Origin of the sequence: Streptomyces sp. PA03-5A, from assembly GCF_033792725.1 — a bacterium.
In the GTDB taxonomy this organism is placed as follows: domain Bacteria; phylum Actinomycetota; class Actinomycetes; order Streptomycetales; family Streptomycetaceae; genus Actinacidiphila.
Genome location: NZ_JARAVL010000031.1, coordinates 56,114 through 113,784 on the forward strand (window position 1 = coordinate 56,114; position 57,671 = coordinate 113,784).

Annotated in this window: 39 protein-coding genes, 1 tRNA gene, 4 pseudogenes and 1 riboswitch (1 of these 45 cut by a window edge); of the genes and pseudogenes, 21 read left to right on the top strand and 23 right to left on the bottom strand. The window is 70.8% G+C overall.

All coding sequences use genetic code 11. The features are described from left to right. Positions 1–1,200: 1,200 nt before the first annotated feature. The 8 genes and pseudogenes from PV410_RS32130 to PV410_RS32165 form a co-directional block, all read left to right on the top strand. A pseudogene (locus PV410_RS32130) lies at positions 1,201–1,272 on the top strand (LuxR C-terminal-related transcriptional regulator); the annotation flags it as partial. A gap of 121 nt (positions 1,273–1,393) precedes the next feature. After that, positions 1,394–2,503 carry a hypothetical protein gene (locus PV410_RS32135; protein ID WP_500329316.1) on the top strand — a complete coding sequence of 370 codons (1,110 nt, stop codon included), beginning with the start codon at positions 1,394–1,396 and terminating at the stop codon, positions 2,501–2,503. Between the two features lie 9 nt (positions 2,504–2,512). Continuing rightward, positions 2,513–3,673 (top strand): transglycosylase SLT domain-containing protein, encoded by a 1,161-nt coding sequence (locus tag PV410_RS32140; RefSeq protein ID WP_500329272.1) that lies wholly within the window; start codon positions 2,513–2,515, stop codon positions 3,671–3,673. Continuing rightward, complete coding sequence (locus PV410_RS32145) at positions 3,670–3,978, top strand: hypothetical protein (RefSeq protein WP_500329273.1); 309 nt, start codon at positions 3,670–3,672, stop codon at positions 3,976–3,978. The genes PV410_RS32140 and PV410_RS32145 overlap by 4 nt, the downstream gene beginning before the upstream one ends. Continuing rightward, a complete protein-coding gene (locus tag PV410_RS32150; RefSeq protein ID WP_500329274.1) occupies positions 3,975–5,540 on the top strand; it encodes a hypothetical protein in 1,566 nt (521 codons plus the stop codon). Before PV410_RS32145 ends, PV410_RS32150 begins: the two co-directional genes overlap by 4 nt. Next, positions 5,537–6,253, top strand: a complete 717-nt coding sequence (locus PV410_RS32155; protein WP_500329275.1) for a hypothetical protein — start codon at positions 5,537–5,539, stop codon at positions 6,251–6,253. The genes PV410_RS32150 and PV410_RS32155 overlap by 4 nt, the downstream gene beginning before the upstream one ends. A gap of 130 nt (positions 6,254–6,383) precedes the next feature. Next, complete coding sequence (locus PV410_RS32160) at positions 6,384–6,920, top strand: hypothetical protein (protein ID WP_500329276.1); 537 nt, start codon at positions 6,384–6,386, stop codon at positions 6,918–6,920. Then, on the top strand, positions 6,917–9,487 hold the full coding sequence (locus tag PV410_RS32165; protein ID WP_500329277.1) for a M48 family metalloprotease: 2,571 nt from the start codon (positions 6,917–6,919) through the stop codon (positions 9,485–9,487). Before PV410_RS32160 ends, PV410_RS32165 begins: the two co-directional genes overlap by 4 nt. 445 nt (positions 9,488–9,932) lie before the next feature. Here the strand turns inward: PV410_RS32165 and PV410_RS32170 are convergent, their stop codons facing one another. The 3 genes from PV410_RS32170 to PV410_RS32180 form a co-directional block, all read right to left on the bottom strand. Then, complete coding sequence (locus tag PV410_RS32170; protein WP_500329278.1) at positions 9,933–14,120, bottom strand: carboxypeptidase regulatory-like domain-containing protein; 4,188 nt, start codon at positions 14,118–14,120, stop codon at positions 9,933–9,935. A gap of 468 nt (positions 14,121–14,588) precedes the next feature. Continuing rightward, positions 14,589–15,035, bottom strand: a complete 447-nt coding sequence (locus tag PV410_RS32175) for a phage tail tube protein (RefSeq protein ID WP_500329279.1) — start codon at positions 15,033–15,035, stop codon at positions 14,589–14,591. A gap of 401 nt (positions 15,036–15,436) precedes the next feature. Further along, positions 15,437–15,889, bottom strand: coding sequence for an STAS domain-containing protein (locus PV410_RS32180; RefSeq protein WP_500329280.1), 453 nt, complete (start codon positions 15,887–15,889; stop codon positions 15,437–15,439). A gap of 97 nt (positions 15,890–15,986) precedes the next feature. Here PV410_RS32180 and PV410_RS32185 point away from each other — a divergent pair, with 97 nt between their 5' ends. Then, positions 15,987–16,298, top strand: a complete 312-nt coding sequence (locus tag PV410_RS32185) for a helix-turn-helix transcriptional regulator (protein WP_499516336.1) — start codon at positions 15,987–15,989, stop codon at positions 16,296–16,298. A 646-nt stretch (positions 16,299–16,944) separates the two neighbouring features. On the opposite strand, the gene PV410_RS32190 is transcribed toward PV410_RS32185, so the two are convergent. The 3 genes from PV410_RS32190 to PV410_RS32200 all read right to left on the bottom strand — a co-directional run bounded on the left by PV410_RS32190 (position 16,945) and on the right by PV410_RS32200 (position 18,382). Beyond that, positions 16,945–17,340: a DUF2267 domain-containing protein gene (locus PV410_RS32190; RefSeq protein WP_500329281.1), complete on the bottom strand. Its 396-nt coding sequence runs from the start codon at positions 17,338–17,340 to the stop codon at positions 16,945–16,947. A gap of 109 nt (positions 17,341–17,449) precedes the next feature. Continuing rightward, complete coding sequence (locus tag PV410_RS32195) at positions 17,450–17,839, bottom strand: DUF2267 domain-containing protein (RefSeq protein WP_500329282.1); 390 nt, start codon at positions 17,837–17,839, stop codon at positions 17,450–17,452. Between the two features lie 108 nt (positions 17,840–17,947). Next, a complete protein-coding gene (locus PV410_RS32200) occupies positions 17,948–18,382 on the bottom strand; it encodes an Hsp20/alpha crystallin family protein (RefSeq protein ID WP_499516341.1) in 435 nt (144 codons plus the stop codon). Between the two features lie 130 nt (positions 18,383–18,512). Between PV410_RS32200 and PV410_RS32205 the strand changes: the two genes are divergently transcribed. Beyond that, a complete protein-coding gene (locus PV410_RS32205; protein ID WP_500329283.1) occupies positions 18,513–19,190 on the top strand; it encodes an HSP18 transcriptional regulator in 678 nt (225 codons plus the stop codon). Between the two features lie 396 nt (positions 19,191–19,586). Next, positions 19,587–20,165, top strand: coding sequence for a cysteine hydrolase family protein (locus tag PV410_RS32210; RefSeq protein ID WP_500329284.1), 579 nt, complete (start codon positions 19,587–19,589; stop codon positions 20,163–20,165). 64 nt (positions 20,166–20,229) lie between these two features. Here PV410_RS32210 and PV410_RS32215 read toward each other — a convergent pair whose 3' ends face one another. After that, positions 20,230–20,421: a hypothetical protein gene (locus tag PV410_RS32215; protein WP_500329317.1), complete on the bottom strand. Its 192-nt coding sequence runs from the start codon at positions 20,419–20,421 to the stop codon at positions 20,230–20,232. Between PV410_RS32215 and PV410_RS32220 the strand changes: the two are divergent. Both PV410_RS32220 and PV410_RS32225 read left to right on the top strand, forming a co-directional pair. After that, a pseudogene (locus tag PV410_RS32220) lies at positions 20,419–20,688 on the top strand (SDR family oxidoreductase); the annotation flags it as partial. The gene PV410_RS32215 and the pseudogene PV410_RS32220 sit on opposite strands and share 3 nt — an antisense overlap. A 108-nt stretch (positions 20,689–20,796) precedes the next feature. Beyond that, positions 20,797–21,544: pseudogene (locus PV410_RS32225) on the top strand (glutamate--cysteine ligase); the annotation flags it as partial. A gap of 161 nt (positions 21,545–21,705) precedes the next feature. Here PV410_RS32225 and PV410_RS32230 read toward each other — a convergent pair. After that, complete coding sequence (locus tag PV410_RS32230) at positions 21,706–22,056, bottom strand: DUF6233 domain-containing protein (protein ID WP_500329285.1); 351 nt, start codon at positions 22,054–22,056, stop codon at positions 21,706–21,708. Positions 22,057–22,692: 636 nt separating this feature from the next. Here PV410_RS32230 and PV410_RS32235 point away from each other — a divergent pair. Next, positions 22,693–22,896, top strand: a complete 204-nt coding sequence (locus PV410_RS32235) for a hypothetical protein (RefSeq protein ID WP_499516345.1) — start codon at positions 22,693–22,695, stop codon at positions 22,894–22,896. A gap of 723 nt (positions 22,897–23,619) precedes the next feature. After that, positions 23,620–23,814, top strand: a complete 195-nt coding sequence (locus tag PV410_RS32240) for a hypothetical protein (protein ID WP_500329286.1) — start codon at positions 23,620–23,622, stop codon at positions 23,812–23,814. 383 nt (positions 23,815–24,197) lie between these two features. Here PV410_RS32240 and PV410_RS32245 read toward each other — a convergent pair whose 3' ends face one another. The 4 genes and pseudogenes from PV410_RS32245 to PV410_RS32260 all read right to left on the bottom strand — a co-directional run bounded on the left by PV410_RS32245 (position 24,198) and on the right by PV410_RS32260 (position 28,052). Beyond that, positions 24,198–25,430 (bottom strand): CaiB/BaiF CoA transferase family protein, encoded by a 1,233-nt coding sequence (locus PV410_RS32245; RefSeq protein ID WP_500329287.1) that lies wholly within the window; start codon positions 25,428–25,430, stop codon positions 24,198–24,200. Between the two features lie 5 nt (positions 25,431–25,435). After that, positions 25,436–26,662: an acyl-CoA dehydrogenase family protein gene (locus PV410_RS32250; protein WP_500329288.1), complete on the bottom strand. Its 1,227-nt coding sequence runs from the start codon at positions 26,660–26,662 to the stop codon at positions 25,436–25,438. Positions 26,663–27,048: 386 nt separating this feature from the next. Further along, positions 27,049–27,708, bottom strand: a pseudogene (locus tag PV410_RS32255) (nucleotidyl transferase AbiEii/AbiGii toxin family protein). Further along, a complete protein-coding gene (locus PV410_RS32260; protein WP_500329289.1) occupies positions 27,705–28,052 on the bottom strand; it encodes a transcriptional regulator in 348 nt (115 codons plus the stop codon). The pseudogene PV410_RS32255 and the gene PV410_RS32260 overlap by 4 nt, the downstream one beginning before the upstream one ends. A 177-nt stretch (positions 28,053–28,229) precedes the next feature. Beyond that, a riboswitch (TPP riboswitch) is annotated at positions 28,230–28,323 on the top strand. On the opposite strand from PV410_RS32260, the gene PV410_RS32265 reads away from it, so the two are divergent. The 3 genes from PV410_RS32265 (at position 28,314) to thiE (ending at position 31,287) form a co-directional block, all read left to right on the top strand. Further along, entirely contained in the window at positions 28,314–29,720 is a 1,407-nt protein-coding gene (locus tag PV410_RS32265; protein WP_500329290.1) for a purine-cytosine permease family protein, read from the top strand. Its footprint overlaps the riboswitch before it by 10 nt. A gap of 71 nt (positions 29,721–29,791) precedes the next feature. Then, positions 29,792–30,601, top strand: a complete 810-nt coding sequence (thiM, locus tag PV410_RS32270) for a hydroxyethylthiazole kinase (RefSeq protein WP_500329291.1) — start codon at positions 29,792–29,794, stop codon at positions 30,599–30,601. Beyond that, positions 30,598–31,287, top strand: a complete 690-nt coding sequence (gene thiE / locus PV410_RS32275) for a thiamine phosphate synthase (RefSeq protein ID WP_500329292.1) — start codon at positions 30,598–30,600, stop codon at positions 31,285–31,287. The genes thiM and thiE overlap by 4 nt, the downstream gene beginning before the upstream one ends. Before the next feature lie 35 nt (positions 31,288–31,322). On the opposite strand, the gene PV410_RS32280 is transcribed toward thiE, so the two are convergent. The 3 genes from PV410_RS32280 to PV410_RS32290 form a co-directional block, all read right to left on the bottom strand. After that, complete coding sequence (locus PV410_RS32280; protein ID WP_500329293.1) at positions 31,323–31,721, bottom strand: VOC family protein; 399 nt, start codon at positions 31,719–31,721, stop codon at positions 31,323–31,325. Positions 31,722–32,386: 665 nt separating this feature from the next. Further along, positions 32,387–32,950, bottom strand: a complete 564-nt coding sequence (locus PV410_RS32285) for a TetR/AcrR family transcriptional regulator (RefSeq protein WP_500329294.1) — start codon at positions 32,948–32,950, stop codon at positions 32,387–32,389. Then, positions 32,947–34,425, bottom strand: coding sequence for an MFS transporter (locus tag PV410_RS32290; RefSeq protein WP_500329295.1), 1,479 nt, complete (start codon positions 34,423–34,425; stop codon positions 32,947–32,949). The genes PV410_RS32285 and PV410_RS32290 overlap by 4 nt, the downstream gene beginning before the upstream one ends. A gap of 828 nt (positions 34,426–35,253) precedes the next feature. Between PV410_RS32290 and PV410_RS32295 the strand changes: the two genes are divergently transcribed. Further along, the gene (locus PV410_RS32295; RefSeq protein ID WP_500329315.1) at positions 35,254–39,321 is read left to right on the top strand and encodes a Kelch repeat-containing protein; all 4,068 of its coding nucleotides are present in this window, start codon (positions 35,254–35,256) and stop codon (positions 39,319–39,321) included. Positions 39,322–39,559: 238 nt separating this feature from the next. Here PV410_RS32295 and PV410_RS32300 read toward each other — a convergent pair whose 3' ends face one another. From PV410_RS32300 to PV410_RS32310, 3 genes are all read right to left on the bottom strand, one after another. Continuing rightward, positions 39,560–40,204 (bottom strand): aggregation-promoting factor C-terminal-like domain-containing protein, encoded by a 645-nt coding sequence (locus PV410_RS32300; RefSeq protein ID WP_500329296.1) that lies wholly within the window; start codon positions 40,202–40,204, stop codon positions 39,560–39,562. A gap of 318 nt (positions 40,205–40,522) precedes the next feature. Then, positions 40,523–40,597, bottom strand: a tRNA-Met gene (locus PV410_RS32305). Between the two features lie 403 nt (positions 40,598–41,000). After that, positions 41,001–45,206: a carboxypeptidase regulatory-like domain-containing protein gene (locus PV410_RS32310; protein ID WP_500329297.1), complete on the bottom strand. Its 4,206-nt coding sequence runs from the start codon at positions 45,204–45,206 to the stop codon at positions 41,001–41,003. Positions 45,207–45,635: 429 nt separating this feature from the next. Here PV410_RS32310 and PV410_RS32315 point away from each other — a divergent pair, with 429 nt between their 5' ends. Continuing rightward, complete coding sequence (locus PV410_RS32315) at positions 45,636–46,526, top strand: D-alanyl-D-alanine carboxypeptidase family protein (RefSeq protein ID WP_500329298.1); 891 nt, start codon at positions 45,636–45,638, stop codon at positions 46,524–46,526. 634 nt (positions 46,527–47,160) lie between these two features. Continuing rightward, positions 47,161–51,276, top strand: a complete 4,116-nt coding sequence (locus tag PV410_RS32320; protein WP_500329299.1) for a carboxypeptidase regulatory-like domain-containing protein — start codon at positions 47,161–47,163, stop codon at positions 51,274–51,276. A gap of 103 nt (positions 51,277–51,379) precedes the next feature. Here PV410_RS32320 and PV410_RS32325 read toward each other — a convergent pair whose 3' ends face one another. The 5 genes from PV410_RS32325 to PV410_RS32345 form a co-directional block, all read right to left on the bottom strand. After that, on the bottom strand, positions 51,380–51,751 hold the full coding sequence (locus tag PV410_RS32325; protein ID WP_500329300.1) for a toxin Doc: 372 nt from the start codon (positions 51,749–51,751) through the stop codon (positions 51,380–51,382). 1 nt (position 51,752) lies between these two features. Beyond that, positions 51,753–51,986, bottom strand: coding sequence for a type II toxin-antitoxin system HicB family antitoxin (locus tag PV410_RS32330; RefSeq protein WP_500329301.1), 234 nt, complete (start codon positions 51,984–51,986; stop codon positions 51,753–51,755). Positions 51,987–52,112: 126 nt separating this feature from the next. Then, the gene (locus PV410_RS32335) at positions 52,113–52,865 is read right to left on the bottom strand and encodes a hypothetical protein (RefSeq protein WP_500329302.1); all 753 of its coding nucleotides are present in this window, start codon (positions 52,863–52,865) and stop codon (positions 52,113–52,115) included. Between the two features lie 319 nt (positions 52,866–53,184). Beyond that, entirely contained in the window at positions 53,185–56,949 is a 3,765-nt protein-coding gene (locus PV410_RS32340) for a S8 family serine peptidase (protein ID WP_500329303.1), read from the bottom strand. Between the two features lie 450 nt (positions 56,950–57,399). Beyond that, positions 57,400–57,671, bottom strand: partial view of a class I SAM-dependent methyltransferase gene (locus PV410_RS32345; protein WP_500329304.1) — the 3' end only. 520 nt of this gene lie beyond the right edge of the window; only the last 272 of its 792 coding nucleotides appear in the window; its start codon lies off the right edge, out of view; it ends in the stop codon at positions 57,400–57,402.

Genomic DNA, 57,671 nt, shown 5'->3' on the forward strand with positions numbered 1-57,671 from the left:
GCACCCCTGCGCGCTCCGCAGGCGGCGGTGGACGGAAGTCCCTTACCGGGTGTCGGCGCGCCCGGCCGGGAGGCCGGCCGCCCCAAGGCCCGCACCAGCTGACTGACCGGCGACGCCCCCCGCATCCGGCGCCCCTAGCCTCGGTGTTTCACGACGAGACCTGGGAATCCCCCGTGTCTCCAGGGCCTCCTTCAGCGCCGCCGGAGCGCGCGATCCAGGGATCCAGCAGTCGGCGCTGACGTCGATCAGGGCCCACAGCTTTTGCATGTCGGAGAGCAGTGTCACCGCCAGTTCGGCCTCGACTGCATCGAGGTGCCCGGCAGGTGCCTGTATACGCGATTGTGTTTGACGGCACCGTGCAAGCCGAGGGCCCGAAAGACGGCGAGTGTGTCTTCTCGGTCGGCTGTGCGCGAACGCCACAGAGGCCGTGCGCTGGGCGCAGGAGCTGCGCTACCCGGCGATGGCTTGCTGCGCGCACGTACTGCTCGCCGCAATTGGCGCGCGTGCGGGTGACCTGGCCGGCTGCGAAGAGCACCTGGCCGACTACCGAAGCCATGGGGGAGGCCCGGGCACCAAAGGCATGGACGTTCTGGCGGACGGTGCGCCGGGCGCGGCCCTGCAGGCCGCCCGGGGCCCGGCGGACGCACTGCGCGTGTTGGAAAGGGCGTTCGAACTGGTCCGACAGACAGGCATCGGAAATCCGAACATGCCGACTTTCGTGGCGGACCTGGCGGAGGCCCGGCTGCGTGACGGAGACCGGCAGGGCGCACAAGAGGTGGCAGAGTGGCTGGGCGGGAAGGCCGTCGCGACGGGCCTGGCCTGGCCCGCGGCTGCCGAGGCACCCTGCCGTGCCATGCCGGCGACCGGCCCCGAGGAGGCCGCTCGGTGGCTGGGGCACGCCGAGATGGCGTATGCCCGCAGGGAGATGCCGTATGAGCGGGCCCGGGGATTGCTCACCTACGGCGAGGTGATGCGCCGACTTCACCGCCCGGGTGCCACGCGCGAGCCGCTGCTCGCCGCGCACTGGGCGTTCGCCGCGTTGGGCGCGGGCCTGTGGGCAGAGTGGGCCAGGCGCGAGCTGTCGGCGGCCGGGCCATCGCCTGGGGGACGACAAGGCCGGCCCACCCCGGTTGGACGTATTCACCCCCCGCAGGAGCTGCAGGTGGCGCGTGCTGTGGCAGACGGGCGAACAACGCGGAGGTGGCGGTCGCGCTCTTCATGTCACCCAAGACCGTAGAGGCCCATCTGACCCGGGTGTACCGCAAGCTGGGCATCCGATCGCGTCCGATCGGGCCCGGGAGCTCGCACGGGCGGGAGCGGTGTAGGGGTTTCCCCGATGCGGCGGACGAGCGGTGGACGGCACGCTCGGTGGCCTACAGGGGAGGAGCCGACCATGACCGCCGAGGACAAGCAGCCGGGCAAGGCCGACAGGAGCACGTCGGGAGCGGGCGAGCGCAAGGGACAGGAGGGAAGGCGGGTCCCCGCGACCGCGCAGGAGCCGGCGGACCCGGCTCCGGCAGATGCCGCGCAGCGGGTCGCCGAGTGGACTGCCGACACAGGGCGCGAAGTGGTGCAGCGCGGTGACGCGAAGGTCGACGCGATGCCGCGCACCGTCGGGGAGACCGCCGCCGCTTCCGAAGTCGACGATGAGCTGGAGAAGGGGGGCGTGGCCTTCGGCGCGTTCGTCAAGAGCATCGGAGTCGCCGTCGCCGAGGCGCAGCAGCAGCTCGACGAGACCCTCATGAAGACCGCCGAGATGCTGTCCAAGACCCAGATCGAGGTGATCGCCGTCTTCGAGCAGCAGATCAAGGACGATGACGGCACCATGACGGAGGGCAAGATCCAGATGCAGAAGCTGCCGCTGGCCAATTTCATCACGCCCACCGCGTACCACTGGAGCAGGATCCACCTGCGGGCCGAGATGGACGTCCAGGAGTTCAACTCCCGCAACGGCCTCAACATCCAGCAGAAGTCGTTCGCCGCCGGCGCCCGGGTAGGCGGAGGCATCGGCGCGTCCGGCATCTCCTTCGGAGGCTCGGCCTACGCCGCGTACAGCAACAGCAACACCGCGGTGGACGCCTCGTCCAGCCGTGACCTGGCAGCCGGGAAGCTCGAGATGGAGGCGACCCTGGAGCCGCGCGCCGACATCGAACTGCCCAAGCCGTTCGTCCTGCAGAAGGGGCCGCGGCTGGAGCTCGTCGTCGGCGCGCGCACCGCGGTGTACGAGGGAGAGGGCGACAAGAAGACACTCGTCGCCCAGCAGGCCGAGCTCACCGCCGTGCTGCGGCGGAGCGACGGTGCCGCGAACCCGGAGAAGCACCTCTCCGTGCAGATCAGCGATCCGACCCTGGCGTACACCAGCCCGGGCAAGACCGACCAGCAGGGCGAGATGACGGTGACGCTGAAACGCAGGGTCACCGCGCCTGACCAGGACCGGCCCGTGCAGGCGCTGATCCGGGTCGGGTTCGGCCTCGTCAGCGAGTCAGTCGGCGTGGTGCTGTGACGAGCCGTCATGGCGCTGTCCGAATACCACGGCTTTGCCGATAGTGTGCGCTGGCGCCTGGTCCCAGAGGGCGTGCAGATCGAGGGCACGGGTGTCGAGCGCAGCAAGGGTCGCCCTGCGAGCGTCACCCGTGTCTGGAAGGACTACGAACCCGCGATCGACGAGGCGTCCCGGAACCACCGGGTGCCTGTCGAACTGATCATCGCCACCATCTGCACCGAGTCCGGCGGCCACCCGGACGCCGTACGGCTGGAGCCGGGGTACGCCTCGGACGAGAGGACCCCGAACAAGGTCAGTGTCGGTCTCACCCAGACGCTGATCTCCACTGCGCGGGACACGATGCGGCTGAGCCTCGGCCGGGACTGGCTCCTGGTGCCCGGCAACGCCATCACCGCCGGCACCGCGTACATGGCACTTCAGGCCCGGCAGACGGCACTGGACCCGCCTTTGGTGGCCGCCGCCTACAACGCCGGGCGCCTCGCTCATCAGACCGGGGCCCGCAACCGCTGGAAGCTCCGCCAGTACCCGATGGGGACCGGTGAGCACGTCGACCGCTTCGTGCGCTTCGTCAACGACGCGGTCGCCATGCTCGCGGAACACGGCGCACGCCCGTCACTCACACTGGCGTCGTTGCTGGGCGACTCGCCTCCCCGCCCCTCCGTTCCGGCTCCCGCGGCCGAGCCTGATGTCCGATGGGGTGCCCAGGCCCGCCGCGAAGCCGTCCCCGCGTACGCGCTCACCGTCCTGCGCGAGATCGCCGGCACCGCCCGCCTGTCCTCGCTCCTGGTCACCAGTACCCAGCGCACGCCCGAGGACCAGGCGCGGATCATGTACGACAACTGCGAGCACGCCGGGGTGCCCGCCCAGAAGAAGCTCTACGGGCGGTACGGCGACCAGGTCGTTGACGTGTACGCCGCCGGGAAGGCGGCCGGGCACAGTCCCGACCGGATCAGGGGTGCCATGCGCGACAAGATCGTGGAAGTCGGTGCGTCGAACGTCTCCCGGCACACCGCGGACCCCGGCCGCCTCGCCGTCCTGGACATCGCCCCCGGCTCGATCCACGACCGTGCCGCCTTCGAGCGTGCCGTACGGGCCGACAGTCGTGTGTCGCACTTCCTGCAGCCGCCCGACGACCCCGCCTACCACCTGGAAATCCCCTTGCAGAGGTGACCATGTCCCCGGGACTGCCCGACCTCCTCGCCGGCCTGGCTGGTGGACTGTCCGCCGCCCAGGCCGAACTCGACGCACGCGCTGCGCAGAGCCTGGACGCCTACGACGAAACCGGGATACCGCCCACCGCGCTGGCCTGGCGGCAGGTCCGCGTACGTGTCCCGTGCACGGTCCGCTGGATCCCGAAGACGGGGCCGGGCGCACCTTCCGGCACCCGGCTGAGCGCCTTGGGGAACGCCTTGCTCACCGTGGGGGTGCGCTACCAGGCCGCACCCTCAGGCCGTGTCGAGGAGGAGGGATCATGAAGGGAGAGGTCCTGGACGTCGCCACCGGCACGCCGGTGGTCGCCGTGGTCAGCGCATGGCGGCCGGCGGACCGGCCCGGCAGCGCAGATGCGCTGGACGCCACCGTCTGCGGCCCGGACGGCTTCAGCCTGGCGCTGCCCCTGACGATCGACAGCGATGTGGTGATCCGCGTCCACCGGGGGGACTCCGCGAAGGACTTCGACCCGCGCGCTCTCGCCGCCGTTGTGCAACTGCCCATGGGCCGAAGGCAGCCCGGATCCACAATCATCCGCATCGATGCCTCCGGCAACACCCGCCGGTTCTTCGGGCGAGCCAGCGGCGCGGGAGGGCGGCGGCTGTCGGCCGGCTCGGTCACCGCCATCGACCCGGGCCACGTACACCCCGCACAGAGCGCCGAACTCGCCTATGCCGGCCGCTTCACACTGTCCTACCCGGCCGACCGGGTGCCGCAGGGCCGACTCGTGCTCACCACCGCCACGAGCGACGGCACCCTCACCGCGGACTGGCCGCTGACCGACGGCACCGCTGAAGCCGACATCACCTTCACCGAGGTTCCGGGCACTCCTGTCACCGGCTACCGCATCGCCGGCCGACTGCTCGACCCGCTCAGCCGCGCCGCCGTGCCGAGGCTGCGCGTCGAGGCCTGGGACAAGGCACCCCGGCAGGGCGGCATGGTAGGCACCGCCACCGAAGCAGCCGACGACGGCACCTTCGACCTGCTGGTCCCTCCCGGCCCCGGTGGCGGGCCGCCCGACCTGTTCTTCCGGCTCCACAGCCACGACGTGCTGCTCGCTGCCACCGACACCACCGTCGTCTGGGACCAGACCGGACACGGAACTGTGGTCATCGAAGTCGCGGGAGACGAGCGGCCGGACGGTGACGTCGTCCTGCACGAACTCGGCGAGACCATCGCCGGCGCCGTCGACCGGATGCAGAGCGAGCTCGCCCGCTACCCGCGGGCCACCGGCTCGTACATCATCGACGAACTCGACCTCAGCATGCCGGTCGCCGTACAGATCGATCGCCTCGGTCAGGTCCGCACCACCGTGGTCGGCCGCGCACCTGCCGAGGAACAGCTCGGACGCATACGGATGCGGGTCCGCCCCGCGCCGGGCGGTGTCGCAGTACCCACGCCCGACAGGCTCGACCAGCCGCTGACCGTCCTGCCGGAACTCAGCGCCGAGACCATCACCCGGCTCACGGCGCTGCGGATCTACTCGGTGGAGGACCTCGCACGGCTCACCGCCCAGCCCGCAGGCCGGGAGTCACTCGCCGCCGTCGGGCTGGGCCCCGCCGACGGCCTCGCACCGTTGCTGGACAAGGTCGCCCTGCTCGCGTTGCCACCACTGCCCCGACCCGTGCGCGAGGCCCTGCTGCGACTTGGCATCACCAGCCCGAAGACGTTCGCCGGGCACCCCGACCCGGCCGCACTCGCCGACGCGATCGGGGCGCAGCTGGGACAGCCCATTCCCCAGACAGCCGTCGTCGAGTGGCAGCGCCAAGTGAACGAACTCCTGCACATCGCGCTCCCCGCCACCGAGACCCCGAAGGACCCGTCATGACCGGCGAACAACCCCTGGGCCGGCGCACCCCCGGTGACTTCCGCCACGTGCAGCGGTACCCCTACGCGGCCGTCGCCCCCGCCGCCGTACCGACGGTGGAGCGACAACTCCCGCTGCCCCGCTACCGAGACCTGTACGACCAGGGCCGTGAAGGCGCCTGCGTCGGATTCTCGTCGTCCTGGATGATGTCCATTCTCAACCGCCGTCGCTACGAGGCCCACTGGCTGTGGGACCGGGCCAAGGAGACCGACGAATGGCCCGACACCAAACCCGGCGACAACAACGGCACCTCCGTGCGCGCCGCGATGGACGTGCTGCGCACCCAGGGCCATCGCCGCCTGGTACGAGGTGCCGGCGGACCGGTCTCCCTGGCGGAGGGCATCCTGGAGAACCGCTGGGCCACCGGCACCGACGAGATCCGCACGTGCGTCGCCAACGGCACCCCCGCCGTCCTGGGGTGCAATTGGTACGCGAATTTCGACACGCCCGAATCCCGCGGCCGCCAGGGGCATTGGATCGGCAGCGGTCCCCTCGGACGCGTCCGAGGCGGCCACGCCATATGCGTGTACGGCGCCTCGGACCGGCTCCAGGCGGTACGGCTGGTCAACAGCTGGGGCGACCGCTACCCCCTGGTGTGGCTGCCGTACGGCGTCTTGCAGCGCCTCATCGACGAAGACGGCGAGGCCGCCCTCGTCACGGACCGTCTGACATGACCGCCCGACTGCCGGACGAGTGGTGCGGCGCGGCCGGGTACGGAGCCATCGCGCCGGCGGGCCAATGCCACCAGCGCGATCCGCGTGGAGGACGGCGCGTGCCGCCAACGAGGGGAACGGAGGGACGGTGATGGGGAGATCACGTATTCCGGAGATTCAGCGTGAACACATACTCGCCATTTCGGAACGCGCCATTGGAGTGCTGGCTCCGCAGGAGCTCCCACAGCTGAACGCTTACGGACAGGCGTTCTTCACGGACCGATCGCGAACGTTGCGGCTGAGTCGTCCGGACACTGCCACGGAGGCCGTCGGCTTCGGTTTGGCGGAACTGGTCGAGGTCGTGACACCACTGGTCCTCGCTGCGGTGGCCGATGCGGTCCTGCCTCCGGCGCAGAATTTCCTGTGTGCCTGGGGGCGGCGCATATGGAACCGGCTGCGGGGTACGACCCAAGGCCCCGAACGGCTTGAGACCGAATCCACCGCGGACCGGAACGGGCGGGACCCGCTGGCCTCACTGACGGCCGACCAGCTCATCCGGGTCCGGCAGACCGCACTCGCAGTGTCCGGGCGCATGGGCTGGGACGACAACGTCTCCACACTCTTCGCGGATTCACTCCTCGGGGCACTGACCATCACCGCGGCACCCGAAAACAGGTCATGCGAATGACGAGAGCCGACGGCCATCCAGACATCCCTTCCCCTACGACCGCACGACTGGCGCTGCTGCTCGCCGCAGTGCTGGCCTGCACGACAGTCATGCACAATCTCACCTTCTACAGCGTGATGTCGCGAGACAACGCATACCTGAGAAGGTGGCAGACCTGCGCCCTCAGGGCGTCCGAAAATGCGGCACCGGGCAGGTTCAGCACGCAGGAGACAGTGTGCATGGCGCCGTACGAGCGAGCCGTGGCCTGGTGGATCGTCACCGCGTTACTCGCGCTGCTCCTCCTGGCGGCAGCCCTGTATGCGCTGTTTCCACGATGGCGGCAGTGGCGTGATGTCGCCGGCCCGCTACCGGATCACGGCCCGCAGCCGGATCCATTGCGGACGGAACTGTCGTGTCTGGTCGAGCTCGCCGGACTCCGGAAGGCTCCGGAGTTCCTCAGTTCCCCACGACCCAGCACTGGCGCGGTCACGTTCGGGAGGATGGGACGCTACCGGATACGGTTGAACATCGGCCTCCAGGCGCTCCTGCACCGCGACCCACAACGGTTCCGCGCCGTGGTCCTCCACGAACTCGCCCATGTACGGCATCGCGACGCGCACACTCACTATCTGGCGAAATCGGTCTGGTGGGCGTTCATCGTAACGGCGGTCATTCCCGTTCCCCTCTCTTTGCTCACCACGGATCGCATCACCGGCCCGGCATGGCTGTGGCGGCTGCTGGCGCTGACTGCGATGGTCCATCTCCTGCGCACCGCTCTGCTGCACATACGCGAGTACCAGGCTGATCTCGCCGCCAGGGGCGGACTCAAGGATCCCTCAGCCATGGAAAGGGCACTCACCGCCCCCTTGACACAGGATCCTGCGAAAAGGCACGTCGCCTGGAGAAGGTTTGCCGCACCTCATCCCTCGCCCCGGGCCCGACTCGACAACCTCGCGGACCCCGATCGCAGAACCCGGATCGGCTTCTGGGAGAGCCTTGCGGCCGGTGTCACCGCGAGCCTGGCCGTGGAGGGGATCCACCAGTGGCTCATCCTGGCCTTCCCCGGCGGCTCACCGCTGGGACTCCGGTGGATCGCAGCGCTGCTGCCCGCCCTGCTGGTGGGCGGTGTGATCGCAGCAGGGGCCTGGCGGGCAGCGGGCGAGCCGGGACACGATGCCCCCGGCGCCGGCATTGCGGGCCGTACGGTCGGCAGCGGGCTGGGACTGGCAGCGGGTCTGCTGGCTGGATACCGGATGGCCCCGGCCACCATCTTTGCGGACGTCATCGGTCCGAGTGGAACGGCTTCTCTCGCGGTGTGGGCCGTGCTGGGGGTGAGCCTGGCAGTGCTGACCACCTTGGCCATCGGATGGATCGAGCAGTGCGCACGCCTTTGGCGGTCGAGCGCGGCCACGTGGCGATCCTGGCGAGCAGGGGCGGTTGCCCTGGCGCTCCTGCTGTCCACCGTGCTCGCCTACTGGCCGCTGTTCGCAGATTTCGGAACCGCTGTCTGGCAGGAGGCGGACCGTCTGGCGGTGGAGGAATTCCGGCAGGCCGCAGGCGCTGCCTCAGCCGGCCCCTACTGGGCCTACGCGATGTTCGAGCATCCTGTGGTGACGCAGTTCTCGCAGTGGAGGCCGGCGCTCGCCGCATCCGTCGTGGTGTGGGTACTCCCGCTCAGTGCCCCGGGAGTCGGCGCGTCCGTGCTCGCCGATCGGACGGTACGGCTCGGCCCTCCCACAGCGTTCCTCGTATACGCGGCGGGTTCGACCGCGGCCCGCTTGCTCATCCGTGCTCGTGTGTCCGACGACACCCGCTTCTCGGAGGGGTTCACGCTCGCCTTCGGGCACTGGTCCGTGGTCGGCGCGGTGGCTCTCGCAGTGCTCGTGGCGCATGTCGTACTGATCAACTCCCGCCTCGGGGCTTCCCCACCGAATCGAGCCGTTCCTGCCGCGGTGTTCGCCGGATACGCGGCAGCCCTGTTCAGCGCCGCCGCGCTGTTCACGGTGAACAGCGGTTTCCGATGCGCTGACGGGCTTGCGGCCGGTGAGGGCTGCACGGCCGGAGTCGATGGCACATGGGTCCTCGACACCACCGCAAGGATTCTTGTCCTGACCGTTCTTGCCACCGCGCTCACAGTCCCCGCGGCGTTGCTTCTGACGCGAGGAAAACCCATGTCCACCCCAAGCCCGACCGGGAACCCGAGGACGCGCAACCCGGCGGTGCCGGCGCTGCTCGGCGCCGGTCTGTGCCTGGTGGTGTACGGAACCGTCGGCGAGATCCCTGCCGAGTCCGCGCGGGAATCCCCCGCAGGTATCGCCTCGCCCATCGGCTCAGGGGAGGAATCCGCCCGGAAGGCGTGCACGCTGTACGCGGAAGTGCTTGCCTCTGCCGCGGATGGCCAGGCCGCAGAGGTCAACGCGAACCTCCTGCTTGCCTTGCGGCTGGCGAGCGACAGCGGCGACCCGGATCTCGCGCAGGGGCTGCGGTCTCTGATGGACGCGGGGATGCGCGGCGACGCGGCTGAATTCGCCAAGGCATCCAGCGACACCGCTTCTGCTTGCCTCACCCACGGCGTCCCTATCCGGTGAACGGGTCTGATCCGCTCCGCCGGCTCATCATCCCCCTCGACGGAGGCAGTCACGTCGCTCATCGGGTGTTCCTACTTGATCGCGAGACCGTGCAGTCCCGTACCCCGCTTGGGAGGTCCTACTGACCTTTCGTCGGGTTGTCGGGTCGAGTGAGAGCCCGGTTCCCGCGAGGCATCCGTGGATGAGGCGGAGTCTTCGCTGGATGCTGTGCAGGCCGCAGCGGACGGATCTCACGAAGTGGCCCCGAGCGCCACCGCGGTGGCTTTGCCCGGGGCCGGGGCCCTTCACCGAGCCGGCCACCGCTGCATCGTCACGGTGGCGAGCATTCGCACTCGCTCCTGAGCCGCTTGACCCTACGGTGTGAGACCCCACCCTGCGCATATCCCATGGCCACGGATATGCGCAGGGGCCGCCCGACGTCATCCACGACAACCCAACGGAAAGGTCAGTAACGCCTGGTCAGAACCACGTCGGTGGTGACGGCGTCACGACCGCGCGGTCGCACCGTGCGTTCGGCCGTCCGGTAGCCATCGGCACTCACGGTGAGGGAAACGGTCGGTCCGGCGTCCGGGAGCCACAGCTGGTACGAGCCGTCGACCGCGGTGCTGAGCGTGTGCGCGCCCGCCCCGGTCCCGACGCGGACCGTGGCTCCGGCCAGCGGGGTGCTGCCGCCATGTCGCTCGGCGCCGCTGACGGTGCCGGTCAGGTGCGTCCACCCCGGCGGCGCCACCACGGTCATGGTGACCGGCACGGTGACGGAGGCGTACGGCCCGTCGCTGTCGATGACCAGCCGCGCCTGGTGCACGCCCGCGTCGGCCGGACCCATGTCCCGGGCGTCGACGGTGACGGTGAGCTCCGCCGTCCTGCCCGCGCCGACGGATGAGGAGCCCGCCTTCGCCGCCAGCCACGTCACGTCCCCGTGGGGTGCCTCGTAACCGGGCAGTTCGAGGGCGGAGGTCTGCATCACCCTGTCGGCGCTCTGGCCGCCGAGGACCGACCAGCCGGGCGCTCCGGCCGCCGCGTACAGCGGCTGCGGCAGGTTCGGCAGCGCGCTCCACGTGTCCGCGGCCGGATCGTAGGCGTAGGCCTCGTTGGTCACCGCGGCGGCCCCGACCAGCACACCGCCGGCGGCCATGAGCCGGCCCGCGCCGCTCGCCGTCGCGGCACCCCAGAAGTCCACCGGGGGGTCGGCGATCGGCGTCCAGCGGCCCGCGGCCGGGTCCAGGGCGTAGCCCACGGCCGTGGCGTGGGCAGGCTGCCCGTCGCCCTGGTGGACACCGCCCGCGCAGTACAGCGTCCCGTCGACGGTTCCGCAGCTCTGCCAGGAGGTCGGCACAGGGTAGGCCGGTCCCGTGGACCACGTGTCGCCGGCCGGGTCGTAGACCTGGACGTCGCGTGTGCCGCAGGAGATGCCGGTGCAGCCGCCGATCACGTAGAGCCGGTCGCCGACCGCCGCCGCGGCCGAATTGCCGTACGCCTTGGGCGCGTCGGCGATCCGCGACCATGTGTCGCTCGCCGGGTCGTAGACCTCGCCCCCGGCGATCGGCGTGCCCGCGCGGTTCTTGCCGCCGACGACGTACAGCTTGCCCCGGACGAACCCGTAGGCCGCGCCGCTGCGCTTGGTGACGGCCGGGGCGAGGTCCTTCCAGGTCGCCGTGGCCGGGTCGTAGGAGCGCAGGGCGGTAGTCCACTGACCGTCGGGGGTCTGGCCGAGACCGGTGTAGAGGACGCCGTCGTACGCGGCCGCGATCCCCCCGGTCATGGGCTGCGGGAGGTCCGCGAGCGGCTGCCACGCCTGCCCGGCGGTCGCCCCGGCGGTCCGGCCCGCCGCCGTGGTGTCCGTCGTGGCGGTGGCCGCGACGTCGAGCGGATCGGGTCTGGCGGCCCTCCGCTCCCTGGGGGCGCCGGACACGCGCGCCGGGGTTCCCGCGACGGCCTGCTCGCCGACGGCGAGAGAGGCCGGGGCGCCGCCGGTGTTGCGCACCTTCACCGTGACGGTCTTCTTCCCGCCCCAGGGAACGGTGACGCCCACCGCACCGGGGGTGGCCTTCAGCCGGGACGGGCGCAGCGCGAGGTCCGCGGCGGTGACCGTGTCGGCCTTGACCGTCGCCGCCGACGTCCCGGCCGGATAGCCGAAGGCGGGCAGGGCGGCGGTGAACTCCTGGCGGCCGGTACGGGAGGAGAAGGCCCAGTACAGCCCGTCGCCCACGGCCGGGTCGTCCGGCGTGGCGATGCTGTGGCCGCTGGCCTCGGGGGCCTTCGCGGCGGAGACGGTCGCGCCGACCACTCCGGCACCGGTGTTGGCGTCCGTCACCCGGCCCGTCAGCAGCCCACCGGGCACGGTGACCAGCGAGCGGGTGCCGACGGCGACGTTGTCCAGCTGCCAGATGCCGGTCAGGGAGCCGGCGAAGTGGAAGCGCAGCCGCACCGAGGACTTGCCGGCGTAGGCGGTGAGCGGAACGACCTGGTGGGAGGGGCCCTCCACGACGTCCGTGTGGTGCCAGAGGTTGTCCCAGTGGTCCCCGCCGTCGGTGCTCACGTCGATGTCGGCCGTGGGGTCGTTGAAGCGCCACAGACTGGGCAGCGCGGTGTCGAACTCCAGCGCCGGCCGGGTCTGCGCCGAGAGGTCGTAGTCAGGGCTGATCAGTTCGGTGTCGACCTCGCCCCAGCCGAGGGCGTAGTCGTCGACCTGGGCGAAGCCGCCGTCACCACCGGTCTGGTTGCCGCGGGTCAGCGGGTCGTCGAAGCCCCAGCCGCCGGCGGCGGTGTGGTTGACGATGCTCCACCCGGCAGGCTTCGCGGCGGTGTCGAAGGACTGGAAACCGCCGCCGTGGTAGTCGACGGCGTAGCCGGGCGGGAGGGTGCCGGAGCCGACCAGCGGGAGCGTCAGGTCGGCCGTCTTCGGGGACGATCCGAGCACGACCTTCGTCTCGGCCGGGCGGTAGCCGGGGTAGAGGCCGGTGGCGCGCAGCGTGTACGTCTTGCCGCGCTCGAGGCGGACGGAGTAGCGGCCCGTCCTGGGGTCGGTGTGGACGGTGCCGGGCACGCCGTCGACGGTCAGCCGGGCGTAGAGGCCCCAGCCGTGTCCGCCGCCGTCCCGGACCGTCCCGGAGACCGTGGTGGTCGGCACGGCCGCGAGCGCGGCGTTCCTGGTCAGCTCCGTGCCGTCGGCGAGGGTGACCTTGCCCAGGTCCTTCACGGAGTAGCCGAAGGCGTTGACCGTCAGCGTGTACGAGCCGGTGGGCGCCGCCAGCGACCACCTTCCGTCCGCGCCGGTGACCGCCGCATGCGCGCCCAGCCGCACCGTCGCGCCGGACAGCGCCTTGCCGGTGGCCTTGTCGGTGACCTTGCCGGTCACGGTGCCGTGCGGGCCGGGGCGGAAGGCGCCGACGCCGTTCGGCGTGCCCAGTCCCGTGGGTCCGTCGTAGCCGGGGCCGGCGGTGCAGCTGTTCGCAGGCTCGCATGGGGACGTGGTGTCCGGGTCGCAGGGTGCGTCGTCGGAGCAGTGGCCGTTGCTGCCGGTGGTCACGTCGTTGAGCGCACCGAGCGCGCGGTACGGGTACCCGGCCGGGTAGGTACCCTCGACGGGCGTCCCGGCCAGCGCGTACAGACCGGCGATGATCGGGGCGGAGGCGCTGGTGCCGCCGTAGACGCCCCATCCGCCGCCGGAGTAGGTGTTGTAGACCGCCACGCCGGTGTCGGGGTCGGCGACCGCGCTGACGTCCGTCACCGACCGCTTGTCGCAGCCGGTGCCGGTCTGGAACGCCGGCTTGGGCTGGTAGCCGGAGCACCCCGAGCCGGTGCCGCTCCACACCGTCTCCGTCCAGCCGCGCGCACCGGTGTCGCTCCTGCTGAGCGAGGTGCCGCCGACGGACGTCACGTAGGGGGAGGAGGCCGGGTAGCTCAGCCCGTGGCCGTAGTCGCCGGAGGCGAACACCACGGCGGTGCCGGGGTGGTCGAAGTACGCCGCGTCCAGGGCGGCGAGGTCGGGGCCGTCGTAGTAGGCGCCGTAGGAGTTGGAGACGTAGCGGGCGCCCAGCGCCACCGCGGTGTTGACGGCGGTGCCCAGGTCGTCCGTGGCGGAGCTGTCGGCCTCGACGAGGAGGATGTGCGCCTTCGGCGCGACGGCCGAGACCATGTCCAGGTCCAGGGATATCTCGCCGGCCCAGCCGTCGTTGGGCTGCGGGTAGTCGGTGCCGCCGCGCTGGTCGACCTTGCGGAAGCAGCCGTTGTCCGCCGTGCACGGCGGCAGCCCGTACTGGGTCCGGTAGGCGGCGAGGTCCTGCTCGGCCATCGGGTTGTCGTAGGCCGCCACGACCGCGATGGTCGCCCCGGCGCCGCCGTCCGCGGGCAGGTCGTACGCCGAGCGCAGGTCGGCCGGGCTGAATCCCTCGGGAGTGGCGGACCGTGCGGTGCGACCGCTGTCGGTGTCCGCTCGGCGCACCGCGAAGCAACCGAAGTGCCCGGGCTGCGGGGCGCCGCACAGCGACTCCGCCGCCGGCCCGGCGTCATCGGCGACGGCCGGGCTCTGCTGGGGCAGTTGGACCGCCAGGGCGGCCAGCAGCAGGGCCGCGGCCCCGCCGACGGCACGTTGCCACGGGGATCCCGTTGGCCGGGCGGGGGCACCCCTCAAGTACCGGGAGAGGGGGCGCGAAGGACGGGGAACGAGCACGGGGCGACTCCGGCAGTGGTCCGATAACGTTGTCGGGCACATGACGCGCTGCCCGAAGAAAGATCGCGCGCCCTCGACAACCAGGTCAATGGATGGAGTTGGCGACTTGGCGCCGCGTGTCGTATTCACGACTTCTCGGCCACCGCTCCACCGCGGCGGGTGCACCTCACCATCGGGCGGCCGGTCCGGTCGCCCGGCCGCCGCGTGCGAGGGGCCGAGCGGTCATCCCGTCGACCCTGTTCACAACCTGGCAACGCCTGAGCCCTGTTGTGCAGGGCGTCCGCGCCGTTGCCGTCTGCGCTTGGCAAGGGCCTCATCGCGACCTGTGGCCCTCGAACCGGCCGCGGGAGTGGGATGTGGTCCCGCCGGGCTCGTCCGGTCTCATGTTGAGCTGGGCGCGGCCGTCTCCGGCGTCGGCGGTCCACAGGTTCAGGGACGGCACGCGGTGGAACTCGCCGTTGGCGAGATGCTGCTGCAGCACCCCGGGGGAGACCACTTCCGCCAGGCCGGAGTATCAGACGGCGCCCGGCGGGTACGTGATGACTCCGTCGCCGTTGTCATTCCCGAAGGGGGCCGCCGGGACCATCTCTTACGCGCTCTCGACGCCATGACGTCACCCTTGCGCAGGATGACGACGAAGCCCTCCTCGCCCTTCTTGAGCAGGGTCTCGATGGTGTCGTCGGCCTTGTCCTCGCCGGGGATCGACGTGGTCAGCGTGGAGCCCAGGTCGGGGGTGTCGATCGGGGAGTTGCCGAGCGACCAGTCGGCGATGTCGGTGATCGCGCCGGACAGGTCGACCGGTGGTGATCTCCTGGCGGGTCGGGATGTTGGTCGCCGCGGTGATGTCCGCCAGGAAGTAGATCTTGGTGACGCCACGGCGCATGAACCGCTGCTGGGTGGTACCCAAGGGGGGTGCTCACTCTCCGGGGACCCCAGCCCCCGGCGTACGGAGGCCCGTCCCCAACAGGTCGCAAGACTGCGACCGGAGGGTCAGTCCGTACCGTTTGGCCGGACGTCCATGCAGGGGCCTCCGCGGTGAGGTGCGATCAGACGTCAGCTGTTCGGTGTCGACACCGTCAGGACGAATCGCTGCACGTAAGTGCAGGTGGAGCTCACGACACGTCCTTTCCTCACGGTCAACGTCGTCGGACACGATCAGTGATCGGCAGGTGACATGGGGTCTCCAACCGACGGGCTGGTTACCTTCGAGCTTGGCAACCGGCGCCCCTGGACACCAGCTTCCGCCGGCGTCCGCTACGCACCCGTGCGCACCGGTGTCAGCGGCCGCGGGTGAGCAGTGCCCGGGTCTCGGTCAAGTCGAGGACGCGGGCGACGGGCGGGCTCATGACCTTGATCGTCAGGATGCCGCCGCCGCGGCCGTCGAAGGTCCTGGCCTCCAGCAGCGCGTTGAGGCCCGAGCAGTCGAAGAAGGTGACCCCGGACAAGTCCAGCTCGAGGCCTTCGGGGTGGGCGCGCATGGCCGCGATGAGGCAGCGTTCCAGGTCCGCTGCGCAACCGGCGTCCACTTCCCCGGTGATCACCGCCACCGCACCGTCCGTTCCGCGCGCTGCGAGGCTCAGTGTGGCCCGGTCGGCGAAGCTCCGCGTGCCTCCGGGAGGCAGATAGGTGGGCAGCGCCCAGGGGTCGGGGGCGGTGCCGTCGTCTTCGTGGGTGTGGTCCGGCCGCGACATCGTGGGCTCCCGCTGCTCCACCAGGGGACTTCCTGCCACCTGTGATGATGCTCGGACCGGCAACGTACGTCAAACAAATCATGAAATATTTTTCGTGGGTTGATAATCAGGAAACGGGGAGCGCATGATGGGGCGCATGGACGGACGCGCACAGGACCAGGACCAGCCGAGGTGGACCTTCCTCACCAGTCACGCGCGGGTCCTGATCATGATCGCCCGCGACCCCGGCATCAGGCTCCGTGACGTGGCTTCCGCCTGCGGCCTTACGGAGCGGACGGTGCAGGGCGTGGTCTCCGACCTCGAAGAGGGCGGATACCTGGTCCGGTCGCGCGAGGGCCGGCGCAACCGCTACGAGATTGTCCCTGGCGCCATGTTCCGCCATCCGGCCGAGTCCGATCACGAGATCGCCGGCCTCTTGGCGCTGATCACCGAACCCCCGGCGCCGTGACGGCCGGCCGTGTTGTCGGTGCCGGGTGGGGCACTGGCGTACGGAAGCCCGTCATCGCAAGGCTACGAACCACAGGGTCAGCCCGTACCGTGTAGCCGGACGTCCGAGCAGGGCCCCCGCGGTGAGGTGCGATCACGCGTCCGCTGTTCGATGGCAGCTACCCGTCACCTTTGAGGTGGATGCATGCATCTGCACCGCAGTCGAGTGGTCAGCACCGCCTGGTTGGGAGCTTTCCTGGGCGCGCTTCGCGGGCCAACCGTTCTCGCGGGTGTTCCTCGGGATGATCGCCGGGCAAGGGAGGGCTCGCGGCGGCGCGTCCTCCCCTGGTGGTTACTGTGGACGGGGCGCGAGCCGGCTGCCGCGCTGGGCGGTAGCGGCCCGCCGCTCCCTGACATGTCCACCTGTGCTGGAAGCAGTACCGACGTACTGAGACGCTGGCCGAGTTCTTGCTCGGCTCGCTCCCGCAAGCTGTTTCGTAGGCCTTCAGCGCGGAATGCTCGACTCGGCGTAGGTACTGTGTCCGTTGCTTTGCGATGCCCCTTGTCCGTAAGCGGCTCCTGGCGCTCTTTCACCCGTGCGCAACGAGCTCAGTCCGAGTGGGTTCCGAAGGGGTGAATTGCTGGGCGAGAGCCGACCGCGGCCACCGCTATGCGGTCGGCGCCAGTTCGGCCCGGCCGAAAAGCAAGGCGTACCCGGTTGGCAGTTGTGCGAGAACGCGGTTGATGAGGTCGTTCCCGGTCAGGCGACTGAGAATCGCGAAAACGGTCCCGGCGTCCCAGCGTGCGGTGGCGGGCGTGCCGCCGGTGCGGGTGGCCAGGTCGCTGACGAAGTCGAAGCCGGTGAGCGGTTCGGTGCGGGGGAGCTGGGCGGTGAGCTCGAGCGCGGCCTCGACCGGAAGCCGGGCGGCCAGGGCGACGCGTTCTTCGCCGATCAGCTGCCGACCGAGTCCGGCCAGCACATCACGGACGGCCTGCTCGGCCCGTTCGCGGGTTGGGTAGGCACCCTCGTAGCGTACGTGCTCGACCATCGCGTCGAACGTCATCGCCGGTGTACGGAGGTCCGCTGGGGGCTGCGGGGACATCGGTGTGCCTTTCATCTTCTTGTTGTGGTGTGGGGCGGGGGCAGCGTGTCCCGCCCCACGGTCGTGAGGGTCAGGCCGGCTCGAGGTGACCGAACAGCAGGTCGTAGCCCGGGGGCAGCTGAAGCAAGAGCCGGCGCAGGAGGTCCTGTCCGGCCTCCTCGGCGGCCACGCTGAGGACGGCGCCGACGTCCCAGCGTGCGGTCTGTTCGGTGGCGCCTTCGATCCAGGCGGCGGTGGCCCGCACGAACCGCTCGGCGTCCAGCGGCTCGGCGGCCTGCAGCGGATTGAGCAGGATGAGTGCGTAGGTCTCCGGCAGTCGGGCGGCGAGTTCCGCACGCTCCTCGCCGACCACGTGTGCGCCCAGGAGGGCCAGCACGACGCGTGCGGCCTGGTCCGCCTCCTGTGGTGTGGAGTATTCGCCGCGTTCCTGCACGCGTGCGAGGAACGCATCCGGTCGCATGGCCACGGTAATCCCCTTGAGTTACGCGGAGGACGGAACCGAGGAGGGAGGGAAACGGTTAGCCGTCCTCCGCCGCCTGCGTGTGCCGGGTGGTGCCCGGCTCAGGGCTCAGCCGCTGATCTGCTTGCGGTCGCCGGTGGACGTGATGGCGATCTTGCGGGGCTTGGCCCGCTCCGCGATCGGGATGCGCAGGGTCAGAACGCCGGCGTCGTATTCGGCCTCGATGTGGTCGGCGTCCAGGGTGTCGGCGAGCATGAGCTGCCGGGAGAAGACGCCGAGGGGCCGTTCGGACAGTTCCATCTGCACGTCGTCGGCCTTGGCGACGGGACGGCGTTCGGCTTTGACCGTGAGCATGTTGCGTTCGACGTCGATGTCGATCGCTTCCGGCGATACGCCGGGAAGGTCGAGGGCGATCACGTAGTGGTCGCCTTCGCGGTAGGCGTCCATCGGCATCGTCGAGGGCCTCGTCCATGTGCCGGACGTCCCCAGGAGCTGCTGGGTCAGACGGTCCAGCTCACGGAACGGATCGGTGCGCATCAACATCGTGAAACACCTCCAAGCGTTCGGGCAGTGGCTGCCAATGCGCTTCACCTGCTTTCACTTGTACCATGTCGTCCAAGCGATGACAAACGTCAAGTCGTCGAGGCGATGACACGAAGGGAGACACTGCCTCATGGATGCCACCGAGCCCGCTGCGTCGACGGCTGCCGGCGAGGATGGAGCCGTGCCACTCCTGGCCGCCGCAATTGCTCTGGCAGCCATCGACGACGCTCTGCGTACGGCCCGCGCCGCGGATACGACGCCGGCAGCCATCTCAGGTGACGACACAGAACAGGCGCTGGCCTCGCTCACGCTGCTGCGAGAGGTGCGCGAGCAGCTCGCCGGCTGGGAGAGGGGCCTGATTGAGACCGCCCGCGCCGCCGGCACCAGCTGGGCCGAGCTGGCAGGCCCTCTCGGGGTCGCCAGTCGCCAGGCTGCCGAACGCCGCTACCTGCGGCTGCAGCCGGGAGCGGCAGGCAGTACCGGGGAGGAGCGGGTGAAGGCCACCCGCGACCGCCGTGCCGCCGACCGCACCGTCACAGCCTGGGCACGAGACAACGCCGCAGACCTGCGCCGCCTGGCCGCTCTCATCACCGGGCTCTCCGACCTTCCCCCCGCGGCCCGCTCCGCCATCGCCGCCATCGACAGGGCCCTCGCCCACAACGATGCGGCCCGATTGATGACCCCCCTTGCGGCCGCCCGCATCCATCTGCAGCCGGGGCATCCGGAGGTAGCTGCGCGCGTGGACGCTCTCATTCGGCACGCCGACCAGCTGCGCCAGGACAGCAACGACCAGCGACGCGACGCTTGACCCAGCGGAAGCGACCGCAGCGGGTTGGCGTCCACCGGGCAGGCCCGAACGGTGGAACGGCGGTCGATGCGAACCGGGCGGCGCGGCGCGCCGCCTGTCACCAAAGATCAGGTCCGCCGCCCCGCAGCCCGCCGCAGCAAGACGAGAATGTCCCTGGGCCCATGGGCCAGGGTGAGGATGCGCTCATCCAGCCGGACCCGGCGCCCGCCGCATTCCGAAGGCGGGATACACGATCACTCGGCATTCCACCCCTCCTCCGGGCTGCGACGCAGTCTTGATGGCCGCATCCTGGAAGAACGACCCTGTCCGGAGTTTTCTGCACCTCCCCCGCGTACGAGCCCAGCACGCCGCCGGGGAGTGATCGCCTGACACGGCAACCATCGAGGTCCGCAACGAATGCACGACAAGGAAACGACCGCGCTCGTCGTGATCGACATGATCAATACGTATGAGCACGAGGACGCCGAACTGTTGCTGCCATCTGTGCGAGAGGCGCTTCCGGGCGTACGGAGGCTGATCTCACGCGCTCGCGCCATCGGTGTGGACGTCATCTACGTCAACGACAATTACGGACGCTGGCGCTCCCATCACGACGAAATCCTCGACATGGCACTCGCTGGCCCTCACGCCGACCTGGTCGAACCGGTCAAGCCCGACGCCGACTCGCTGTTCGTCGTCAAAGCCCGGCATTCGATCTTCTTCCAGACCCCGCTGGAGTACCTCCTGGACCGGCGGAACGTCGGCCATCTCGTGCTGTGCGGGCAGGTCACCGAGCAGTGCGTGCTGTATTCGGCACTCGACGCGCACGTCCGGCACCTGCCGACGACCGTCGCGAGTGACGCCGTCGCCCACATCCATCGCGACCTGGCCGACGCGGCACTGCGCATGATGGAGCGCAACATGGGCACCCACCTCTGCCCGGCGGACGAAGTCCCGCTGGGCGTCGAGGCCGGGACACCGCTCCCGCCACCATGACCGGTCCGGTCCGCCAACAAGGCCATGTGCTTCACGAACGCGAGGCCCTCTGGCGATCGGACGCTCAGCAGGAAAGTGCCTCATCGCAAATGCCGCCATGGCTGGTAAGCCGCTCATTGTGGTGGAGCAGAACAGCAGTGGCGGGTGCTAGCGCCAGGGAACCCACCACTTGGACGAACACCTCGCCGATCTGCTTCAGGCACTCGCTCGTCGCGTGAATCTGTGCGTCGTTCCCAGCCGCGATCTTCCACGCCAAGGGCGAATCGTCAACTTCACCCAGGGACTGGCCCAGATGGTCGCCTCCCAGGGGATCCGCGTCAACGCGGTGGCCCCAGGGCCGGTGTGGACCCCCCTGATCCCGGCGACCCTCCCGGACACCACCGAGTTCGGGAAGCAGTCCCCGCTGGGCCGCCCCGCCCAGCCCGCCGAGATGGCCCCGGCGTACGTCTTCCTCGCCTCCCAGCGCGCGAGTTACATCACCGCGGAGGTCGTCAACGCCACGGGCGGCACGCCGCTGCCCTGAGGAGCGGCATGTGCCGCCACCGACCGGGAAGACGCGGGATCAACAACGCCTCTTTCGCTTGAGGAGACGACATGCTGATGGCTTTGCCTGAGGCAGGGACGGCATGGGGGGTTGACCGCTGACGAGCAGCTGACCTGCGGTTGCCATGTCCACGTATCGGTGGGCTCCGACGAGGAGGGCGTGGCCGTTCTGGACCGGATCCGCCCCTGGCTGCCGCCGGCACTGAGCGCCAATTCGCCCTTTTGGCAGGGGCAGGACAGTGGCTACGCCAGTTACCGAAGCCGTGTATGGGGCAGACGGCCGTCGGCCGCTCCCGTGGAGCCCTTCGGGTCCGCCGCTCGCTACCACGCCCTGGTGCGCACCATGGTGGCCACTGGGGCGCTCCGGGACGAAGGCATGATCTACTCCGACGCCAGGCTGTCCCGTACCTACCCGACGGTGGAGATCAGAATCGCCGACGTCTGCCTGGACGCCTCCACTACGGGGCTTCTCGCGCACTGATCCGTTCGCTCGTCGACACCGCCGCCCGCGACTGGCGGAACGGCACCCCCGTCGCCGGCCACCCCGTCGGCTTCCTGCGGCTGGCTGGCAGGCCGCACGCTCCGGCCTGACCGGAAAGCTCGTGCACCCTCTCACCATGGAGCCGGTGCCGGCCGAAGAGGCGTTGCGGGCGCTGCTCGACCACGTCCACGACTCACTGGACGACAACGGAGACCTGCCCACAGCCCGCGACGCGCTCACCGCGTTACTCAGGGCAGGAAACGGCGCGATGGCCCAGCGCGAACTGCTGGAGCGCAACGGCAGCCTCAAAGACGTCGTCGCCGCGTGCGTCCAGCGCACCCACGCATGGCGGTAGGACCAGATGTGCGGTCCGCAAGTGGAAGGCCGTCAGGGTGTGCGAGCGCCCTGAAGGCCACTGCCGGCCGTCGCGCCCTCACGGGCGTGGCAGGCGCCGCTCTCTCCAGCACTGGGCCGCCCCGGCTGTCCTTCGGAACGGCGGGGGGCGCTTTCGTGTCTTCAGGCGCTGGCTGCGGTGCGCGCGGGGTGGCAGCGGGGGCAGGCCTCGACGTCGGGCATGCCGAGGGCGATCTCCACCTCGCGGGGGCTGAGCCAGCCGCCGACCGCGTCCGGGCAGTCGCCGCGGTGGATCACACCGTGGAGGGACCCGCCCTTGGGTATGTGCTGGAGGCGCCAGCCGATCCCGCCCTTGGCGTGCGACTTCTCCTGCTTCGGTGGCGTAGCAGCGGCAGCGGGTCGAGGCTCCCTCTCCTCGACCTCGCGGATCTTCGCGTCGACCGCGTCGATCTGCAACTGCAGGTACAACCGGATTACCCGCAGCCGCTCAGCATCAGGCGGCAAGTCGCTCACACGTTCGACTGTACGGCTGGCCAGCGTGTCGAGCCAGCGGGATCAGCTCTCGGTGGCCGTCTCGTCGACGAACGAACCATGCCCGGGGCGGTCATGATGAGGTCTTCCCGCAGGGCCGCGGTCAGGTTCTCCGCACAGTGCCGCGGCTCACGCCGGACTCGGACCCCCAGCCGCACCTGACCACGTACCCCCCCCAGGCAGTCCGTACATGCCGCCCAGTACCGATACCCGCAGCCGAGGGGCGGAGGCCGGAACGGCCCCGTCCGGCACCTGCGCCCGCTCCCAGTGGTACACCGGCCCTGCCCATGCGGAACGGAGTCAGCCCTCGGGGCGGGGTCGCTTTTCGCCTGCCTGGCCATGCAAGTGGTCCACGCGGCTGGCCGGATGGGCTCGAAGACGCGGTCCCCGTCGCTTCCTTCCGGGGCTTTCGGAGGGGCCGCTCCGTCACCTGGTCGATGGGTCCAGCGTGCTGCCCGCCGCCGCAGCCAACACGCTCGGTGCCCGCTTGTCGCACGCCTCGGCGCGGCACACGACCAAGATGCCGCCGGGTCCGGAGTCGGTTTCTACGCGGCGGGAGACGCCGTCGGTCAACACGTCCAGCATGCACCCGCGTTCCGCGCGAGACACGCTGGACACATGCCTGCCAAGGAGCCGTCCGTCATCGTCCTTCCGCCCGTGGACGGCCGCCGAGTAACGATCAACGGGGTCTACTTCGGAACTGCCCGCGACATGACAGAACTGGAGCAGTTCCTTTGGCTTGCCGGCTTCGATCCCGCCTGGTTCGACATCGCCGACCCCGACGTCATCGAGTGGCGCGGCGGCGGCCCCGACGTGTGGTGACGGGCCCGCCCGGCCTTAATCGGCCCCGTAGGGCCTGATCCGGCCGGACGGACAAGTTCAGACTACGACGGCAGTCGGCGCCTGCCACAAGCGCCGGCACTCTGCTCTCCGCACCGTTCGCGCACAACCGCAGGCGCATGTGGCGCCCGCGGGCACCGGTCCGTGCCGTGTGCCCGCGAGTGCTGCAGTGTCTGCAGCATCAGGTGCAGGCCTGGACGCACTCGCTGTGGGCTGGTGGGAGCGCCAGTGGCGGCGCTGATGGCGGGGGAGCGGCACAGCCCAGCCGGCGCCACTCCTTCGAGTGGCCACCGCCCCGGCCCCGCCGCCCAGTACGAACCGTTGACACGCTTTGAGCACTGTCGAAAACGACCTCTTTCCACCGCCCGATTACGACGCCGTCGACATCGTCCTCACCGGCCCCGTCGACCAGGTCGCCCCCGTTCGCGCCCGGATTCAGGCCCGCGCGACCGACGGAAGCAGCATGCTGCTCGACCTGCCCGAGGACGGCCTCGTCCGCTGCCGCATGCGGATCACAGCCTCCCGGAGCTGTAGATGTTCCCGCCTAGGAGGTTTCGGCGACGTGTGCGAGGTAAGGCGATCTGCCGGCGCCGCCCGCTTCGCCCCCCGACCGGGCGGCGCCCCGAAGGGCTCCCCCTCTCGGTGGTCAGCGCCTTGCAGACCGGGGCCTGCTCCATTCAGGCCCCGGTCGGCGAGGAGGACGTGATGGACGAGAAAACCCGCGTGAATCTCCCCGGAAAGAGGGTCCCGGTCAGCGGCATCTACGAATGCACCTGCGGCCAGGGCCATCGCTTCACCAGCACAGACGTGGAGGGCCACACCTTCCCTCCTGTCCCGAAGGACTGCTCCGGCATCGGCTGGAATCTACTGATCCCTGCCCATGCGGAGCGCAGCCCCTAGGCCCCCAGCAGCTCGCCCAGTTACGTGGTGAGTACCGGGCGGGCGCCGTACGCGGCCCCGCCGACGTACCTCCCCTGTCCGCGGCGGGGCCGCTCTACTACGCGGGAGCTTGGGTCGGGGCAGGCGCCAGGCGCCTGCGCCCCGCCAGCTTCACGCCCTCACGCCAGAGCTCCGTCTGCTTCCGGAGCAGGAGTCAGACAAAGGATTGCCGCCTGGAGCGTACCCACCACGGCTTGTAGCAGCGACGGCTGCGCTCTTGGCGAGCGTCGCCCTCTCCGTCCATGCCTGCACCAGGTACCGGGCGCCGTTGCGGTAGATCACGTGGACCAGTTGGTGCTCGGTGCCGAGCCCGAGGGATCGGGGCCCGTACGCTGATGCCCCGCTCACCGCGGCGCCTTCGTTTCCGTCCCGCCGGGGATCGCTCCCTGGGCGCGCAGTTCGGCGATCTCGGCGGGGCCGAATCCCAGCTCGGTGAGGATCTCGTCGGTGTGCTCGCCCAGGTCCGGCGCACGTTTCGCCGGCACCTTCGGCACTCCTCGCAGGTTGACCGGGCTGCTGATGGTTTCCGTGAGCCCGGTGACTCCTTCCAGCGGCACCACGATGTCGTTCGCGCGCAGTTGCGGGTCCTGCGCGGCCTCCTCAGGGGTCTGGATGAGGCTGTGGGTGACGCGTTCTCGTCCCAGGGCGTCCTTCCAGTGGGCGAAGGGCCGCGCGCGGAACTCGGCGTCGAGCAGTTCGCTGAGCGCGGCGGCGTTCTCGAGGACACCCTCGACGTCGGCGAAACGCGGGTCCTCGAGCAGCTCGGGGCGCCCGATGGCCCGCGTCAGTCCCGGCCAGTGCGGGGGAGACGCCACCAGCATGAACCACTCGCCGTCCGCGGTCCGGTAGGGGTTGACCAGCGGATTCGCCGGCGCCTTCCGGTCGTGCAGCTCGAAGGACGTGCCGCCGGCGAGTGCGCCGGCCACCAGGGTTCCCGTGGCCCAGACGCCCGTGGCGAGCAGCGACGTCCCGACACTGGCCCCTTGTCCCGTTCGCTCACGGCGGTACAGGGCGGTCACGATCGCCGCGTAGACGGCGATCGCCGACATGTAGTCGCCGCTGCCCCAGACCGGCACCGTCGGCGGTGCTCCCGCGTCCCGGGTGGAGGCCAGCAGCCCGCTGCGCGACCAGGCGGCGGTCAGGTCGAAGCCCGGCTGCCCGGCGTCGGGGCCGGTGTCACCGAAGCCTGTGATGTCGGCGTAGACGACCCGCGGGTTCCAGCCCGCGACCTCGTCGTAGCCGAGGTGCAGTCTCTCGCGGGTGCCGTGCGGGAAGTTGGTGATCACCACATCGGCCCACTCGACGAGGCGCTTGAGGATCCCGGTGGCCGCCGGGGACTTCAGGTCGATCACCATGCCACGCTTGTTGCGGTTGGCGAGGTGCCAGCTGTAGTTGGCCCGTGCCTGGGGACTGGGCGGTACGGAGCCCAGCCGCCGCTGGGGATCGCCGTTCCCCGGCGGCTCGATCTTGATGACGTCGGCTCCGAAGTCGGAGAGCATGGTGGCCGCGGCCGGTGCCGCGATGAAGCTCGATGCGTCGAGGACCTTCAGCCCGGTGAACACGGATTCGGTGGTCAACTTGGTCACCTCACGAAAGCGCTCAGGCCGTCGGTCACGGCACGCCCGACGATGAGGGTCTGGATCTCGCGCGTGCCCTCGTACGAGTAGATGGCCTCGGCGTCGGCGACGAACCGGCCGATCTTGTAGTCGAGGATGATGCCGTTGCCGGCCAGCAGTTCGCGCGCCCATCCCACGGTCTCCCGCATCCGCACGGTGCAGTAGGCCTTCGCCAGCGAGGACTGCTCGTCCCGGTACACCCCGGCGTCCTGCAGCTGGGCCAGCCGCGTCACCATCCCGCACGACGCCGTGGCATTGCCGAGCATCTTCACCAGCAGGTCCTGCATCAGCTGGAAGCCTCCGATGGGCCGGCCGAACTGCTCCCGCTGCTTGGCGTACTCCAGGGCGATCTCGTAAGCGCCGAACATGATGCCCACCGCCTGCCACGCCACCCCACTGCGGGTCCGGCGCAGGATCTCCGCTGTGTCCTTGAACGAGTTCGCGTTCTGCAGCCGGTTGGTCTCCGGAACCCGGCAGCCGTCGAGCACGATGTCGGCGTTCTGCACGATCCGCAGCGCCATCTTGTTCTCGATCTTCGTCGCGGTGAACCCGGGCGTGTCCTTCTCCACGACGAAGCCCAGCACGTGACGGGTCTCGACGTCGCGGGCCCAGATGACGACCAGGTCGGCGAACGTCGCGTTGCCGATCCACCGCTTCGCGCCGTCGAGGATCCATCCGTCGCCGTCGCGGCGGGCGGTCGTCTGCAGCCCGCCGGCGACGTCGGAGCCGCCGTGCGGCTCGGTCAACCCGAAGGCGCCGATCTTCTCGAAGCGGCTCATCGCCGGCAGCCACCTCCGCTGCTGTTCCTCGGAGCCGCAGGCGAGGATGGTGCCCATGGCCAGACCCGTGTGCACGCCGAAGAACGTCGCCACCGACGCGTCGGCATGGGCGAGCTCCAAGGCCATGAGACCCGCGAAGAGGTTGCTCGGCCTGGATCCCGTCGATTCCGGGTCGGCCCAGTCCACCAGCCCGAGCCTCCCGAAGCCTTCGACCAACTGGAAGGGGAATTCGGCCCGGGCCCAGTAGTCGTCGACGATCGGGGCGACCTGCGTGCGGAGGAACTCGCGGACGGACTCGACCTTCTCCCGTTCCCGGTCCGACAGCAGTTCCTCGTAGGCGTAGAAGTCTGCGGGCAGCAACCCTTTGCCCAGGTAGGGACCGGACGGTGCCGGCAAGGTCGTGGTGCCGCTCATGGCAATCTCCCTCAAGCGCTGTGAGGCCTGGCCCGGAGATCCGCGCCCGCCGGCGCTCCCAGCCCCCGGCTTTTCGGATCCGAGCGCGATTAAACGCGGATCCGGAGCGGCGCCCCCGGACCCGCGCCGCCCAGCGTGGTGGTGTCGCCGCGGACCACCCGAGTGGCCCGTCGCCGACGGTGCGAGAGAGGCGGGCGGGGCAGGATGCGGGAACTGCCGGAACGTCATGCCGGCGGCGGTGCGCCGGCGCCGCTGCGTGACGCTTCGGCGCAGCGCCAGCAGGGCCAAGCCCTGCGGACCGCACGTGCGGCTGGTCCACGGCTGCCGGTGCCTCCACGGGCGAAGCGTCCGGTTTCCGCGACCGAGCCTGCCGTCGCTGAGGGCGGTCAGGCGTTGAGCGGCTGGTCGTGGAGACGGGCGGTGAGATCGTCTGCCCATCCCTGGGTTGCGCAATTCGCCGATCGCGGGCTCGGTGAGACCGTAGGCGGCGAATTCGGTGTCGTCGATCCAGTCCGCGCCGTCCAGGCGGGCCAGCAGGTCCTCCAGGTCGAAGGCGTCGCGGGCGTGGCGGCGGCCGAGCGCTTCGAGCTCGATCGAGGACCACAGGTGGGCCGCGGCTCGGACGTCGATGAGGTCCCGGACGATCCCGCGGTCGGCCAGTGCGCGGACCTTGGTACCCACCACGTCTTCGAGGGACAGGACCGGTCCGTGGTCGGTGATCACGGCGGGGCGGGTGAGGACTTCCTTGAGGATGTCGAGCTCGCATTCCTCACCGCTGTCCGGGTCGGTCACGGTGGGACGTGCGGCCAGCGGTCCGCTTCCACGACGTGCACCTGCCAGCCGCGGTCGCGAAGCCCGGCGGTGACGGTCGCGGCGATCTGGTCCATCGGGTCGTTGTTGTCCGTGGCGACGTCGAGGTCCTGGCTGAGCCGTTGGACCAGGCCGTGCGCCTGCACCGCGTAGCCACCCGTGAGGACCAGGGGATACGGACTGCCGATGCTGAGGACGTCCGCCAGCAGCCGGCGGTGCAGTGGATCGAGGTTCACGCTGCTCGAGGCGCCCGAGTGGGGAGTTCGCTGAAGGCGGCTTCCCAGACGTCGCGGATGTCGCGGCTGATCAGCGTGCGAAGCACGGGCCAGAGCTTGATGAGAAGGTCCCGGTCGAGGTAGCGGACCAAGTCGTCGTGGAGGCCCTCGGCCAGGACGGTCCGGTAACAACTCATACGCAGCCGCGGCTGGTCCAGATCGAACTCCGTCAGGCCCGACCAGGCCAGGTGCAGCGGCAGGGCGACCGTCCCGTGCGCGGGTCCCCGCAGAGCGGACAGTTCCGCGGGCAGCCGCCTGCAGAACCGCTCGCGGCGCAGCTCTGTGGTGCTGGACGTCGATGCCATGCCCCGATTATTTCCCAGCCCGCGGTACCGGGGCCACAAACCCGCCGATCCGTGGCGGGCGCCGTCGCCGTGACCGTCACGCCCCTCCAGGCGCCGGGTGAACGCTCGCGAACGGGTCCCTGCGGGAGGGCGCCCCGCAGGCGCACCGGGCGTCGCCGTCGGGTTAGTCTGTCCCCCGTACCGGACACGGGGTGCCCCGCCGAGGGCTGAGATCACACCCGTCGAACCTGAACCAGTTCGTACTGGCGGAGGGATGTCTCCATGCCATTGGCGCATGTTTCCGGCGGTCTGCCCGCCGACAGCCGACAGACCGTCTTCGACGGCCGCATGCCGGCGGCCGCCGGCGACCTGCGGATCGAAGCACACGGCATACGACCGGTCCCCGAGGGCAACCGCTACGGCGGACCGGGGCGGCTGTTCACCGTGTGGTTCGCCCCCAACCTCACCATGACCGGCGTGTTCACCGGCACCATCGGCATCGTCCTCGGCCTGGACTTCGCCACCGCGCTCACCGCCGTGGTGCTCGGCACCGTGATCGGCGCGATACCCACCGCCTACCTGGGCACCTGGGGGAGCCGGACCGGTGCGGGGCAGCTGCCGCTGGCCCGGCTGGCCTTCGGCCGGGCCGTCGCGCTACCCGGCATCCTGCAGTGGCTGTCCTCGGTCGCCTGGGACGCGCTGATCGGGCTCTTCGGCGGGGACGCGCTGGCGCGGCTGTGCGGCCTGCCCTTCTGGCTCGGGGTCCTCATCATGATGCTCGGGCAGGGCGCTCTCGGCGTCCTGGGCTACGAGGCCATCCACCGGCTCCAGATCGTCATGACCTTCGTGCTCGCCGTCGCCTTCGCCCTGATCGCCTGGAAGCTGCTCGACGGCGTCCACCCCGCGGTCACCGGCTCCGCCCACGGCGCCGACCGGGGCGGGGCGTTCGTCCTGACCAGCACCATCGCGCTGAGCCTGTCCCTGTCCTGGGCCCCGTACGCCAGCGACTTCAGCCGCTACCTGCCACGGAGCACCTCGCGCTCGCGCATGTTCTGGTTCACCCTGGCGGGCCTGGTGGTGTCCTTCGTGGCCGTCCAGGTCCTGGGGTTGTGGGGCGCGTCCGTCCTGACCGACCAGACCGCCGCAGGTGTGGCCGATCTGCTGGGCGGTGGGCCGCTGGGGGCGTTCGGGCTGCTCGCCGTGGCCCTGGCCGCCCTGTGCAGCAACGCCATGAACGACTACAGCGGATCCCTGGCCCTGCAGACCGTCGGCGTCCGCGTTCCCCGCCCGGCGGCGGCCGCTTTCGCCGCCGTGCTCGGCTTCCCCCTGGTGCTGTGGATGCACGCCGCCGACACCACCGCCCGCTTCCAGAACGTGCTGCTGTTCGTCGGCTACTGGATCCCCGGATTCGTGGCGATCGTCATCGTCGACTGGCTGGTCCGGGCACGGGAACGGGCGGGCGCGGAGATCGACCTCGCCGCCGAGACCGACCGGCCGCAGCCCGGCCTGCCCGCCGTGGTCGCGTTCGTGGCCGCCTTCGCCGCGGCCGTGCCGTTCATGGACACCACGCTGTACGTCGGCCCGGTGGCGGACGCCCTGCACGGCGCGGACCTGTCGTACTACGTGGCCTTCCTCGTGGCCCTCGCGGTGTACACCCCGCTGCGTCTGCGTCAGCGCTCGCGGCCCTGAACCGCCACGTCCCGAACCGCCGACCATCGCAGGCGCCCGCACACGTCCGTCCCCCCAAGGAGCGACACCGCATGCCCCCGACGTCCGCCGACCACACCGCCTTCGCCGCGGAGGCGCTCACGCGCCTACGGGCCCACTCCCCGCTGGTCCAGTGCCTGACCAACTCGGTGGTGACGGGGTTCACCGCCAACGTCCTGCTGGCGCTGGGCGCCTCGCCCGCCATGGTCGACATCCCGGGGGAGGCCGGACCGTTCGCCCAGGTCGCCTCCGGGGTCCTGGTCAACCTCGGCACCCCGCACGCCGAGCAGCGCTCCGCCATGGTCGAGGCCGCGCATGCGGCCGCCCCGGCCGGCACCCCGTGGGTGCTCGACCCGGTGGCGGTCGGCGCGCTGCCCGTGCGCACCGCGCTGGCGCACCAGCTCCTCGAGCTGCGGCCGACGGTGATACGGGGCAACGCCTCGGAGATCATCGCGCTGGCGGGAGCGGGCGATGGCGGCCGCGGAGTGGATTCCTCCGACGGCGTCGAGGCGGCGGAGGAGACGGCACAGCGCCTGGCCGGCGCGACCGGCGGCGTGGTCGCCGTGTCCGGCCCCGTTGACTTCATCACCGACGGGGTGCGTACGGCCCGCATCGCCAACGGTGACGCGCTGCTCACCCGGGTGACGGGCGGGGGATGCGCGCTGGGTGCCGTGATGGCCGCCTACGCGGCGGTGGACGAGGACCCGTTCGCCTCGACGGTGGCGGCCGTCACCGCCTACACGATCGCCGCCGAACTGGCCGCGAAGAAGGCTTCCGGTCCCGGCAGTTTCGCCGTCGAGTTCCTGGACGCGCTCGCCGCGCTGCGGGAGTCCGACATCGCCGAGCGGGCGGCCGTGTCGTGACGGGGACGCCGGTCGACCTGTCGGTCTACCTGGTCACGGACGCGGCCCAGTGCACGGCCCGGGGCCGCAGCGTGGCCGAGACCGTCGCCCAGGCGGTGGCGGGCGGCGTCACCGCGGTGCAGATCCGCGAGAAGCACGCCGACGGCGGTGCCTTCCTGCGCACGGTCACGGAGGTGGCCGCGGTCCTCCCGGGGCGCGTGGCGTTGATCGTCAACGACCGGGTGGATGTGTTCCTGGCCGCCCGAGCCGGGGGCATACGCGTGTCGGGCGTCCACATCGGGCAGTCGGACCTGCCTCCGGGTGCCGTCCGCGAACTGATCGGACCGCACGCAATCCTGGGCCTCAGCGCCGCCACCCCCGAGGAACTGCGCGCCGCTGCCCAGGATCCGGCAGGCGTCCACCACGTCGGCATCGGCGCGCTGCACGCGACCCGGACCAAGGCGGACGCCCCGCCTTCGCTCGGCCTTGACGGCTTCGCCCGTCTCGCCCGGCTCAGCGCACTGCCCGCCGTGGCCATCGGCGGTGTGAACCCTGCCGACCTCCCGCGACTGCGGGAGGCCGGGGCAGCGGGCGCGGCCGTCGTGTCCGGCATCTGCGCCGCCGAGGACCCCGGTGCCGCGGCTCGCGCGTACGCCCTCGCCTGGGGTCGTGTGCCGACCCGGAGCCGGGAGATGAACCCCGCCTGACGGTGCGTGTTGCGCGGGGCCGTCGATCGCTCGGCTCAGTAGTCCTGCGGTGCCAAGGTGCGCAGGACGTCGAACTCGTTGCCCTCGGGGTCTGCCATGACCACCCAGTTCCGGTCCGGGCCCTGGCCCACGTCCACCGTGACGGCGCCGAGACCGAGCAATCTGGTCACCTCGTCCTTGGTGCTGCCGTCGATCGGGCTGACGTCGAGGTGAAGCCGGTTCTTGACGGTCTTGCCCTCGGGCACGCGGATGAACACCAGGGTGGGCGGCATCTGGCGGGCCCGGACATCCTCGACGGTCGGCACCCATGAGCCGATCTCGACCTTGCCCTCGCTCCGGTCGATCACCTTGAAGTCCAGGACCTCGCACCAGAAGGCCGCGAGCCTGTCCGGATCGTGGCAGTCAACGGTCAACTCGGTGAACCTGCTTGTCATGCTTCTCCCAGATAGTGCGGACGGGGCTCAGCGTAGGTCGCCCGCCCGACGGATCCGAGAACTTTTTGCCCAGGGGCAACAGACGGGCTTGATCCGGAGGGAACTCCTTAGCGTCGGCCGGCGGTCCGCCTTCGGCGTTCCCGCAGACTCACCGCCCAGGCGGCCAGGATCAGGACGAGGCCTGAACCCGCGACGATCCGGACGGCTGGGGTGCCGAACCTCTGCCACGACGCGGAGACGGCACCCGCCGCTCCGGCGACCAGAAGCAGCATCGGCAGCCGGCGCCGCCAGGTTGGCAACGTGTCCGTACGCCAGACGGAACAGAGCTCATCCAGGCAGCGGCGAGCACGACGCACCAAGCGAAGCCGCTCATCAGAACTCCATGAACCGCAGGCACCCGATCTCAGTCAGTTCGATCGGCGAGACGATCTTGCTCCCCGCAGGAGGGCGAAGGCAAGGACTCACCGCCGGGAGATCGCGGAGCGGTTCGTACCGGCGGCGGGGTCGGCGAAGTGGAGCGGCCGAAGTTGCGCCGGCCGGGCTCGAGGCTCTCGTACGGCATCTGGTGGTGTACGACGTGGCGCCGGCGGATGAGGGCGAGGTCACGGGACGGGACGGCCTGCCGGACTCCTGGCAGGGCTCGCCCGGCGTCCCACGGACCGCCGTCAGACGTCCAGGCCCCCCAGGGCCGCACGGACCAGGGGTACCAGATCGTCCAGGTCGGCGGCCGCGAGCTCGTCGAGCGTTCCCGCGCCGCGGGCCAGCAGCACCCCGATGAAGGCGGCGGCCGCCACCTCGGCCCGCAGTTGGGGCCGGTCCAGCCCGTCGCGGATGAACCGCTCGCGCAGCGGGTCGACCACACGTAGGTACAACTGGGCGCGGGCGGCGTCCTGCACGGCGTCGTCGTCGTGGGCGTGCACGGCCGCGCGGAACACGGGGCCGGTGCCGCGCTGGTCCCCGCGGTCGAACAGTGCGCGCAGACGCTCGGGTGCGAGCAGGTCCGGTGGGGTCGCGTCGCCCAGTTCGGCGCGCAGCACCGCGGTGTACAGGCCGCTCTTGTTGTTGAAGTACCGGGCGATCAGCGCCGGGTCGACGCCCGCCCGCTCCCCGATGTCGCGGATGGTGGTGCGGTCGAAGCCCCGCTCGCTGAAGAGCTCGCTCGCCGCCTGGAACAGCCTTTCGCGGCTGCGAGTGGAGTCGCGCTTGCGCGAGGGTGTGTCCTCGTTCACCGTGTCGCCTCCTGCCGCGCCGATTCCCCACCGTGCGTCACGGCGTCCGTGCCCGGTGCGGGAGCCGTGATCGCGGCGCGCCGGTGCCGCGGCGGCAGGACGGCGGTGAACAGGATCATGGCGACCCACACCCCGCAGGCCAGGAGCGCGGCCGTCCGGTAGCCGTCACCCGTGGGCAGCGCGTTGCCGGCGGCGGTGTGGGCCTGCAGGATCGTGGCGCTCAGCACGCTTCCGGTGGAGTAGCCGACGTAGCGCAGCACCTGGTTGAAGCTCATCGCACTGCCCGTCTCGTGTGCGGGTACGGAACCCACGATCATGCCGGGCATGACGGCGAACATCCAGCCGACCCCGAAGCCGGCCACCGTCATGATGACGAACAGCTCCCACAGCTGACCGCGGGCCAGGGCGAAGGCCAGCACGGCGGCCAGGGAGACCGCGCCCCCGAGCGACAGCACCAGTGCGGTGGGAGCCCGCCGGGCCAGCAGCGGCACCACCCGGCCGGCGGCCATGCTGGCGAGGGAGAAGGGCAGCAGCACCAGCCCGGTGACGGCCACCGAGGCGCCGAACCCGTAACCGGCCTCGCGCGGCGTCTGCACGAACCGGGTGACCAGCGACAGCAGCAGGTACATCCCGAGGCCGGCCACCAGCGCGGTCACGTTCGCGGTGAGTACCGTGCGGTCCTTGGTCAGCCGCAGGTCGACCAGCGGCCGGGCCGTCCGCAGCTCGTGCACGACCCACAGTGCGAGCAGCAGGAAGCTGCCCACGATCAGGGCGAGCAGCCGCGCGGAGTCCCACCCCCAGAGCTCGGCCTCGCTCAGGGCGAGCAGCAGTCCCGCGAGTCCGGTGCCGAGCAGCACCGCGCCCGGCACGTCCAGCCGCGGGGCGGCGCGGCGCGGGGACGGCGGCAGGACCACGGCGGCCGCCACCAGGGCGGCGGCGCTGACCGCCGCCCCGAACCAGAATCCGGCGTACAGCCCGTAGGACTGCGCGATCAACCCGGTGACCGGGTACCCCAGACCGACGCCGGCGACGGTGGTGATCGACAGCAGGGCCACCGCGGGGCGGGACCGCTCCGGCGGCAGGGCGTCGCGGGCGGTGGCGATCGCCAGCGGGGTGAGGCCCAGCCCGAGGCCCTGCAGCGCGCGCCCGGTCACCAGACAGCCGATGCCCAGCGGCAGCGCCGCCAGGACACAGCCGGTGAGCACCGCGACCAGGGCCCCGAGGATCACCGGGCGTCGGCGTGGACCGTCCCCCAGCCGTCCCATCACCGGAGTGACGACAGCGCCCACGAGCAGCGTGACGGTCAGCGACCACTGGGCGTCGTTCAGGGAGACGTGCTCCTCGGCGGCGATGGTCGGCACCAGTGGGGCGCCGAGGCTGCTGACCACGGCGACCAGCATGCCGAGCGAGACCAGTACGGGAACCAGCGCTCGCTGCCGCGCGGACCGGGGCTCCGCCATAGCGGGATTCTCCACGGCTCTCCTTGATGTCATCAGGCGATGTCTTCAGCTGAAGTCATCGCCTGATGACATTATTCCCGACACCTCCCCGGCGGGGTTGGGGCGGGCCGCGTCTCTTGCGGTGCAAGACGCCGATGCGTGCTGCAGCCGATCTGCGACAAAGTCGTCCATCAGGAATGCGGTGCGGCCTGAGATTCCCCCGGATCGTCCCATGCAACCTGATGACGGGTCAGTAAAGGGGATTGGTGGAAGCCGCCGTCCGAGATGTGGTGCGCAATTGCGTCGGACGCCGGGAAGGTGGCATTGGGGCGTGCCGCAAGCGGGCTCCGCGGATACGGCGGGTCACGTCAGGACATATCCGGCGGACGAACCTATCGCGCGCCGAGTTGTCAGCGAATGGGCTGCCGACCAGCGCAAATGCCGTCCGGGAACCTTGATCCATTCTCCGGGGTGCTGGCGTCTTTCCGTCGCGTGTCGTATTCACGCCCTCGATACGTGCAGTGACCACTCACGAGTAACAGAAGCCCAGCGTTCACTCAGCGAACACACTACAACACCAATTCCCCTCCAAAACGCCCAACAATCACCGTCGTCGTGCACGTGCAGCATTCGTGCGATGACGTTCGGTCACCGCCGCTGCCGATTCTTCCTTGTTGACATGAACAGAGCGGAACTCGCTAATGGGCTCCGGTGAACGCTCGGACGTTCGCCGTCGCCCGGGAGCCGTACACGGCTCTATCCCTGCACGCACGCATGGGAGTCACGTTGCGCAGACCAGCGAGAACCACCAACCCCCTCCGCCGGACGGTGACCAGAGGACTGGCCGTCCTCGGCGCCGCCGCCATGGCGGTGCTGGGAGTACAAGCACCGGCATTAGCCACCGGGGCCGCAGGCGCGAAGTCCGCCGCCTCGGCCACCGACGGCCGCCCCTCCTTCGAACCCACCTGTGACGACGCCAAGCCCGGCCACTTCAGCTGCTTCGCCCTGCGCCGCACCGACGTGAAGCCGGTCAAGGGCCTGCTGCGGGCGGCCGACACCCCGGCCGGCTACGGTGCCGCCGATCTGCAGAGCGCCTACGACCTGCCCGCCGACGGGGGCGCCGGACAGACCGTCGCCATCGTGGACGCCTTCGACGACCCGACCGCCGAAGCGGACCTGGCCGTCTACCGGGCGCAGTTCGGGCTGCCGGCCTGCACCACGGACAACGGATGCTTCCGCAAGGTCGACCAGCGCGGCGGCACCGACTACCCCGTACCGGACCCCGGCTGGGCCGGTGAGATCTCGCTCGACGTCGACATGGTCTCCGCGATCGCGCCCAACGCGCACATCCTGCTGGTCGAGGCCGACGACAACAGCTTCGAGAGCCTGTCCGCCGCCGTCGACCAGGCGGTCGCGCTCGGTGCGAAGTACGTCTCGAACTCCTACGGCACCGACTACCGCGGCGGGAACGGCGAGGACCCGTCCGAGACCACGGACCTGGACGCCCACTACAACCACCCCGGCGTCGCGATCACCGCGTCCACCGGCGACTACGGCTACGGCGTGAGCTACCCGGCCGCCTCGCAGTACGTGACCGCGGTCGGCGGCACCACGCTGACCCGCGCGCCGTCCACCCCCCGCGGATGGACCGAGGACGCCTGGAGCCTGGCCGGTTCCGGCTGCTCGCTGTACGAGCCCAAGCCCGCCTTCCAGCACGACACCGGCTGCGACAACCGCGCACTCGCCGACGTCTCGGCCGTCGCGGAGGACGTGGCGGTCTACCAGACCTACGGCCACAACGGCTGGGCGGTCTACGGCGGCACCAGCGTCTCGTCGCCCATCATCGCCTCGGTGTACGCCGCCGCCGGCACCCCCGTCGCCGGCTCGTACCCGAACGCGTATCCGTACGAGGCCGGTACCGGACTCAACGACATCACCACCGGCAGCAACGGCAGTTGCTCCCCGTCGTACCTGTGCAACGGAGCCACCGGCTTCGACGGCCCGACGGGCCTTGGCACGCCCGCCGGTCTGAACGCGTTCCGCACCGGCGCGCACGGCGTGATCGCCGGAACCGTGACCGACAGCGCCACGGGCAAGGCGGTCAGCGGTGCCACCGTCACGGCGGGCACCGGCATCGCCCACACCGACGCCTCCGGCGCCTACTCCCTGACCGTGCCCACCGGCACCTACGACGTCTCCGTCGAGGCGTTCGGCTACGCCGACGGCTCGGCCGACGGGATCGTGGTCGACGAGGACGCCACGGTCACCAAGAACTTCAGCCTCTCCCCGGTGCCCAGCCAGACAGTCGCCGGCAAGGTCACCGACGGCTCAGGCCACGGCTGGCCGCTCTACGCCAAGATCACCGCGGACGGCGTCCCCGGCATGGTGTGGACCGATCCCGCGACCGGTGCGTACAGCCTGGACCTGCCCCAGGGGCACTCCTACACCCTGCACGTCGCGTCGGCGACGCCCGGCTACGAGACCGTCAGCAAGACGATCACCGTCGGCGACTCGGCGCAGACGGTGGGCATCGCGGTCCCGGTCGACTCCTGGACGGCGAACCCGCCCGGATACCGGGTCGACGTGACCGGCACCACCGAACCGTTCGACGCCACCGACGCCCCGCCCGCCGACTGGACGGTGGACAACGCCAAGGACACCACGGGCGGCTGGCAGTTCGACGACCCGGGCGACCGCGGCAACCACACCGGCGGTGACGGCGCGTTCGCCGTCATCGACAGCGACCACTTCGGCGGCGGCGTCACCCAGGACACCTCGCTGGTCAGCCCGGTCTACGACTTCACCGGCAAGAACGAACCCGAGGTCGCCTTCGACACCGAGTACAAGCAGTACGGCGGCCAGTCCGCGGCCGTCGAGGCGACCGCGGACGGCGGCAAGACCTGGACCAAGATCTGGTCGCCCGGCTCGGACGTCACCGGGGACCACATCGAGGCCTCGCTGTCCGACTTCGCCGGCAAGTCCGAGGTGCAGCTGCGCTTCCACTTCACCGGGAGCTTCGGCTGGTGGTGGGCCGTCGACAACGTTTTCATCGGCAACCGGCAGCTCACCCCCGTCCCCGCCGGCCTGGTCGTGGGCACCGTGACCGACGCCAACACCGGTAGCGGCATCGTCGGTGCCACCGTCACCAGCCAGGACAAGCCCACCGAGAAGACCACCACCGGGGCCACCCCCGACGACCCGAACCTGCCCGACGGCTACTACTCGTTCGTCTCGACCGCCTTCGGCAGCCACCCCTACACCGCGGCCAAGGCGAAGTACACCTCGCTTTCCAAGACCGCCAAGGCGGGGGCCGACAGCGCCGTCCAGGCGAACTTCAAGCTCAAGGCCGGTCAGGTCGCGATCACCCCGGCCTCCGTCTCCGCCTCCGTCGCCTGGGGCGGGGCCAAGACGCAGAAGCTGACCGTCAGGAACACCGGCGGCGCCGCCGCCACGGTCAAGCTCGGCGAACAGGCCGGCGGCTTCACCCAGCAGGCCAAGGGCGCCGCGCTGCAGACCGTCAAGGGCAACTTCAACCCGCTGTCCAGCAACGCCCGGGCGCCGGCCGGCACGGCCAAGCCCGCCGCGGCGGTCCCTGCCGACGACACCTGGCAGACGGCCCCGGACCTTCCGGCCGCCCTCATGGACAACGCCGTCGACACCCTGGACGGCAAGATCTACTCGGCCTTCGGGTACAACGGATCGACCGACGTGAAGGACCTGTACGTCCTCGACCCGGTGGCCGGCGCCTGGACCAAGCTGGCGAGCGCGTCCGACACCCGTGAGGACCCCGCGCACGGGTTCATCGACGGCAAGCTCTACGCCGTCGGCGGCTGGGGCCCGTCGGGCACCCCGGACGCCAAGCTGGAGATCTACGACCCGGCGTCCGACAGCTGGACCACCGGGGCTTCCGCGCCCAAGCCGTACGCCGGATCCGGCACCGCCGTTCTGGACGGCAAGCTCTACATGATCGGCGGCTGCGGCGCCGACTTCTGCGGCACGACCGACGCCAGCGTCTACGACGCGGGCACCGACAGCTGGTCCCAGATCGCGGCCTACCCCGAGCCCATCTCGTGGGAGGCGTGCGGCGCCATCGACGGCCAGATCTACTGCGCCGGTGGTCTGGGCGCCAGTGAGAACGACGTCATCCACACCTACGCCTACGACCCGGGCGCCGACAGCTGGTCGCAGCTCGCGGACGTCCCGGCCCCGCAGTGGGGCACCCACTACTCCGCGGCCAACGGGCGCCTGCTGCTGGTCGGCGGAATCGGCAACAACGCCCTCACCAACCGGAGCCAGGCCTTCGACCCGAGGTCCGGCACCTGGGCCGCCCTGCCCAACGCCAACGTCGCCACCTACCGCGGCGGCGGCGCACCCGGCTTCTTCAAGGTGGGCGGCGGCAACGCCCCCGGCAGGCCGATCAGCAAGGTCGAGCTGCTGCCCGGCTACGACCAGGGCGGGGCGAGCGACGTCGACTGGCTGAGCACCAGCGTCCAGGAGCTCACCCTGCAGCCCGGGGCCAGCACGACCGTCACCGTCTCGCTGGACGCCACGGCTCCGTCCGTGACCCAGCCCGGTGACCTCACGGCGGGCCTGAGCGTGGGCACCGACACGCCGTACGCGGTGCCGCGCATCCCGGTCAGCCTGCACGTCGACCCGCCCAAGACCTGGGGGAAGATCACCGGTCTCGTCCTGGGCAACAAGGCCACCGGCGGCACCGCACCCCTGGCGGGCGCGACCGTGCAGATCGACAGCTGGGCCTCGTCCTACACGCTCACCACGTCGGCCGACGGCACGTACGGACTGTGGCTCGACGTCCGCAACAACCCGCTCACGGTCATCGTCGCCAAGGACGGCTACCAGCCGACCGTCACGACGGTGAAGCTGAAGAAGGGAGCGACGGTCACCGCCAACTTCACCCTCAAGCGCAAGTAACCGGGCAAGCGCCGGGAACGGCGCCGACGGCCCGCGCGACGGGCCGTCGGCGCACCCCGGACGTGAACTCCGGGCCCGCTGCGGGAGATGAAGGTTCCGCGGCCACGGCGCACCCCCGTCCGGGGGTGCGCCGTGGCCGTGCGGTGGGTCTGCCGATGGTGTCGGTCAGGGCGGCAGAGGGGACCGTGGCGTTCCTGAGCAGCGTGCCGGCTCGCCGCGATGGGGGAGCAACCGCTGGTCAGTACCAGTGGTTGGTCTGCCAGAACGACCATGCGCCGCAGGGGCTGCCGTAGGCGGCGTTCATGTAGTTCAGGCCCCACCTGATCTGGGTGCGCGGGTTGGTACGCCAGTCGGCGCCCGCGGTGGACATCTTGGTGCCCGGCAGGGCCTGGACGAGCCCGTACGCGCCGGAAGAGGCGTTGGTCGCGGTGTAGTTCCAGCCGCTCTCACGGGTGACGATCTGCGAGAAGCACTGGAACTGGGAGGAGTCGCCGATGATCTCGCGCGCCATCGCCTGGATCTCGGCGGTGGAGTAGGAAGCCGTGACCACCTGGGCGGCGGCCTTCTTCTTCTCCTCGGCCTTCCTCTTGGCCTCCTTGCGGGCGGTGGCGTCCTGGGCGGCCTGCCGGCGGGCCGATTCCTCAGCGGTCCTGCGCGTGGTGACGTCAGCGGCGTCCGTCTGCGCCTGCACCTGATGCGTGAGCGAGGCCTGCTGAACGTGCTGGCCGGCGGTTATGTCCGCGAGGACGGTCGTCGTGTCGGCGGCGGCGACGGGCTGCAGGCCCGTCTGCTCGCCTTCGGAGGCGACACCGACGACGGCGCCCACGGTGGTGACCGCAGTGGCCGAAGCCACCGCGAGTCCCCGGACCGAGATCCGGCTCACACGGTTTCCTTCCGCATCGCCCGCTTCGTCACCTCACGGACGTGAACATGCCCCCTCGCACCGGCTCCATCGTCGTGCACCAGTGAGCGCGGGCGGCCCACGGCACACCTTTCAATTCCGAGGTTCCGTACACCTGGTGGTGGCGGGTGAGCCATGGGCAGGGCCTGACAAGATCGACAGCCTGCCCCATCCGGACACGGAAGCGCAACGGTCGGAAGTTTTCCGAGTCACATGGGTTGGTCGCTCCACCGACCGCCGGGCACCGCGGTGCACACGGGTCCGGCCCCTGCCACATGATGTGGCAGGGGCCGGATGTCGTAGCGGGGGCGGGATTTGAACCACGCGACCTCTGGGTTATGAGCCCAGCGAGCTACCGAGCTGCTCCACCCCGCGTCGGTGAGTCCACCATACGTCATCCGGGCGGGTCGGGCTGACATTTGGCGTCGCGAGCCCAGGAGGCGTCCGTACGGCTCGCATGGGCGGCGGCCGCGCCGACGACCGGGGGTGGGATGGTCGCGGCGCGGCCGTACTCCGTCGGCTGCCCTGTACGGCCGCAGCCATGCACCCGCCGCCCGACGCACCGGTGGCCGGGCGCCGTGCTCGGGGATACGGCGCCCGGCCTGTCGACGGGAGGAACCCGTCGCGGCTACGGCGAGCGTCCCGCCACGGCCCTCGGGTCGATGGCGCGGCGCGCCCAAGGGACCGGACGGATCGTCCGGGTGGACCATGGCGGCGGCCGTGCGCAGCCCACTTCGGACCGCGCACGGCCGCCGCCGTCCCGGGGAGGCCGTGGCCGCTATACCCGTTTCAACGTGACGTCGTGGGTGACGGTGGCTCCCCTCTTGAGCCGCACGGTGGCCACGGCCGGCCGGTAGCCGTCCTTGGCGACGATGACGGTCAGCGGGTTGTCACGGCTGTCGAGCCACAGCCCGAAGGTGCCGTCCGCGCGCGTCGTCAGCGTGTAGGAGCCGGCCCAGCCGTCGATCTGCACGGTCGCGCCCGCCAGGGGAGCCGTGCCTCCTGCCGGGGTCGCCCCGAGGATCGTTCCGCTGATGGCGCCCCATGTCCTGGGCGGGTCGACGTGCAGGGACACGGGGATGTCGGGCAGTGCGTAGGGGGTGTCGGTGAACAGGGCCAGCCGGGCGCCGTAGGCGCCGGGCTGAGCGACCTCCAGTTTCGCGGTGTCGAAGGTGAGCGTGAGCACCGTCTTCTGGCCGGGGGACAGGGTGATCTTCTTGGCGGACTCGCCGAGCCAGGTGACCTCCGACAGTCCCGCCTGGTCGTAGCCGGGCAGGAGCTCGACGGTGGTGGTGGGGGAGAGTTCGTACGCGTCGACGGTGCCGCCGACCTTGTAGAAGCCCGTCGCGCCGCCGCTTCTGAACGTGCTGGTGTTGGCGTTGGGCAGGGTGCTCCACGTGCCGGTCGCGGGGTCGAGGGCGAAGCCCTGGTTCGTCAGCTGACTGTCGTCGGTCACTCCGCTGGAGATCAGCAGCAGTCCGTTGGCCGCGGTGTACGCAGCCCCCCACAGCGGGATCGGCATGTCGGGCAGGGCCGACCACTTGTCGGTGGCGGGGTTGTAGACGTACGCGGAGGAGACGGCGACGGCGCCTCCGCTCTCGCCGCCGGCGCAGTAGATCCTGGTTCCGATGGCGGCGCAGGACTGCCAGGCGATGGGCTCCGGATACGGGGCGATCTCGGACCAGCGGTTGTCCCGGGGATCGTAGACGGAGGCGTCGGTCGTGCCGCAGCTCGTGGCCGCGCAACCGCCGATCGTGTACAGCTTTCCGTCCAGGACGGCGCTGCCCGATCCGGCGTAGGCCTTGGGCGCCTTCGCGCCGCTGGTCCAGGTGTTGCGGACCGGGTCGTAGACGTCCAGGCCCGGGTCGATGCCGCCGGTGCTGCTGCCCCAGCCCCCGGCGGCGTAGAACTTGCCGTCGATGAAGCCGTGCGCGGGAGCGCGGCGCGGGTGCGGGGACGAGGTGAGCTGGGTCCAGGTTCCCGTGTCCGGGGTGAGGCGGTACAGGTCGCCGGTGTCGTCCTCCCCGTCGTACCCGTAGGCCGAGTAGACCTTGCCGTCGTAGGTGTCGACGACGTTGTCCATGATGGCCGTGGGCAGGTCGGCGACGGGCTTCCAGGCGTCACCCGAGGGTCCGGCCGTGGTGGAGGCAGCCGCGCGCCCGGCGGTCCGCGTGGTGCGGCCGTCGATCTGCGCGGAGTGCCCGTCGGCGCGGGAGGACGGGAGTAGACGCTGGGTGACGCGGTGGAGAGGTGCGCCCTCGTCGGTGCTGCCGGAGCCCGCGCGTTCCGCCAGCGTCAAGGTGGCCTGCGCGCCTCCGGTGTTGGTGACGGTCAGTTTGTGCGTCGCGCTCTTGCCCAGGATCGCGCTGGCCTCGATCGGGTCGGTCGCCAGGGACAGTTGACCCGCCGCGAGTTTCCATGACGAGGTGACGACGGTGTCGGCGCGTGCCGCGACCGTCTTGGTCCGCTCGGTGTAGCGCGGCGTCGATGCCGTGAGGGCGTGCTTGCCCGGCGGCGCGGTCAGCGTGAAGAAGCCGTCGCCGAGGTTCGGGTCGTCGGGTGTCGCCGCCGTGGTCGCGCTCAGGCCGGTCTCGTCGCGGTCGGTGACGGTGGCGGATGCCAGCCCCGTGCCCGTGTTGGCGTCGGTGACGGTTCCGGTGATCAGGCCGGCCGGGGTGGGGGTGAGTTCCCGGCCGCCGATGAAGACGTTGTCAACGGCCCACCACAGGGCGTAGGAGGCGGAGTAGTGGAACCGCAGCCGGACCGAGGGCTCGCCCGCGTACGCGGCCAGGGGCACCTCGAGGTGTGCCGGGCCGGCCGCGTCGTTGGTGAGGGACCGGATGTTCCTCCAGGTGTGACCGTCGTCGGTGCTCGCGTCGAGGTCGGCGGTCTGACCGAAGAAGGGCATCAGGTCGGTGTCGAAGGCCAGCTCGGGGACCGCGACGTCGGTGAAGTCGAACCGCGGACTGACCAGGCTGGAGTCCTGGCTGGCCGGGTAGCCGTAGTGGTCGCTGTCGACCACCGCGAAACCACCGTCGCCACCGGTGGTGTTGGAACGCGAACCCGGGTCGTCGAACGCCCAGCCGCCCTGCGTTCCCTCGGCGTTGACCACCGACCAGCCCCCGGGCGCGGAGTCCGTCGAGGCGAACTCCTGCGTCGGGCCGGTCAGCTTCGGCGCGTAGGCGGGGGCGCCGGCCGACCAGACGCCGGCGGGTACCGGGATGTCGAGCTGCTGCGCCGCCGTGCCTGCCGCGAGGTGCCGGGTGACTTCCTCGTAGCCGGGGAGGGAGGCCGTGATCCGCAGGGTGTGCGCGCGGTTCTGGGGGAGCCTGACGCTGTACGCGCCGGTCGCGGGGTCGGTCCACACCGGGCCGGCGGGCGAGCCGTCCACGGCGATCTTGGCGTAGAGCGGCCAGCCGTGGCCGGAACCGTCGGTGACCTTCCCGGTGACCGTGCGGCTGGGCACCGTGTGGAGTGCGTAGTCCCTCGTCAGAGCGGCGCCGTCGGGGATCGCGACGTCCGGCGTGGACACGGTCGCATAGCCGAAGGCCTCGACGCCGATGTCGTAGGTTCCGGCAGGCAGGGACAGCGTGTAGGCCCCCGAGGCGTCGGAGTGCACCACGACGTCACCGCCCGATATCGCGGCCCCGGCCACAGGCTTGCCGGTCCCGGAGTCGGTGACCGTCCCGGAGACCTCCCCGCGCGGCCCGCCGCGGAACGCGCCGAGACCCCGGGGCGTACCCAGCCCGGTCGGTCCGTCGTATCCCGGCCCCGCGGTGCACAGGTAGGCGGGGTCGCACTCGCCGTTGGCCCCGCTGGTCACGTCGTTGAGGCCGCCGGTGGCGGCGTAGGGGTAGGAGTTGGGGTAGCTGTCGGCCGCCGGCGTTCCGGCCGCCGCGTAGACCCCGGCGATGATCGGCGTGGCCGCGCTGGTCCCTCCGTAGACCTGCCAGCCGGTCTGCCCGTAGGTCTGGTAGACCGCCACCCCGGTGGCGGGGTCGGCGACGGCCGAGACGTCCGCGACGGTACGCCGCGGGCAGCCGGTGTCCTTCTGGAAGGCCGGTTTCGCCTGGTAGGCGGAGCAGCCCGAGCCGGTGCCGTCGTTCCCGTTGCTCCAGACCGACTCCGACCATCCGCGCGGAGCGCTCGGGTCCCGTGCGAGGGAGGTGCCGCCGACCGAGGTGACGTACGGGGAGGCGGCGGGGTAGGGGACACCGTAGTTCAGGTCCCCCGACGCGACGACCATGGCGACACCGGGGTGGTCGTAGTGCGTGTCGGTGGTCTCGGCGGGGTCCTCACCGCCCCCGGGGTAACTGTCGTAGTAGGAACCGTAGGAGTTGGAGACGAACTTGGCGCCGAGAGCGACGGCCTGGTCGACGGCCGCCCCGAGGTTCCCGCGGTCGGCGCTGTCGGCCTCGACCAGCAGGATGTGCGCGTTCGGCGCCACGGCCGAGACCATGTCCAGGTCCAGCGAGATCTCCCCGGCCCACTCGGGGTCGGGCTGCGGGTAGTCGGTGCCGCCGCGCTGGTCGACCTTGCGGAAGCAGCCGTTGCCGGTGGTGCAGGCCGGCAGTCCGTACTGCTGCCGGTACACCGCCAAGTCCTGCTCGGCGGTGGGGTCGTCGTACGCGGCGACCACGGCGACGGTCTGGCCGGCGCCGCCGTTGGCCGGGAGGTCGTAGGCGCTTCGCAGATCGCCGGGGCCGTACCCGGCCGGTTCCGACGACCGCCTGTCGGTCGCGAGGTCCGTGCGGCGCAGGGCGAAGCACGCGAACTCGTTCTTCTCGGGTGTGGAGCAGGAGGGCTCCATGGACAGCCCGTTGCCCCTGCCGGTGTCCGCGCCCTCGTGTGTCGTACCGGCCGGCGTCTGTGCGGTGGCCGATGCCTGCGTCCCCAGCAGGGTGAGCAGTGACAGGCTCAGTACCGTCAGGCCCGCGGTGAGTCTGTGCCGTCCGATGCGCGTGAGCTTTCTCGATATGTGCAAGTAAGTGATCCCATCTGGACGGTGATGCGCCATCAGCTGCCGGCGATGGCGAATGAATCCATTCACTGCGGGGCCATTAGACATCGTTTCTGCTGGCTGGGTGGCTGGTTGAGCCGATCTTGGCGGAGCGGCCCCAGGGCGGTGCGCGGCGTCGGGCGGGCGACCGGGAGACGCCGGCGGCCGTCGTGCATGCGCACGCCGGTCCCGCCGTGGTCCTGGATGGCGGAGGGTGCGCGCCGGGGCCGGCATCGTGCCGCACCGGCCCGAAATCCACCGTACAGGGGCGATTGGACGCTTATGCCCGAATGAATCGCGTGAGAAGTCGGAAAATTCTCGACGGGATGTGCATCCCTTTGCGCCCCTCGGGAGTCCTATCGGCTGGCGGCTTCGTCATGCCGTCAACCCATAGGAACATTTGGGGTATACACTTTGAAAAACGGCATAAAGATCACATCCCGCGTGTCTGCGGTGACGATCACTGCGGGAGCAGTGTTGTCCGCCGCAGCACTCACCGTCCCGGCGCAGGCCGCGACGCTCACGGTGCCCACGATCACCGCCAAGGGCGGCTTCGTGATGAACAACGCGACGGGTAAGGCCCTCTACTCGAAGGCCGCCGACACCCGCCGTTCCACCGGCTCCACCACCAAGATCATGACCGCTCGCGTCGTGCTCGCCCAGCCGAATCTGAACCTTGACGCCAAGGTCACGATTCAGAAGGCGTACAGCGACTACATCGTCTCCAAGGGCGCCTCCTCGGCGCACCTGATCGTCGGTGACAAGGTGACGGTGCGTCAGCTGCTGTACGGGCTGATGCTCCCATCCGGCTGCGATGCGGCCTACGCTCTCGCCGACAAGTTCGGCAGCGGCTCCACGCGGGCCGCACGGGTCAAGTCGTTCATCGGCAAGATGAACTCGACGGCCAAGAGCCTGGGTCTGAAGAACACCCACTTCGACTCGTTCGACGGCATCGGGAACGGGGGGAACTACTCGACTCCTCGCGACCTGACCAAGCTCGCCAGCAGCGCGATGAAGTACTCCACCTTCCGCACCGTCGTGAAGACGAAGGCGACCAAGCAGAAGGTGACCACGAAGAGCGGTGGCTACCGCTACATGTCGTGGACCAACACCAACACGCTGTTGAAGAGCTACTCCGGGACCATCGGTGTCAAGACCGGTTCCGGCGCGGTTGCGAAGTACTGCCTGGTCTTCGCCGCGACCCGGAACGGCAAGACGGTCATCGGTACCGTTCTCGCCTCCTCCTCGGCGACCAGCCGTGCCTCGGACGCGACGAAGCTGATGAACTACGGGTTCAAGAAGTAGGCAAGCCCACCATGGCGAAGGGTGTGCCCACGACCGCACGGTCGTGGGCACACCCTTCGTCGTTCGCCGGCGGACCCGCCCGGCCGGCATCCGGCGCGGCGACCGGATGTCGGTCCCGTCCCCGCCGTACGGCCGAGTCGCCCGCGGGCGGGTGAAACGTCAATGGCTAAATAATTGACGCGATTTCGCCCGGTAAACGCCCGGGCCGGGGCCGCGCACGGAAACCGGGAAAGACGGGGATGTCGGCGAATACCCCGGTACGTCGAGCCATGGGGACCAGTCAGGCGCAAGCAGGGCACACGGGCTCCGCGGTGGCATAAGGGTGGCGGACCGGGAATCGGGCGATGCGTGCGTCAACCACCCTCATGATGCGACCTGTCACGCATGGCGGCATTGATCCCCACCCGCTCTCCGGAATCCGGACACATTCGCGTCGAGTGCTCCGGAGAACGCGAAATGGCGGCCCGTTTCTGCCTTTTCGGCGTTGACATGGATACGTGATCTCTCCGCTAATGGACTCCCGGCGACCGCAGGAGTTCGCTGTCGAACCTTCATATGTCGGCGTTTCATGGGATCACTGGGGAGTCGGACGTTGCACGTAGCACACATATCCGGTCCACCGCTCCGGCGGCGGATGTCCACCTGGTCGGCGGTGATCGTCACCGCCGCGCTGGCCGTCCTGGGCATCCAGACACCGTCCCAGGCTGCGGCGCCCTCAGCCGCGGCCGCCACAGCGTCCGCTGCCGCGGGCGGTGACGCGCCCTACGAAGCGGCGTGCGGTGCCGCAAAGAAGGGCGAGGCCACCTGCTACGCCCTGCGCCGCACCGATGTGAAGCCGTCCAAGGGCCTGCGGACCACCGCGGCGCCGGGCGGGTTCGGACCGGCCGACCTGCGTTCGGCCTACAACCTCCCGGCGGGCGGCGGTGCGGGGCAGACGATCGCCATCGTCGACGCCTTCGACGACCCGACCGCCGAGGACGACCTGGCGGTCTACCGCGAGCAGTACGGCCTGCCCGCCTGCACCGCCGACAACGGCTGCTTCACGAAGGTCGACCAGCGCGGCGGCACCGACTACCCGCAGCCCGACCCGGACTGGGCCGGGGAGATCTCCCTCGACCTCGACATGGTCTCGGCGATCGCCCCCGAGGCCCACATCCTGCTCGTCGAGGCCGACACCCCGAGCTTCGAGGACCTCGGCGCCGCCGTCGACACGGCGGTCGGGCTCGGCGCCAAGTTCGTGTCCAACTCCTACGGCACCGACTACCGCTTCGGCAGCGGTGAGGACCCCTACCAGACGACGGTGCTGGACGCCCACTACAACCACCCCGGCGTCGCGATGGTCGCCTCCTCCGGCGACTTCGGCTACGGCGTCTCCTACCCGGCCGCGTCGTCCTACGTGACCGCGGTGGGCGGTACCTCCCTGACCGCCGACAGCGGGAGCAGCCGCGGCTGGTCCGAGAGCGTCTGGGACGGCGCGGGGTCCGGGTGTTCGCTCTACGTGCCCAAGCCCGCATTCCAGAAGGACACCGGCTGCGCCAACCGCGCCGTCGCGGACGTCGCCGCGGTGGCCGACCCCGCCACCCCGGTCGCGGTCTACCAGACCTACGGTGGCGGCGGCTGGGCGCAGTTCGGCGGCACCAGCGCCGGTTCGCCGATCATCGCCGCCGTCTACGCCAACGCGGGCACCCCCGTCGCGGGCACGTACCCCAACTCCTACCCCTACGCGGCGGACGCGGGGTTCCACGACGTCACCGCCGGCAGCAACGGCACCTGCTCCCCGGCCTACCTGTGCTCCGGCGCCGCCGGATACGACGGCCCGACGGGCCTCGGCACCCCCGACGGCCTGCGGGCCTTCCGCACCGGCCCGCACGGGACGCTGGCCGGCACCGTGACCGACCAGGTCACCGGCAAGCCCCTCGCCGGTGCCACCGTCAGCGCGGGAACCGACAACGTCACGCGCACCGGGGCCGACGGCGGTTACAGCCTCGGCCTCCCGGTCGGCGGCTACGACGTCACCGTCGAGGCCTACGGCTACGCCGGCAGCACCGCCGAGGACGTCGACGTCACCGAAGGCGGCACCGTCACCCGGGACTTCGCGCTGAAGCCGGTCCCCAGCCAGACGGTCTCCGGCAAGGTCACCGACGGCTCCGGTCACGGCTGGCCGCTGTACGCCAGGATCACCGTGGACGGCGTCCCCGGCGGCCCGGTGTGGACCGACCCGGCCACCGGCGCCTTCACCCTCAGCCTTCCCGAGGGCCACGACTACACCCTCCACGCCGACGCGTCCCTCCCCGGCTACACGACGGCGACCAGGTCCCTCACCGTCACCGACGCGCCGCAGTCCCTCGACCTGTCCCTGCGGGCCGACCCCTGGCAGGCCACCGCACCCGGCTACGCGGTGCACCTGAGCGGCGCCACCGAGCACTTCGCGTCCACCGACTCCGCCCCGCAGGGCTGGCGCGTCGTCAACGCCGACGGCAGCGCGGGCGGCTGGACCTTCGACGACCCCGGCGGCCGTGGCAACCAGACCGGCGGCGACGGAGCCTTCGCCATCGCCGACAACCCCACGATCGGTTCGCCCTACGACACTCAGCTGATCAGCCCCGCCTACGACCTGACCGACGCGTCCGATCCCGAGCTGGCCTTCGACGCCATGTACTGGGTGTCCGACGGGAGCGCGGTCTCGGTCGACGCCAGCTCCGACGACGGCGCCACATGGAAGTCCCTGTGGTCGGCGACGGCGGGCTTCGCGGACCACGCCAAGGTCGAGATCCCGCTCGACGACTTCGCCGGCGAGCGGGACGTCCGTGTGCGCTTCCACTTCGTCACCGAGTTCGCCTGGTGGTGGGGCGTCGACGACGTCTTCGTCGGCGATCGCGGTTACACGGCCACCCCCGGCGGCCTGGTCACCGGGACCGTGACCGACGCCAACACCGGCAAGGGCCTGGTCGGCGCCGGCGTCACCGTCGAGGGCGAGCCGGGGGCGACCGCGACGAGCGCGGCCACCCCCGAGGACCCCGCGCTCGGTGACGGGCTCTACCTCATGTTCTCGCCAGGCCTCGGAAAGCACGAGGTCACCGCGGCAAGGCCGCGCTACACGGAGCTGACCAAGACCGTCGACATCGCGGCCGACAGCGCCGTCACGGCCTCCTACAAGCTCAGGGCCGGGCAACTGACCGTGACCCCGGACTCCGTCGGCGCCACCCTCGCCTGGGGCAAGTCCGCCACGCGGAACATGACGGTCAAGAACACCGGGGGCGCGCCCGTCAGCGTGACGGTGGGCGAACGGGCCGGCGGCTTCCAGTCCCAGGTCCTCGGCAACGGCGCACCCCTCCAGACCGTCAAGGGGCACTTCTCCCCGCACGCGAGCAAGAAGGGTTCGGCCCCGACCGGGGCGAAGCACGCCGCGGCGCCGTCCGGGGACGCCTGGCAGACCGGCCCCGACCTCCCGGAGACCGTCCTCGGCAACGCGGTCGGCACCTACGAGGGCAAGGTCTACTCCGCCTTCGGCTACACCGGCTTCGACGTCACCAACGCGATGTACGTCCTGGACCCCGTCGTCGGCGGCTGGAGCAAGGTGGCCAGCGCGGCGGACCGCCGGGAGGCGCCCTCGGGGCAGTTCGTCGACGGCAAGTTCTACACCGTCGGGGGCTGGCTCCCGGACAACACCACCGACCCCAAGCTGGAGATCTACGATCCCGTCGCCGACCGCTGGAGCACCGGGGCACCGACGCCCGCGGCCTACGCCGGGCAGGGCAACGCGGCTCTCGACGGCAAGCTCTACACGGTCGGCGGCTGCGACGACCACTGCGGCACCGCCGAGGCGTACGCATACGACCCCGACACCGACACCTGGTCCCGGATCGCCGACTACCCGGAGCGGGTCGCCTGGGAGTCGTGCGGCGGCGTCAACGGCAAGCTCTACTGCGCCGGCGGTGACGCGGACGGCCTCGGCGAGAGCAAGCACGCCTACGTCTACGACCCGGCCGCCGACACCTGGACGTCGCTTCCCGACCTGCCGATCCCGCTGTGGAGTTCCTCGTCCACCGCGGCGAACGACCAGCTCGTGATCTCCAGCGGCATCAGCCACGAGGCCCTCACCAACCAGGGCTTCGCCTACGACCCGCAGGCCGGCGCCTGGACCGCCCTGCCCAACGCCAACGTGGCCACCTACCGCGGCGGCGCCGCCCTCGGCGTGTACAAGATCGGCGGCGGCAGCGAGCCGTACACCCCGAGCAGCACCGTGGAGCTCCTGCCCGGATACGACCAGGGCGGCACGAGCGACGTCCCGTGGCTGAGGACGAGCACCCAGCACTTCACCCTGCAGCCCGGTGCGAGCACGACCGTCACCGTCACGCTGGACGCCTCGGTGCCCGAGGTCGCGCAGCCGGGTGACTTCAGCGCGCAGCTGGCGCTGGACAACGACAGCCCGTACGGGATGCGGAAGGTCCCGGTGTCCCTGCACGTCGACCCGCCGAAGACCTGGGGCAAGATCACCGGAACCGTCCGTGGCGTCCAGAGCGACGGCACCACCAAGCCGCTGGCCGGTGCCACCGTGGAGATCGGCAGCTGGGCGGCGGACTACTCGCTCAGGACGGCCGCCGACGGCACCTACTCCCTGTGGCTGGACTCCCGCAACAACCCGCTGGAGGTCATCGTGGCCAAGGACGGTTACCGGCCGGTGGCCACCACGGTGAAGATCCAGAAGGGGGCGACGGTCACCAGCGACTTCACGCTGAAGAAGCAGTAACCGCCGATCCGGCGGAAGCGGACGCGGGCCGGCCCCTCGGGACCGGCCCGCGCCTGTCCGGGGGGTGCCGGGTCGCCTCGTCGCGGGTGATGCGGCGGGTCGGTCAGAGCCGCCAGCGACGGATCTGGTCGGCGCAGGCGTAGACGTCCGCGCGCCCCGCACGGACCTGCTTCGCCAGGTCGCTGAGCGCCCCGTACGGTGCATCGACCGCCTGGCCGCACGCCGCCATGTAGGCCACCGCGACGAGCGCCCCGTACATGGCGTTGCGGGCGGGCAGCGGGCACACCGAAACGATCTCGTGGAAGAGGGCCGCCGCACGCCAGGCCGCGTCCATGGTGTAGTCCAGCTTCGGGGCGTTGACCCGGTGCCGGGCGACCGCCGCGACCAGGCCGGAGAAGTCGTGGACCGACGGCTCCTTCGGCAGCACCTCGGCCTGGCGTTCCAGCAGCCAGCGAATGTCGACCTGCAGCTCCACCTCAGGCGGTCCGTCCGGTGGCGCTGTCCGGCTCCTCTTCCGGGAACGCCTCGGCGAACTCCGCGGCATGCCTGGCCAGGAACGCAGCGGCCGTGGCGGCCCCGTCGTCGAGTCGGGGGTCGCGCTCGGCAGCCTGCGTGATCAGAGCGGTCACCGTGGTGCCTTCGGCCTCGGCGCGTGCGACGAGACGGGCATGAACGGCGTCATCGAGCCGGATGTTGATCTGCTTCGCCATGCCCCCAGTGTATAGCAGGCTGCTATACACTGGGATGCCGCGCCAAGCGCAGGGCCGAAGCGACGGCGAACGCCGGTGCGGGCGCCCGCTCGCCCGGGTGCGCCCCACGGCGCGCAGGGCTCGCCCTCAGGGGCCCAGGGCGAGGCCGACGATGTCGAAGGCGCGACGTACGGAGCGGTTCCAGACCACGGCCGCCACCGCGATGGCGGTGCACGCCATGACGATCGGCTCAGCGCCGTCGGACAACCCCAGCCGGGAGACGCCGATCACGCCTCCGATCGTGAGGACGGACCACGTGACGGTACGGATCCACTCGCGGTCAGGCCCCGCCACAGCGCCCTGTAGCTGGCTCTCGTCCAGAAGCGCGCCCACCCGGGCTTGGCAGTAGCGATCCGCGATGGTCAGAAGGAGTCCTCCCAGCTCCTCCAGCGCCGGGCGCGGATCGCTGTCGAGACGGGCTTCACAGGCGCGCAGCGCGGCAATCACCCGGCGCTCGTGCGCCTTGAGCGTCCTGCGGCGGTGCGAGAACAAGGAGACGGAGCGCCGCTGCCTGTGAGCGGCGGATATGCCACGACTGACCGCTCCGATCCGGCGGGAGACCTTGCGCAGATTCGGTGCCAGCCTTTCGCCGCCCGCCCTGTGCGCCTCCGCGCAGGCCGTGATGGCCTCGGCGATCTCCATGACCAGTGCGTACCGCCGTGCACCGAAGACCACGCCTACCTGCCGGAAGGACAAGCGGGTCTGCGGAGCCTCGCGTCCGCCGAGGGAACTGCGAAGGGTCATCACCGGAATCGCGACGGCACCGAAGACCAGCGCGACCACTGCCCAGGGGGTCTGTGCCATGGAAACGCCGTCAGCGGTCACGTAGTCGACGGTCACGAAGACCGCACCCGTCGCTGCGCAAAAGAGGATGCAGGTCAACAAGATGCGAAGGTGACGCCTGCGACGGATGGCAACGCGGACCCGGGCCGGAACGCGGCCAGGCATCGCCAGGCGCGCCAGGGAATCCTCGAGTTCGGCCAGACTTTCGTCACCCCACACAAGCCTGGATCATGGCACGGGACGGATCGCCCCGGAGCCCTTTTCCCGTGCCAGGTGCGGCTCGCGATGTCACCTCGCCGAGGGCCCCGAGGGCCCCGAGGGCCCCGAGGCCGACCGGGCCGAGTGGTTCCCACCCGGCCCGGTCGCCGACGGTAGGTCAGCGCAGGCCGGTGGCCCGGATGACCGTCTGCGCCACGGTGTTGCCCCGCGTGTCCGAGGCGTGGACCCGCAGCGATACGAACGCGGCCTTCCGCGGGGCGTCCAATCTCACGCGCACGGTGCCGTCGCGCAGGACCCGCGGCGTGACGCGGTGCCAGGTCCTGCCGTCGTCGTAGGACACCTCCACCTTGTCGGTGCGCACCCGGGCCGTGGAGGCGCCGCGGATGTGCGACGGCGCCACGACGAGCTCGGCGTCACGCCGGGCCGATCCGCCGGTCGAGGTCGGGATGGTGTAGTCCAGCTGCACCAGGGGGAGCAGCGGCGCCTTGCCGTTCCGCGGTGCCCCGGACATGAAGCCCCACTCGGTGCGGGTGGAGGTGGAGTACGCGTACCCTCCGGTGCGCTTCGTGGTGGTCACCAGCCGGTAGCGGCTCGGGGTGCTCGGAACCGGGAAGTCGAAGTACGAGCCTTCGGTGCTGCCGAGCAGCTTGGTGCTCCGGCGGAGTTCGACGGACTGCGTCGTGGTACCGGGCCCATTGGTGCCGGCGTGATCGCGGCCGCCGTCGCCGAAGCCGGGAATCTGCCCGAGGACGGAGTCGCCCGTGCGCCGCGGGGTGTCCAGGTACTCGACGACCCGGGGTCGTTCGACCGGACCGAACCACTGGACGCTCGTGGCACGTCCTGCCGGATAGGCGACCTGGCCGGAGTACTGGTCGGAGTACTGGTTGCCGCTCTGATGGGCCTCCTCCCTCCAGATGGCGCCGGGGGCGGCGGTCACCCAGTCGGTGCGTCGCGCCCCGGAGGTCGACAGCCGGGTCGAGTCCAGCAGGAAGAGCTGGTACGGCTGGATGTCGAACCGGTTCTCGTACACCTTGTTCGTCGTGCGGAAATCGACGTCGACCCGGGCGAGTTCCCTCGTGCCCGGTGCATAGCGCCGGGTCTTCGGGATGCCGCCGCGCCAGGTGCGCACCAGGTCGTAGAGGTACGCGGTCGTGGAGCGGCCGACGATGTGCATGGGCACCGAGCCGGAACCGCTGTGGATGCGGTCGATCAGGACCTCGCCCTCGGTTCGCGAGATGCCCGCGACGACGATCTTGCTACGGCTGCCGCTCGGCCAGTAGCGTCCGCTGTCGCCGTTGACGATGACGAGGACCGCCACGCCGGCCTTCTCGGCGGCGGCGATCTGGTCGTGGGAGGCGGTCCGGGAATCGCCGTCATCGTCGTCGTCCGGCGGGGGTACGTAGCGGACCACCGCCACCTTGCCCCGGGCCCCGGCCGCGGCGTAGTCCTGCTCTCGGCCGTCACCGGCGAAAACGGCCGGGAGGGTGTGCGTCCGGTCGGCCGGTCGGGCCGAACCGGGCTCCAGAGCCAGGTCGTCGAAGTTCTGGGAGCCCGAGGAGAGGCTGAGCAAAGGCTGCTCCATCCGTGCCCGGACGGTGTACAGCAGATCGCCGTCGGCGGGCTTGTTCGTCGGCAGCGCCCACATGCTGTCGTGCTGGGGAGCGAGGGTCGAGGTCTCGCCGATGGCGGGAGCGCCGTCGGTGAACGACCTGAGGAAATCGGCGCGGACGACGCCGGCCGTGGTCACCTGCGGTGTGACGACCTCGGTCAGTCGCAGTGCCCTGCCGTCGACGGTCGCCGACGTGTCGGCGTCGCGGACCTGGATGCCGGTCTTGAGCAGGAGCGCCTGCCCGAGCGAGGAGGCCCCGTGGGTGCCTCGGACGTCACCCCACAACCAGGCCGTGTAGACGCCGTTCGGCACGACCAGGTCGATGTCACCGCGTGTGTTGGTCACCCCTTCGAAGCGGGACCCGTCACCATGGCGCTGGACCCGCACCACGTCGGCCAGCGGTTCGCCGTCCCGGCCCTGGAAGTGCAGCCGCAGATGGTGGTGCTCCTCGCGGGTGCTGACGGCGACCAGGGTGCGTGTGGCGGTCTTGCCGTCCACCAGGCCCGTGAGGTGTCCGGTGAAGCGGGAACCCGCCGGCGCCCGGTCGAGGACGGTGGTGAGCGTCGTGGCGGCGGTGCCCCCGGCCGGCACGGTCACCTGACGGTCCGTCACGGTGAACAGTCCCTGCGGTGCGTCGGGCGCGTCGACCCGTAGCGTGACGGTGACCGCCTCGTCGCCGGAGTTGAGCCACTCGATCCGGCGGTCCACGGTCTGCCCCGGCTTTCCGCCCAGGGAGTGGATGCCCGCGTCGGCGGTTCCGGTGGCCACGAGGCGGGCCGCGGAGGCCGCCGCGGCGTCGACGCGCCCGTTGCCACCGTCGTCGGAGGTGTTGGCGGGCGTCTCGTGGGCCGTGCTCACCAGGGCGTCCTTGATGCGGGCCCCGGTCCACCCCGGGTGGCCGGCCGCCACGAGGGCGGCGGCGCCGGCCACGTGCGGGGTCGCCATGGACGTGCCGTTCAGGGAGGCGTAGGAGCCGCTGCCGAACGTGGCGTACTGCGAGCGTGCCGCGAGGATGCCGACGCCGGGCGCGGTGATCTCGGGCTTGATCGCGTCGTCACGGAATCGGGGGCCGCGGCTGGAGAACCAGGCCACGGCGTCCGTGGAGTCGACGGCGCCGACGGTCAGGGCGGCGTCCGCGGAGCCCGGGCTCGCGACGGTGGACGGGCCGTTCTCCCCGCTGTTGCCCGCCGCGATGGTGAACAGGGCGCCCGTCTCGGCACTGAGTGCGTTCACGGCCTGGCTGAGCGGGTCCGTGCCGTCGTCGGGGGCGAAACCGCCGAGGCTCATGCTGATCACGCGTGCCTTGGTCTCACGCGCCGCCCACTCCATGCCGGCGATGACCCAGGAGTCGGATCCGGAGCCGGAGTTGTCGAGCACCTTGCCGATGTGAAGCTCGGCTCCGGGCGCGACGCCCTTCTCCTTGCCTCCGGACGCCGCGCCGTTGCCGGCGATGGTGGAGGCGACGTGTGTGCCGTGACCGTTGCGGTCCACGACGTCCTCGTACGGGATGAAGCTCCGGGACGAGGCGACGACGCCTGCGAGATCCGGGTGCTCGGTGTCGTACCCGGTGTCGAGGACGGCCACGTCGACACCCTTGCCGATGTTGCCGCGCGCCCAGGCGTCCGGGGCACCGATCTGTGCGACGCTCGACTCGAGCGTCGCCTTGACCTTGCCGTCCAGCCAGACCTTGCGGACGCCGCCGTTCAGCGCCGGCTCGCCCGCGGTGGTACCGCGTGCCGCGGACGTCGCCCGTGTGAGCCCGGCCCAGAAGTCCGCCGCCCGGCTGTGGGTCTGGGTGACAGCGGTGCTGTCGATGCTGGTCAAGGCCCGTGCGCCGGTGGCACCTTCGGGCAGGGACGCCAAGTCCTTCTTGGCCAGTGAGTCCGAGGAATAGCTCAGGATGAGGGGCAGCCCACGGGAGCGCGAGTCGTCGTACCCGTCGGCGACGAGTCGGGTGACGTTGAACAGGGTCTCGTCGAGGAGACCGGCGGCCACGTACCGCTCCGCCACGGCGGGCACGACGTAGACGTCCCCGTCCTTGCTGCTGACGCGTACGTCCGCCCGGTCTCCGTTCGGTGCGGCCACGGTGACGGTGACGGGGCCGGAGCCGTCGGGGGTGACGGTGACGCGGTCACCGGAGATGAGGGTGACGGTCCGCGCAGTGGATCCGAGTGAACCGCCGTCGGCTATGGTGACGCCCTTGGTCGCGGCGGGGGTGTGGTCGGCGGCTGTCGCCGGGGGGACCACCGTCAGCAGCGCGCTGACCGCCGCCAGGATGGGCAGGCCCTGCCGGGCCCGGATATGTGGTCGCACACGAGTCCTTGGTCGAGTCTTCGTTGGATGTGCAACGCATGGTGTCACAACATGTGATGTGTTTGTTGTCTACCTCCCGTTCAACCGCCCTGACCCGCCCGCTGCCTGTGCCGCCGATGCCCCTCAGGCGCTTAATGGCTCCCAATGAACGGTGCGGGCGCACCGACGACACAACGGGCGAGCGCGCCGGCGTCCCGGACACTGAGGCCGCAACGGCAACCGCATGGTTCACCACCCGTCGGATCAGGGTGAGCACCAGGATGACCGGGGCCGATTGGGCACGGCAGACTGCAGCATCATCAGCAGCGCGACGGCCACAGCCAGGGCCGCGACCAGGATGCCGCTCTCCCACTCGTTACGGGCTCAGCGAGGTGAGGGGGGGCCGGGCCGGCACAGCGCTCCGCCCGGCCCTTCGGAGACACGGCCGTCTCGGCCGGCCCCACGGCTGGGTCAGCCCGGCTTGACCGCCAGCGTCGCAAAATAGTTCGACATGTATGGAGCGGATGCGTTGGATTGGTGCGGCGCTTCCTTGAAGCCGGTGAGGACGAACCCCGCGGCGAGTTGCCCGCCGATCTGGTCGGTGAGGGTGTGGCTGTATTCAAGAGCGGCATCGGCGCCGAACTTCGTGGCGCGTTCCTCGGCGGAGTACTGCGTGACATCGCTGTAGGGCAACTTGTGCACGACGATCAGCTCGCCGCGCTCGTCGAGCGCCTCGTGGTCGA

What these genes read in the sequence shown, in the direction of transcription:
- PV410_RS32190 (WP_500329281.1), bottom strand. Translation starts at nt 17,340, where the DNA reads ATGACGTTCGACGCGATGGTCGAGCACGTACGCTACGAGGGTGCCTAC.
- PV410_RS32240 (WP_500329286.1), top strand. Translation starts at nt 23,620, where the DNA reads ATGGACGAGAAAACCCGCGTGAATCTCCCCGGAAAGAGGGTCCCGGTC.
- PV410_RS32195 (WP_500329282.1), bottom strand. Translation starts at nt 17,839, where the DNA reads ATGCGACCGGATGCGTTCCTCGCACGCGTGCAGGAACGCGGCGAATAC.
- PV410_RS32330 (WP_500329301.1), bottom strand. Translation starts at nt 51,986, where the DNA reads ATGGCGAAGCAGATCAACATCCGGCTCGATGACGCCGTTCATGCCCGT.
- PV410_RS32135 (WP_500329316.1), top strand. Translation starts at nt 1,394, where the DNA reads ATGACCGCCGAGGACAAGCAGCCGGGCAAGGCCGACAGGAGCACGTCG.
- PV410_RS32265 (WP_500329290.1), top strand. Translation starts at nt 28,314, where the DNA reads ATGCCATTGGCGCATGTTTCCGGCGGTCTGCCCGCCGACAGCCGACAG.
- PV410_RS32150 (WP_500329274.1), top strand. Translation starts at nt 3,975, where the DNA reads ATGAAGGGAGAGGTCCTGGACGTCGCCACCGGCACGCCGGTGGTCGCC.
- PV410_RS32205 (WP_500329283.1), top strand. Translation starts at nt 18,513, where the DNA reads ATGGATGCCACCGAGCCCGCTGCGTCGACGGCTGCCGGCGAGGATGGA.
- PV410_RS32165 (WP_500329277.1), top strand. Translation starts at nt 6,917, where the DNA reads ATGACGAGAGCCGACGGCCATCCAGACATCCCTTCCCCTACGACCGCA.
- PV410_RS32260 (WP_500329289.1), bottom strand. Translation starts at nt 28,052, where the DNA reads ATGGCATCGACGTCCAGCACCACAGAGCTGCGCCGCGAGCGGTTCTGC.
- PV410_RS32210 (WP_500329284.1), top strand. Translation starts at nt 19,587, where the DNA reads ATGCACGACAAGGAAACGACCGCGCTCGTCGTGATCGACATGATCAAT.
- thiM (WP_500329291.1), top strand. Translation starts at nt 29,792, where the DNA reads ATGCCCCCGACGTCCGCCGACCACACCGCCTTCGCCGCGGAGGCGCTC.
- PV410_RS32200 (WP_499516341.1), bottom strand. Translation starts at nt 18,382, where the DNA reads ATGTTGATGCGCACCGATCCGTTCCGTGAGCTGGACCGTCTGACCCAG.
- PV410_RS32250 (WP_500329288.1), bottom strand. Translation starts at nt 26,662, where the DNA reads ATGAGCGGCACCACGACCTTGCCGGCACCGTCCGGTCCCTACCTGGGC.
- PV410_RS32185 (WP_499516336.1), top strand. Translation starts at nt 15,987, where the DNA reads ATGGACGGACGCGCACAGGACCAGGACCAGCCGAGGTGGACCTTCCTC.
- PV410_RS32280 (WP_500329293.1), bottom strand. Translation starts at nt 31,721, where the DNA reads ATGACAAGCAGGTTCACCGAGTTGACCGTTGACTGCCACGATCCGGAC.
- PV410_RS32155 (WP_500329275.1), top strand. Translation starts at nt 5,537, where the DNA reads ATGACCGGCGAACAACCCCTGGGCCGGCGCACCCCCGGTGACTTCCGC.
- PV410_RS32320 (WP_500329299.1), top strand. Translation starts at nt 47,161, where the DNA reads ATGTCCACCTGGTCGGCGGTGATCGTCACCGCCGCGCTGGCCGTCCTG.
- PV410_RS32235 (WP_499516345.1), top strand. Translation starts at nt 22,693, where the DNA reads ATGCCTGCCAAGGAGCCGTCCGTCATCGTCCTTCCGCCCGTGGACGGC.
- PV410_RS32295 (WP_500329315.1), top strand. Translation starts at nt 35,254, where the DNA reads ATGGCGGTGCTGGGAGTACAAGCACCGGCATTAGCCACCGGGGCCGCA.
- PV410_RS32160 (WP_500329276.1), top strand. Translation starts at nt 6,384, where the DNA reads ATGGGGAGATCACGTATTCCGGAGATTCAGCGTGAACACATACTCGCC.
- PV410_RS32140 (WP_500329272.1), top strand. Translation starts at nt 2,513, where the DNA reads ATGGCGCTGTCCGAATACCACGGCTTTGCCGATAGTGTGCGCTGGCGC.